The organism is Aeromonas sp. R6-2, from assembly GCF_040908155.1.
Taxonomy (GTDB): Bacteria; Pseudomonadota; Gammaproteobacteria; order Enterobacterales; family Aeromonadaceae; genus Aeromonas; species Aeromonas schubertii.
In genome coordinates this window covers 111,852-169,522 of record NZ_JBFODE010000029.1, presented here as the reverse complement: position 1 = coordinate 169,522, position 57,671 = coordinate 111,852, and the positions used below count along the sequence as shown (strand labels likewise).

Here is a 57,671-nt window from a genome sequence, read left to right as displayed (position 1 = left end):
GCACATTCGGGGCCAGACAATTTCGGTCATCGATCTCAGCATGGCCACCGGTGGCCGTCCCATTGCCGATCTGACCAAGTGTTTTATGATCATTGCCGAGTACAACCGGTCGGTGCAGGGTTTCCTGGTCAACTCGGTCGAACGCATCATCAATATGAATTGGGAATCTATCCTGCCTCCCCCCAAGGGGGCTGGACGTATCAACTACATGACAGCGGTCACTGAGGTCGATGGTGAGTTGGTCGAGATCCTTGACGTAGAAAAGATCCTCAACGAGATCTCTCCCATCTCCACCGATGTGAGCGAGGAGATCCGTGAGGCCAGTGCAGCCCTTCCCCCGGCAGATCGCCCCGTGTTGGTGGCCGATGATTCCTCGGTGGCTCGCAAACAGGTGCAACGGGCACTCGAGGCTATCGGTATGAAGTGCATCCTGGCCAAAGATGGTCGTGAGGCACTCGACATGCTGATCGACATGTCAAAGCAGGGCCCTATCAGGGATCAGATTGCGTTGGTGATCTCGGATATCGAGATGCCCGAGATGGACGGATATACCTTCACAGCAGAGATCCGTAACAATCCTGCGCTCAAGGATTTACATGTTATCCTGCACACTTCCCTCAGTGGTGTATTCAACCAGGCCATGGTGCAAAAGGTGGGGGCCAACGATTTTATCGCCAAGTTCCAGCCCGATGTATTGGCCAAAGCGGTTCAGAATGCACTCTAGACAAAGAAGAAAGAACTGAATGAAGACACTGTCAGATGATGTATACAAACAGTTCAGTGCCTTTCTGGAGAGCCAGAGCGGTATTGTACTGGGTGATAACAAACAGTATCTGGTCAAAAGTCGCCTCTCCCCCTTGTTGAGTCAGCACGGGGCTGCGAGTCTGGACGAGCTGATCACACGCTCCATGAACATTCGTGAGCGTGACCTGAAGATGGCGGTCGTTGATGCCATGACCACCAATGAAACCTTGTGGTTTCGTGATACTTACCCTTTCCAGCTGTTGACCGAGAAACTCTTTCCCGAACTGGGCAAGAGCGGGCGAGTGGTAAAAATCTGGTCTGCGGCATCATCCTCGGGCCAGGAGCCTTACTCGATCGCCATGACGGCCATTGAGCAGCAGATGAAAAAGCCGGGTACCCTGCCGGGCGGGGTACAGATCGTCGGCACCGATATCTCGGCCTCCATGCTCAATCAGTGCAAGGAGGGGATCTATGACAGCCTTGCTCTGGCACGTGGCCTCTCTCCCGAGCGCAAGAAGATGTTCTTCGAGCCTCATGGAGATAACAAGATGAGGGTGGTTGAGCGAGTCAGAAAATTGACATCTTTTCGCTACCTCAATCTGCTGGAGAGCTACAGCCTGCTCGGTAAGTTTGACATTATCTTCTGCAGAAATGTGCTTATCTATTTCTCACCCGAGGTCAAATCCAAGATCCTCAATCAGTTTGCAAGCAGCCTGAATCCGGGTGGCTATCTGATGCTTGGTGCATCCGAATCACTGGCAGGCTTGACCGATCGTTTCGAGATGGTGCGCTGCAATCCCGGCATCGTCTATAAAGTCAAATAATCTCTTCGTGTAGATCTTGGCATGCCTCTTGCTGCTCATTGAGCAAGCAGGAGGTGTGTCATGGCCATATCATTCGACAAGGCATTCGGAGTTCATCAATACACGCTGGGGATCCGTTCCCGACGTGCCGAGGTGATCGCCAGTAATATCGCCAATGCAGATACTCCGGGCTTCAAGGCTCGGGATCTCAACTTTGCAGATGCGCTCAAAGAGGCCAAGTCGGGTCAGGGCTTTGCACTCGCCACGACCAATGAGCGGCACATTCCCCTCTCGCTGGGGGGGGGCGCCGCACTTCAATATCGTTCGCCCCTGCAACCTGATACGGGTGATGGCAACACGGTGGATCTGCAGCAAGAACGTAGCGACTACATGCAAAACAGCCTCGAGTACCAGACTTCGCTGGAGTTTATGAACAGCAAGATCTCGGGTTTGCTCAAGGCCCTGAAGGGAGATCAGTGATGAGTCTGTTCAAGGTCTTTGATATCGCTGGCTCTGCCATGAGTGCCCAGTCGGTGCGTCTCAATACCGTGGCCAGCAATATGGCAAACGCCGATAGCGTGAGCTCCAGTGTTGACAAAACTTACCGCGCACGCCGGCCAGTTTTTGCCGCTCAGCTGGAGCAGGCCATGTCTGACAAACAGTCCTCCGTCGGGGTGGATATCAAGGGCATAGTGGAGAGTGATGCTCCCCTGCTCAAGGAGTTTAATCCCAATCATCCTCTGGCGGACAAAGACGGTTTTATTTACAAGCCCAACGTCAACATGGTGGAGGAGATGACCGATATGATCAGCGCCTCACGCAGTTATCAGACTAATGTGCAGGTGGCAGATGCGGCAAAGAAGATGCTGCAGCAGACCCTCAATATGGGCAAAGGCTGAGGGGGAGTAATTCATGGCCGATATTAATAGCCTTAATAGTGCGTTTTCGACGGCGAAGGCTGCCTCTACCTCGGGGACGCTACCCAGTGGCAGCACTCCGACTGGCAAGACGCCCAAGAAGGAGCTGGATCAGGCTGATTTTATGAAGATGCTGACCATGCAGCTCTCCTATCAGGATCCCTTCAAGCCGGTGGACAACTCCCAGATGATCGCCCAGATGTCGTCCATGGCCACGACCGATGGCATCAACCGTCTCAATACCGCGATCGGGGGGCTCAACTCAGTAATGACCTCCAGCCAGGCGCTGCAAGCTTCTTCTCTGGTGGGCCAGCAGGTACTGGTGCCGTCCGATACCGGCTACCTGCAAGAAGGGGGAGCGATCAACGGTGTCATTGCCGTAGGCGATCATGCCAGCAATCTCAAGGTGACCATCAAGAACGAGTCGGGGCAGGTGGTCCGTGAAATTGGTATGGCTGGCGAGCACAAAGGAAATGTGGACTTTGCCTGGGATGGCAAAGACAAGGACGGCAAGGCGTTGCCGGCCGGCAAATATCAAGTCACGGTCAGCGGTACTGTGAATAACAAGGTCGAAACCTTCCCCGCACTCACCTATGCCAAGGTCGACAGCGTCACCCTGGGTAACGCCAATAATCCAACTCTCGTTAATCTGAAGGGGCTCGGGCCGATCCGTCTGACCGATATCCTGCAGATCAGCGGTAACAGCTCCGGAACTCCCACGACGCCGCCGGAGAGCAACAACGGCAGCAGCCGAACCCTCTAAAGGAGAACTGTCATGTCCTTTAATAACGCGCTCAGTGGTGTCAGTGCGGCACAAAAAGATCTGAACGTCACCTCCAATAACATTGCCAACGTCAACACCATCGGCTTCAAGGAGTCCCGTGCCGAGTTTGCCGATGTCTATGCCAACTCCATCTTCGTCAACTCCAGAACCCAGGTAGGTAATGGTGTGACGACCGGTGCCGTGGCACAGCAGTTTCAGCAAGGGGCGCTCAAGTTTACCGAGAACCCGCTCGATCTGGCGGTTCAGGGTAATGGTTTCTTTGTGCTCTCCGACGGCAAGGATAATCTCGATCGTACCTTCACCCGTGCCGGTGCGTTCAAGCTCGATGCCAACAGTTACATCGTCAACAATCAGGGGAACTTCCTGCAGGGTTACGAGATCAACGATGATGGCACCCCCAAGGCGGTGAGTCTCAATGCGACCAAGCCGATTCAGATCCCCGACAAGGCGGGTGAGCCGGTGCGTACCACCACGGTCAATGCCTCGTTTAACCTGCCATCGAATACAGATGCGCTGGATGTAGGTAAATTTGATCCGAAAGACTCCAAGACCTACTCCTCATCAACCTCTGTGGTCGTCTACGACTCCCTGGGTGAGCCCTATACGGTCACCAAGTATTTTGTCAAAGAGCTGGATACGGGCACAGGTCAAGCCAAGATCCCGACAACCTGGCGTATGTTCCTCTACTCCAACGACAAGCCTATCGATATCGTCGGCGGGGTGGCGACCACGCCGGTTGCTCCGGCCACCCAGCAACCGCTGGGGGCCACGATAGAGTTCACCACCGACGGTAAGGTTAATGCCATTACGCCGGCCCAAATCAAAACCGAACCTCTGGGGGCGCCTGCTGGTGGCGCAGCTCCGGCACCAAATAACCCATCGGGGGCCGGTGTTATCAACAACGGCGCCGATGGTACCCAGCAGGTCGAGATCAAGTTCGGCACCGTGACTCAGTTTGCCTCTCCTTTTGAGGTAAACAGCCTGAGTCAGGATGGCTCGACCGTGGGTCGTCTGACCAAGGTCGAGATCTCCCCTAACGGGATCGTCTCTGCAACCTACAGTAATGCGACGACGGCCAAGGTGGCCATGGTGGCCATGGCCAAGTTCGCCAACGCACAAGGATTGAGCCAGATTGGGGATACCTCCTGGCAACAGTCACTGCTCTCCGGTGACGGGCAGCCGGGTACCCCCAACACCGGTACCTTTGGCTCTATCCGCTCTGCGGCTCTCGAGCAGTCCAACGTGGATCTGACCTCCCAGCTGGTGAACCTCATCACGGCGCAGCGTAACTTCCAGGCCAACTCCCGCGCTCTGGAGGTAAACAGCACCCTGCAGCAGACCATATTGCAGATCCGCTGATCGTCATAGAACTGACACCAAGGGCGCGATGGCGCCCTTTTTTTGTTTATAAATTAATGTCTTACATTTTGATATTTAAGTTGGCATCACTTCTGCATGGATGTTGCCAACCACATGATCTCTGCCAGTGAGGAGTGCCATGGATCATCTGCTCTATATCGCCATGTCAGGGGCCAAGGAGAACATGAACAGCCTGGCCGTGCGAAGCAACAACCTGGCCAATGCCAATACGGTCGGCTTCAAGTCAGACTTTGAACAGGCTCGTAGCATGCAGGCCTTTGGCGACGGATTGCCGTCGCGGGTGTTTGCCAAGACCGAGCGGCCAGGCCAGAACCTGGAGCACGGCATGTTGATGACCACGGGGCGTGATCTCGATGTGGCCCTCGATGGACCGGGTTGGCTGGTGGTACAGGATCCCAAGGGAGGTGAAGCCTTTACCCGCATGGGTAACCTGCAGCTGAGTGCGACCGGGAACCTGCAGACCTCAACCGGACTCAATGTGGTTGACGATGCCGGCAACCCCGTCGTCTTGCCGCTGCCGCTCGAGAAGATAGAGATCAATCGTGATGGCACCATCAATGCACGTCCCGAAGGAGCTGCGCCCAACCTCCTGGAGGATTTTCAGCGTATCAAGTTGGTGCGTCCGGCCAGTGATGCGGTGGAGAAGGGAGCTGATGGCCTGTTTCGCCGCAAGGATGGCGCCAAAGAGCCGGCATCAGCCGGTGTGGGCCTGATTGCCGGCTCCCTGGAGGGGAGCAATGTCAATGTGGTCGATGAGATGACCAACCTGATCCGTCTGCAGCGCCAGTTTGAGACCCAGATCAAGATGATGAAGACGGCCGAAGAGAATGACGAAGCGCACACCCAGTTGCTGCGTCTCGGTTAACCAAGGAGTACACCATGAATCCTGCACTCTGGATCAGCAAGACCGGGCTGGACGCTCAGCAGGTCAATATCAGCGTCACCTCCAACAACCTCGCCAACGCGAGCACGGTGGGCTTCAAGAAAGGGAGAGCCATCTTCGAAGATCTGCTCTACCAGAACATCAACCAACCCGGTGGGCGCTCTTCGGCCGACACGACACTTCCCTCCGGCTTGATGCTGGGGGCCGGTGCCAAGGTGGTGGCCACCCAGAAGAACCATGGGCAGGGCAACGTACAGACCACCGACAACGCCCTGGATCTGATGGTCAGTGGTCGCGGTTACTTCGAGGTGCAGTTACCTGACGGTAGCTCTGCCTATACCCGTAACGGTCAGTTCACTCTCAACGAGGAGGGGACCATAGTCACGCCGGGCAACGGTTACCGGCTGCAGCCCGAGATCCAGATCCCCGAGAATGCCCAGAGCGTGACGGTGGGCAGTGACGGTCAGGTCTCGGTGAAGCTGGCGGGTGATGGTCAGAGCCAGGTCGTGGGACAGATCAATATCAATGACTTCGTGAATGCCAGCGGGTTGCAGCCCATGGGGGAGAACCTCTTCCTGGAGACCCAGGCCAGTGGTGCTCCCATTCAGGGAACGGCAGGTGCCGATGGCCTGGGGGTCATCAAGCAAGGGATGCTCGAGAGCTCCAACGTCAACGTGACAGAGGAGTTGGTGAACCTGATCCAGGCTCAGCGAGTCTACGAGATGAACTCCAAGGTGATCTCGGCCGTCGATTCAATGATGTCTTATCTGACCCAAAGGTTGTAATGGGAGTGCTGTCATGAAAGCCGTATGGATGCTAGGGTGCCTGTTGCTGGCCGGTTGTACCTCTACCCCCAACACTCCCAGGCCGGATGATCCCGGATTTGCTCCCGTCTATCCGGAGAGCGATCCCGTCTCCGTTCGTCCGACCGGCGCCATCTTCCAGCCGGATCAGATCAATAGCATCTATTCGGATATCAAGGCTCACAAGGTGGGTGATCTCATCACCATAGAGCTCATCGAGTCGACCTCTGCCTCCAAGAAGGCCAATACCCAGTCGGGCAAGGACAACAAATTCAATCTGGATCCGGTTCAGTTGGGCGGGATCCCGGTGACGGCCAGCCCCTATGATCTCTCTGCCTCCATCGGCCAGAATGCCGCCTTCAAGGGTCAGGCCAAGGCGGATCAGAGTAACAGTCTGCAGGGCAGCATCTCGGTGAGTGTCTATAAGGTGCTTCCCAACGGAAATCTCATGGTGCGCGGGGAGAAGTGGATCATGCTTAACAACGGCAACGAGTATATTCGCATCACAGGGGTGATTCGCCCTGAAGATGTCACCTCGGATAACTCTGTCTCCTCCCAGCGGGTGGCCAATGCCCGTATCTACTACGGTGGCACCGGCGATCTTGCCAACAGCCAGGAGCAGGGATGGCTCACCAGTTTCTTCAACGGCCCCTGGTGGCCCCTGTAGGAGGCAGTATGCGTCTACATCAATTCATCATGCTGGGCCTGTGTCTGGTGCTCCCGTTAAGCGCTCAGGCAACCCGTATCAAGGACATCACCTCGGTTGAAGGGGTGCGCAACAACCAGCTGCTTGGTTATGGCCTTGTGGTCGGTCTGCCCGGTACGGGGGAGAAGAACAACGCCTTTACCGAGCAGACCTTCCGTACCATGCTCAACAACTTTGGTATCAAGGTCCCGGATAATCTCAAGCCCAAGATCAAGGATGTGGCACCCGTGGCGGTTCATGCGGATCTTCCTCCGTTTGCCAAGCCAGGGCAGACCATCGATATCACCGTCTCGGCCATTGGTGAGGCCAAGAGCCTGCGGGGCGGCACCTTGCTGCAGACCTTTCTCAAGGGGTTGGACGGGCGTGTCTACGCAGTGGCCCAGGGGAGTCTGGTTGTCGGCGGCCTAGGTGCCGAGGGGGCCGATGGCTCCAAGGTGGTGATCAACACCCCGACAGTGGGGCGTATCGCCAATGGCGCTACCGTGGAGCGTGAGGTTCCCAATGCCTTCAGCCAGGGGGATACCATCACCTTTAATCTGATGCGTGCCGACTTTACCACCGCACGTCGGGTCTCCGATGCCATCAATGCGCTGGTTGGACCCAATACGGCGCAGGCCCTCGACGCGACCTCGGTCAAGGTCTATGCCCCCCGGGATCCGGCGCAGCGGGTCTCCTATCTCTCGACCCTTGAGAATCTGGAAGTGGACCCGGCGGATGAGGCCGCCAAGATCATCGTCAACTCCCGTACCGGCACCATCGTCATCGGCAAAGAGGTTCGCCTCAAGCCGGCCGCCATCAGCCACGGGGGATTGACGGTGACCATCGCCGAAAACCAGCAGGTCTCCCAACCCAATCCGTTGGCGGGAGGAGAGACGACGGTGACCAATAACTCCACCATCAATGTGCAGCAGGAAGATGGTCGAATGTTCAAGCTCGACACGGGGGCTACCCTCGATGACCTGGTACGGGCAGTCAATCAGGTGGGCGTGGCGCCGGGAGATCTGATGGCGATTCTGGAGGCGCTGCAGCAGGCAGGGGCCATCCAGGGTGAACTGGTAATTTTGTAAGAAGAGGGTGGCAAGAGGTTGCCACCGGCGGCAAGAAGTGAGGCATACCATGGCAGGCATCAACAACCAAGGGGTCAATCTGGGTCTGGTGCAGGATGTTCAGAACCTGGACAAGCTGCGTCAGCTGAGCAACAGCAGCCAGGGACAGGAGCAGGCGCTTCGTGCCGCCGCCGGGCAATTTGAAGCCATCTTCAGTCAGACCCTGTTTCAGGGGATGCGTCAGGCGGGGGCCGCACTGACACAAGACAACCCCATGAACAGCAGCTATACCCAGTTTTATGAGGGGATGCTCGATCAGCAGCGGGTTGCCGATATGGCCAGCAAGGGGGGGCTGGGTATCGCCGACATGGTGGTTCGCCAGCTCTCGCCCAAGACATTTCGCCACGATGACGGCCGCACCTTGCGTATGCCGGAGCGTACCGAGCAGGTCTATAAGCCCTATGCCCTCAACCTCGAAGAGCAGAAACAGCTCGGTGAGAAACTTGGCAAAGATTTTGCTGAGAAAGAGGCCAGAGGCATACCGGCCAAGGTCCACACCATGAGAGCCATCCCCCCCATGGGACAGGCCGATGAGAGTAAAGGTGTCACAGCCGGGGCCTCCCGCTTTGATTCTCCGTCCGAATTTGTGCATCGGCTGATGCCGATGGCCAAGAAAGCGGCCGCCAAGCTGGGGTTGAGCCCCGCAGTACTGGTTGCCCAGGCGGCACTCGAGAGCGGATGGGGCAAGCGGGTGATCCGTAACGGAGATGGCGAAGTGACCCACAACCTGTTTGGTATCAAGGCCGATCCCCGTTGGGAGGGGCCCAAGGCGGTGGTCAGCACGCTCGAGTATGAGAAGGGGACCCCTTCCAGACAGAAGGCTGCGTTTCGCTCTTATGAATCGTTTGAGGAGAGCTTCAACGATTATGTTGATTTCCTCACGTCGGGCAGTCGCTATCGTGGTGCTTTGGCCAAAGCGGATAACCCGGACCGCTATTTTGAAGCGCTGCAGGCGGCCGGTTATGCCACCGACCCCCACTATGCGCGCAAGTTGAAACAGGTGTTGCGCAGCGATGCCATCACCCAGTACACGGAAACGGAGTCTTGATACATGGCCTATGACCTGCTCTCAATCGGTACCTCAGGAGTATTGGCTCAACAGCGCATGTTGCAGACGACCAGTAACAACATCGTCAACGTCAACAGTCAGGGGTACGTACGTGAACGGACCCTGCTCTATACCAACGGGTACGGTTGGGGCGTTGGTGACAATGTTACCGAGAGGGTGATCAATCAGTATGCCCTCTCTGAGTTTCGTCGTGACACCTCTTCGATGGCATTTGCCAACAGTCGTTATGAGCAGCTCTCGTTGACCGACAGCATGCTCAGTGACAAGGCCAACAGTGTGGGTACTACGATCACCTCCTATTTCAATGCTCTGCATAATGCCAATGAGTCTCCGAGCGACCTGTTTGCCAGAACCAATACCCTCTCCGAGATCGATAACATGGTGAGCCGTTTCCATTCTCAATCGGCTCGCCTGGATAAACAGACCGACAATATCAACAGCCGGATTTCCGACAATGTGGATAAGGTCAATGGGCTTCTCAAGAGTATCAATGAATTAAACGAGGCCATCGTCAAGACCAATGGTGCGACCGAAGAGAACATCATGCTGTTTGATCAGCGTGATGATGCTATTCGTCAGCTCTCGGAGATGATGGATGTTCGGACGGTGAACCAACCGAATGGCAGCGTCTTGATCAATATGGCCAATGGCCAGTCACTGGTGTTGGCCGGTTCATATGCCCAGATGTCGGTTATTCCGGGCGAGCCTGATTCGCGGATGAGTGAAATTAACTGGCAACTGGGCAACAGTACCAGCCAGATCGATTCCACCACTCTGGGGGGAAGTCTGGGAGGCCTGTTCCAGGCCAGAGCGGATCTGGAGCCCACCAAACGTGAGTTGGGGCAGCTGGCGGTATCGATCGCCGATGCGATGAATCAGCAGAACCGCCTCGGGATGGATCTCGACAATGAAATTGGCGGGGATATCTTCTCGCTGACCAGCGCAAAAGGGTTGGAATACAAAAGTAATACCGGATCGGTGCAGGGTACTGCCTCTTTTGTGCCCGGCAAAGGTTCTCAGGTGATGCCTTTTGACTATGAGGTCAAGTTTGGTGCCGCTGGTGCGTTTGAGGTATTTAGCATAGGGGCAGACGGGAAACCGACGTCTGTGGGGACAGGCAGCATGCCTCCCAACAGCTATGAAATAGCAGGGCAGGGGATTCAGCTCGACTTCACTGGTGCCCCGGCCTCAGGGGACAGACTGCTGTTCCAACCCACCAAGCAGGCCGCCAGCGGGATAGAAAAGATTATTACCCGTGGTGAAGATCTGGCCCTGGCGTCTCCACTCAAGGCTGATGCCAATAGTCAAAACCAGGGAAATGGCGCTATCACCATCAACGGTGTGTTCAACACGGGCACCGGCTCGGCATTGGCGGCGAACAACCTGGATCCGACCGCCCCTCAAGTGATCAAAATCGCGGCGAACGGTGACTACCAGGTTTATGCCGGTGATGGCACAACCTTGATAGGGACGGCACCAGCATCCACCAATGGTCAAAATATTCTTGCAGAGTTGAAAGATGCGGGCGGGACACTTGTATATGCCAATCCCCAGTCTGTCCCCGGTTATGACTTCAGTATTACCGGAAAAGTGAAGCCGACGGACCAATTCAACATTGCATACAACCGGGATGGTTTTGCCAACAACGAAAATGGCTTGAAGCTGGCTGATCTCCAGAGTAAAGACCTGGTGAGAAAACAGAGCAGTGCATCGAGTGATGACAAGATGACGTTTGGAGAAGCGAGCTCTTCCATCGTCGTCAATATTGGTAACAAAGCCAGTCAGGCCAAGATTAGCATGGAGGCCAGCAAGGCCAAGCTGCTCCAGAGCCAGACGCTCTTCGAGAGTACCTCCGGGGTCAACCTCGAGGAAGAGGCGGCCAATTTGATCCGTTATCAGCAGGCCTATTCGGCATCGGCTCAGGTGGTGTCGACGGCCAAGACCATCTTTGACACCATACTGTCGGCGGTGAGGTAATCATTATGCGTGTCACCACTAACATGATTTACAACCGTAACCTCTCCTCGTTGACCTCTTCTAATGAGCGGCTGAACAATGCCTATGAGCAGTGGCAGACGGGGGACAAGTTCAAGACAGCGGGACAAGACCCGGCAGGGATGAACCAGAAGCTTGAACTGACCAACGAGATCGATCTCTACAAGCAGTACAGTATCAATGGTGGACTATTAGAAAATAGCCTGAGCCATGAGGATACTATTCTCGATGCACTCAACTCGACCATGATGAGTGCTCGAACACTGATCCTGAAGTCAAATAGTGGTGTGCTGAGTCAGGATGATCGTAACTCCATTGCAAGTGAATTGTCTGGTCTGCAAAAGCAGATGTTTGATCTGATTAATACCAAGAATGCCCAAGGGGACTATATCTTCGGTGGTAATCAGAGCCAGAAGCAGCCCTATGTCAAGGACGCGTCGGGGAACTATGTATTCCAAGGGGACACGGGGCAACGTTTTATACAGATATCCCCCACCGTCGCCATCCCTGCAAATGACAATGGATTGGGAATATTTGAATCTGTGCCTACTCGAAGAACCGCAAGTTCTGGTTCGGCTGGCTTGAGCGTAAAAATATCTGACCAAGGGCAGTTCGATAATTATTATCAACAGAACTACAACCCTGTCGGCGGGAATAACTTCACGCTGGAAACGACAGCCGGAACACCCAATACCTATCAGATCAAAGATGGGGGCGGAGCCGTCATCCAGTCCGGGGACCTCTCGGCCGAAGGCACGGTTGCCTTCAATGGTATGGAGTTGAAGGTGACCGGCGCCATCGGAGGAGCCCCCCTGGGATTTGGCCTGGACGCACCCAAAAATGACAACATTCTCAACGGTATGCAGAGTTTTATCGAAGCATTGCAGGATCCGACCGTCGTGCAGGATGAGCTGTTGGCCAAGGCTGCCGATGGCTTGGTGCATCTGGATAATGCAAGGCTTCGCATCGACAGGGCTCAAGGCGATGTCGGGGCCCGGTTGAACAACCTAAAACAGGTGATGGACTCCAACTCCTCTCTGGACGTCTTTAACAAGACGGTGAGGGCCAAGGTATCAGAAGCCGACATCTATGAGGTCATTGCGGCGATTGCGACAGAAGAGGCGGCTTTGAGTGCCTCACAGACGGCATTTAGCCGGATCGGACGTTTGACGCTCTTTGACTACATTCGATAACGCTTATTTGTACAGAAAAAACCCGCTTTCAGGCGGGTTTTTGATTTTTTGCTAAAGGAAATCTGTGCCGGGTCGATACAGTGAACATGGTGGTTATCAATCTGTTCTTGAAAGAAGTTGCTAAAAAAAGCTAAAGGAATCAGATAGGCCGCCGATACAAAGTCAAGCCAGATAAATGACTGGCTAAAAATAAAAAATAAAAGATCTGTTTTAAGCTTAGGAGAATAGTCATGAGTATGTACGTTAATACCAACGTATCGAGCATCAATGCTCAACGTCAGCTTCGTGGTAATAATATGGGGCTGGACACCGCATATCAGCGTCTCTCTTCTGGTCTGCGCATTAATAGCGCAAAAGATGATGCGGCTGGTCTGCAAATATCAAACCGTATGACCTCTCAGATTAATGGTCTCAACCAGGGTAACCGTAATGCAAATGACGGCATCGCCATGGCTCAGACTGCTGAAGGTGCGATGGAAGAGATCACCGGCATGCTGCAACGTATGCGGACCCTCTCGTCCCAGTCTGCCAACGGCACCAATACGACGGCCGATCGTCAGGCTCTGCAACAAGAGGTGGATCAACTCTCCCAAGAGATTACCCGGGTATCCAACGACACCACCTTCGGTGGCAAGAAACTGCTCGACGGTAATGCCGCCGTTGCCGCAGGGGTGAATATTCAGGTCGGTTCCGATGCCAACCAGATCATCTCCTTCAAACTCTCTTTCTCCTTCTCGGTAGATGGTTTGAAGACGGCTTCTGGTTCGACCCTGGCTACCACAGGTTCAGGGGCTGCGACTCTGGTCGATATCAGTACCTCGACCAATGCCCAGTCTGTATTGGGCGGGATTGACAAGTTGATCCGTCAGGTAGACTCCAAGCGAGCCGAACTGGGTGCCGTACAGAACCGACTGGAGTCGACCATTCGCAACCAGTCCAACATCTCCGAGAATGTTTCCGCGGCCCGCTCCCGCGTGAGAGATGCCGACTTTGCGGTTGAAACGGCTAACCTGACTCAGTTCAACATACTGCAGCAGGCATCCAGTACCATCCTGACTCAGGCGAACGCCCGCCCGCAAGGTGCGCTGTCTCTGCTCAGAGGTTAACAATAAAAAAGAAAGGCGGTTGTTCAGGCCGCCTTTCGGGAGGACGTATCAGAGGGTGTTCGGGATATCATGTCTCTGATCCGCCACAACTATGGTAGTCTTTAAAGCTCAGCGAGCTTGGTATACAAATGTATCCATCACTCGCCAAGAATTCTCCTGAGCTAAAGCTCGTTGGCCGACCTTGTGTCGGCCCTTTTTATATGTGTTCCATAGCAAAGCACATAACGTGCCACTTTTTCGCGTTTATCATGTGCCTCGAGTGGGGCTCTTTGGCAAGCACGCCACTCCATGAGGTGAGGATGAGTGACACTATAGCGTCATAGAGTCGTCACCACCCTCTGACGCCCCCGTCTTGAGTCAAAAAAACATCTCAACCGTCCCCCCAGAAGGGCGATGGCAAAAAGTGGTCGGGGGCGGCAATTTTTTTCCTAAAGTTATCTCCATCAATGCCGCTAAACAGGGTAAGCAAAACAAGGGTGTTCGGGACTCCTGAAATTTTGCGCTACGGCAGGTCCGGCTCCGTTCAAGTTGGATCTGCCAATGGAGGCATAGAAGCCTGTTCAACTTCTGTGTCTTCCTGGAGCAAGAGGGCTGGCAAACCGCGAGGCCTGCTCTGTGTATGAATTAGGAGAAATATCATGTCTTTATTTATCAACACTAACGTGTCCTCGCTGAATGCTCAGCGTAACTTGCTGAACAACAACAAGAATCTGGACACCGCTTACCAGCGCCTCTCCTCGGGTCTGCGTATCAACAGCGCCAAAGATGACGCCGCAGGTCTGCAGATCTCCAACCGTATGACCTCTCAGATCAATGGCCTTAACCAGGGTAACCGTAACGCTAACGACGGTATTGCCATGGCTCAGACCGCTGAAGGGGCGATGGAAGAAGTGACCGGTATGCTGCAGCGTATGCGTACCCTGGCATCCCAGTCTGCTAACGGTACCAACACCACTGCCGACCGTACCGCACTGCAGCAGGAAGTCGACCAGTTGTCCGAGGAGATCACCCGTATCTCTAACGACACCACCTTCGGTGGCAAGAAGCTGCTCGACGGTACTGCCGGTGAAGTCAAAATCCAGGTGGGCTCCGACGCTAACCAGACCATCTCTTTCAAACTGACCATCGCGTTCTCCGTCGATGGCTTGAAGACGGCTTCTGGCTCTACCCTGGCAACGAGTGGATCCGGTGCGACTACCAAGGTTGATATCAGTACCTCTACCAACGCCCAGTCCGTACTCGGTGGCATCGACAAGATGATCCAGAAGGTGGACTCCCAGCGTGCACAGTTGGGTGCGGTTCAAAACCGTCTCGAATCGACCATCCGTAACCAGTCGAACATCTCCGAGAACCTCTCGGGTGCTCGCTCACGGGTTCGCGATGCCGACTTTGCCGTAGAGACTGCCAACCTGACCCAGAGCAACATTCTGCAGCAGGCGGCCTCCAGTGTACTGGCTCAGGCTAACCAACGTCCGACCAGCGCCCTGTCACTGCTGCGTTAAGGGTAATGCAGGTAGGAGGCTATCATGACCATGGTCAATCCTGACAAAGCCTCCTCTGTTGTGTTGACCACGACGAGGGAAGGGGGTGGCCCGGAGGCCGCCACCTTCCCTTTGGTACAACATAAGGAGGCAACTGCAACGACCGTTCAGCCAAAGCCGACAGGCCAGCATGAGAGCAAGCACATTTCGGCCGAAGCTGTTGAAAAACAGGTACAAAAGTTGCAGGAGATCGCCCAGACGAAGGGGTGGTATCTCAACATCTCGATGGACAAGGAGCTGAGCAAGACTGTCATTAAGGTGTTTGATAAGGACTCGAAAGAGTTGATTCGTCAGATTCCGAGTGAAGAACTGCTGGCGTTGTCAAAGAGATTGAAAACACTTCAGGAGAGTGAATTCGGTGAGCAGGTGAAAGGGCTGCTCTTCGACCAATCCGTATAGATGAGAGGATGTAGAAATGGGGACTTTTGCCGGGGTTGGCTCTGGGCTGCCGCTTGAAGAGTTGATTACCTCACAGCTGAATGTAAAACGCACCCAGTTTGAAAAACAGATCGTGGGACGTGAGACGCTGGCCAAAACTACACTCTCCGGTGTTGGTCAACTAAAGTCTGCCCTTTCTACCTTTGTCTCTTCTCTTGAGAAAATGTCCAAGCCCAGTGACTTTGCCGGTAAAATGGTCACTGTCAAGCAGAATGCCGATGATCCCCTCCTGAGTGTCGAAGCCAAAAACACCGCAAGTGCCGGTAGTTATGATATCAAAGTCACTCAGATGGCCACAGGCTCCCGCTATACCTCCAAAGATGGGACTTTCACCTCCTCCAAAGACGTCGTGGCTACGGCAGACGGAACATTGACCTTTGCCGTCGATGGCAAGACTTTCGATGTCGAGCTCAAGGCCGGTGATACCCTGGAGACGCTACGCAGCAAGCTCAATGAGGCCGGTAAGGAATATGGCGTCTCGGCCAACCTTATCAACGAAAATGGCAAGAGTCGCCTCATCGTTGACTCCGCCAAGACGGGGGCGGGCAATGACCTTTCTATTACGGCGAGCACAGCCGAGTTGGAAAAGTTTCAGACGACGGGTCCCAACGCAAAAATGGATGTAACCTTGCCGGCCGAGAATGCATTGGTCAATATTAATGGGCTCGATATCTCCCATGACAGCAATAAATTTGAGAACGTAGTGCAGGATCTGACGTTCACTATTAATCGACTCAGTGAAAATGATGCATTAGGCAAGCCTAAAGCCACCCAGATGACGGTGTCCAACGATACCAAAAAGGCAAAGGAAAATATTGAGGCCTTTGTCAAGTCATATAATGATTTGATGGGGAAAATGGATGACCTCAGTAAGCGTGGCACCTATGTCAATGGAAAGAAACAGGACGATGGTGGCTTGCTACCCGGTGATGCCTCTATCTACGCCATTAGAAATATGCTGTTTAAGACGATGGGAGAGGGAACGGGTGACAATAGTAGCACTCTGTTCAACATCGGCATAAAGATGGACAAGGATGGGCGCCTCTCTATTGATAACACCAAGCTGGATAACGCTCTGAAAAATGAATTCGACAAGGTGACTGATATTTTTTCCGGCGATAATGGCTTGTCGACAAAGCTGGTGCCTCAATTAAAAGAGTATACAAAATCATCTGGCTTGTTGGCCAAACGGGAAGAGCAACTGAATACTCAAGTGAAAGGCTACACTAAAGAGCGCGCCGATTTCGCCGATGAAATGGAAAAGTATGAGAAAGGGCTGCGGGCCAAGTATGCCAATCTGGATGTGATGATCGCTCGCATGAACTCCAGCTCCAGCGCTCTGAATTCCATGCTGCTCAGCGGCATCTAAGTGACTTGTAAAGAGAGATAAAGATGTACAACAAGGGAGTAAAGGCCTACCAGAAGAGCTCTCTGGAAGCCGAGCTGGCAGTTGCGGACCCTCATCGTGTGATCCAGTTGCTGATGCAAGGTGCCCTGGAGCGCATTGCCAAAGCCAAGGGGGCCATCGAACGCCGGGATTTTGAGCAGAAAGCAACCCTGATCTCGGCAGCCAACGCCATCATCAATGGCTTGCAGGATGCCCTTGACCCTGATCAAAAAGAGATCAGCGGTAATTTCTATGCGTTTTACGAGAGTATCAAGGCGCTGCTGACGGAGGCCTCTGTCTCCATGGATGTGGCTCCCCTTGATCAGGCCATCAGCTTGCTACTGCCCGTGAAGGCCGCATGGGATCAGATCCCCGAGGCGGAGAAGCAGAAGGCGTATCAGCAGCGACATCAAGGAGAAACCTCTTGAACGCCGCCCTCGTGAATACCTTGATAGAGGTCGATGAGGCATTACTGGCTGCCTGTGTAGAGGAGTTCGAACCCGAACTCCTCTTCTCGCTTTTTGACCGGCGTGATGAGCTGATTGAACGCCTTCGTCCTCCCTTTGATGATATCGAACCGGACCACAGAGATAAGCTGCTTTCCTTGGACAACCAGGTTATTACACGCCTCAATGAACTGCACGAGCGTGTGTCTGACAAACTCTCCCAGCTGGGAAAGCGCCATAAAGCGATCGATCTCTACAACAGCATCAGGTGAAGCATGAATATTGAAGAGCGACTCCGAGCCGCCGAGGAAGAGTTGGCCCGTCTCGAGCAGCAGCAGGCCCAAATGCAGGCGTTGCAAGAGATCATGCCCATTCGCTTTGCTGAAAACATGTCGGCGTTTGAGAAGTGGTTGCCTGATATTGCTCAACTTTTTGAGGATTATGAGCCGCGTCGCCCCTTCTCCATTTTCTGTAACCACAACGGCATTCCCAATCTTCACTGGAAAGAGAGTGATGAGAATCTGTACCCTGAGAATCCATTTGACTATTGCCAGGCGCAGATCCATGCGGTCCTCCATGAGCACAAGTTAATCCGCTACGGTTTCGAGCCTCAATGGGACCCCTTCAAGCAGCAACATATGCTCTACGTCAATGAGCTGGCCAGGCGTCTCCAGCGGTTTCGTCAGGATGAATCTTTCGAGCCTCTTGTCAGCATGTCGGGGGATGTGCCCTTCATGCTGCTGTTCGGGGTAGGGCTGGGTTATCACCTTGGCTATCTCTACGAGCAATGCATACCGGAGAATCTCTATCTGGTTGAGCCGGATATGGATATTTTCTTTGCCTCGCTCTTTACCTTCGATTGGGCCCCCTTGCTTGAATATATCCAGAGCAATGGCCTCGGCCTGCACCTCTTTCTTGGGCAGGATGAAGAGTCCATCATGGCGGATTTTCGCACCGCACTGTTTAGAGATGGTTCCTATCTCATTACGACCATGATGGGGTTTGCCCACTACGGATCCAAACCCATTATCTCGCTACAGCGCCGTATTTCCGAAGAGTTCCATGCGCTTAGCATGGGGTGGGGGTTCTTCGATGACAACCTGTTCGGATTGGCCAATGCTTATCGCACTATCTCCGACGGGGTGCCATTTTTCCGAAGTGACCGCCCTCTTGCCAAGCGACTGAGTGAGGTGCCCGTCTTTGTGGTGGCCAACGGCCCCTCGCTCGACCGGGATATCGACTATATCCGCGCTCACCAGTCCGGCGCCTTGATCATCGCCTGCGGCACGGCCATTTGGTCACTCTATCGTGCCGGAATAAAACCCGATTTCTACCTGGCGATTGAGCGGGCCACGAATGTTTCGGAGCATCTGGCATCCTTGGGGATCAATGACTATCTGGCCGATATTCCTATGATCGCCACCGATATCATCCACCCCAAGACACGAGCCTTCTTCAAGCGGGTCGTGGTTGGTTTCAAGATTGATGACTCTCCCTGCTGTCTGTTTGCCACCAATAATCGCACCATGGCCCGCTACATAGGTTTTGACTGTGCTAACCCCCTGGTGGGGAATCTGGGGCTGAGCGTTCCCCTGCATTTGGGGTTTCGCCATATCTGTCTGTTCGGTGTGGATAATGGATTCAGGAGTGAAGGGCACCATCACTCGCGGCTGAGCAGTTATTATGACGCCGATGGAAACCCACTGGAGGCGTTTGCCCAGATGGCATTGGCTATCGGTGAGCACTGGCGCCCGGCAAATTTTGGGGGCGAGGTGCAGACCAACAAGCTCTTCACTCAATCGATCCTCAGTGCCGAGGTGTTGCTTACCCATTTCAATGAGGTCAACGTCTACAACTGTAGCGATGGTGCCATGTTGAGGGGGGCACAGCCGTGTCATGCGGATGCATTACCGCTGAATTACCCGCCTGTCGACAAAGGAGCCCTGGTCGATGCCCTGTTGACACAGCACGCCGAGCCTATTGCTCTGGGGCGCGACGAGATCCTGAGTTACATGGATCCCGAGCTCTTCGATGGGTTGCTGGATAGGGTAATGCATATCTGGTCCCGAGAGATGGGGACTCGCCGTGAGGTGGTGGCCGCCTGTCAGCTCTGCACCAGCTTTATCAAGCCGCTGATTGCGACACGCCACGCCTTTATTCACAGGGTCTTGTTCGGTGAGTTTAACTATCTCTTCTCTTTGATGATCAACATGGCTTATTGCGGCAGCGATGAGGCGACTTCCATGCAGCTGGTCAATGAGAACCGTCCCCTGTTGTTGGAGTTCTTCGAGAGAATGAAGCGGATGTACCCCTGTGCACTCGACTATGTGCAGGGGGAGCATCAGGGGGTGGTGCCGGATCTTCCCTATGGTTCGACCCTGATATCATGATAAATCCAAGGCCATCCCGGAGGATGGCCTTCTCATTTTGTTCCTGCCTGTGAAGAGGGTTGGTTCAGCAGTGAAACCAGCTCGTATTCCAGCCAATCCGCCAATCCCAGCCAATCCTCCCGCTCCTGACAGCCTAGCAAGGCGCTCATGATCCGGCTCAAGGGGTGAGCCAGCTCGGGTCTGTCTGCATAAGCGTCCATCAGTTGCTGTAGCCGGTTTGGCAGCTCTTGTGTCGCCTCCAGCGAGAGACCAAGCCTGAATTGGTGGGCGAGTCGTTGCAGCTCGTCAATGGGCGTCATCGCAGTGCCTCCGGAAGATAGGGGCAACCCGCAATATCGGCGCCCTCGCGAGTCGCGTTATAGAAATGAACATCGGGATGGGCGGCGATGTAGCGTTCGAGTTGTGCCCGGTAGGTGGCGAAGTTGACGCTGGTGGCAACCCGTTGGCCATGGCCGTTGAGAACCCAGTGCTTGCTGCTTTGGCTGCAGGAGCCCAGCTCTCCCGGGGACCAACCACTATGGGTTCGCTCCCCGACAAAGGCCAGATCCACCCCCAGCAAGACCAGCTCGTTACAACCCATACGAACGGCGAGATCGGTGGCAACGTGTATGACACTCCCCCCGGAGAAGAGCTCTCCCTTGGGATGCTGTTGGCGTACCGAGGCATAGAGCGGGCTGGGCGAGTAAGCGGCAAAGCGTCGCCCTTGCCAGGCTTGCAGGGTCGAGTTTGGCACCAGCGGGAAGTAGACCAGTCCACAGTCTGCGGGGGGGAGACGATCGCCCCAGATCTGATGGTCGATAGAGACGACCCAATCCGGGGTGATGCCGTGGGCAAAGAGGGTGCGGCAGGCCGTATCGGCCGCAATGATCAAGGGGCGTTCGGGGCGAGCCACCAGAGTGGCCAACTCGGCAACATGATCGGACAGGGTGGGGCCCGAGCCCAGAATCAACGCCCGCCTACCCGACTCGGAACCAAAGAGCTCGGTGACGTCCCCATCCTGTGCGAGTAGGGTAAGGTTCCCTTGCAGGCGGGCCTGTAGCGTCGGATCTTCCGGTGTAAAGCGACGATTGACGAAGGGGAGGGTGATCTCGCCCACCAGTCGGTCTCTTACCCGGGAGGCGCCCTCTTCCACCAGGATGAGCTCGCTTGGCAGGGCGAAGAAGGGGAGGGCAATTTCTTGCTCGTCGCTGGCCAACGTCAGCTTGACCCGGGGGTCTTGCAGCCAATCGTCCTGCTCGAGCAGGGCCAGCACTAGGGTGAACAGGCTGTGATTGAGAATATGCACGTGTAGAGTCTCGAGATCGCTACGCGTCAGCAGGGTGCGTTGCAGATCCCCAAGGCCGGTGCCATAGAGGTGCAGAGTGCGTGCCGCCGGCAGGTTGGCGGCCTGAAGCTCGGCCTCGGCTACCCGGTCGTGGCGGCTGGTAAGCTGGATGCCGTTGACCAGCAGGGTGCTGCCGAGCCCCTCGCACAGCTCCACCTGCAGATCCCCGAGTTGCGCCTCGGCCAGGGTGGCCGCCAGCGCCGGCCAACGTGTCTCAATCAATGCCAGATGATGGCGCAGCAGCTCTTCATTCATCTTGTTCTATCCATGCCCAGTCCAGTGGCTGACCTGCCTGTTGGCTGGCGGTGACCCGCTTGCCGATCAGGCGGTCGTAGTCGGCCGGGGGGAGCCCCATGGCCGGGCGCACCGACTGAATATGGGCGGGAGTGAGGCGTTCGCCGGCGCCGATCGGCTTGACCAGATAGAGAGAGCGGCGAAACGCCCGGTTACCCCGTTCGCTCTCGGTGAGGGTGAAGCCCGCCTGGCCGAGGGCCGCGTGGGCGGTGTTGACGGCCGCTATCATCGCCTGCATCTCGGCCGGCTCCATGGAGAAGGCGCAATCCGGCCCCCCGTCGGCCCGAGCCTTGGTGAAGTGCTTCTCGATGAGGGTGGCGCCCAGGGCCGTGGCCGCGATGGCGGTGGCGCTGCCGAGGGTGTGATCCGAGAGGCCCACCTCGACCCCGAAGCGTTGGCGCAGCAGGGAGAGGGTACGCAGGTTGTACTCGGCCGCCGGCGCCGGATAGCCGCTCACGCAGTGCAGCAGGGCGAGTTGGCCGCTGCCGTGGGTCAGGGCGGTGTCGACCGCGGCGGCGATCTCGGCCTCGTCGGCCATGCCGGTCGACATGATGAGCGGCTTGCCGGTCTGGGCGGCGTAACGTATGAGGGGGAGGTCGACCAGCTCGAAGGAGGCGATCTTGTAGGCCGGGCAATCAAGGGATTCGAGCAGGTCGACCGCACTGTGATCGAACGGGCTGCTAAAGACGGTGATGCCGAGCTCGCGACCGAGGGTGAACAGCTCGGCATGCCACTCCCAGGGGGTGTGGGCCCACTGATAGAGGTCATAGAGGCTATGGCCATCCCACAGGCCGCCGTGGATCTGAAACTCGGGGCGATCGCTCTTAAGGGTGATGGTGTCGGGGCGGTAGGTCTGCAGCTTGACGGCGCTGGCGCCGCTCTCTTTGGCCAGGCGCATGATGGCCTTGGCCTGCGCCAGGTCACCGTTATGGTTGGCCGACAGCTCGGCAATCACGTAGGGCGGGTGGTCGGGGCCGATGGGGCGCCGGTCGATCAGCATAATGGTTCCTCGTGTCAGGCTTGACCCAGATGCCAGTCGGCTCGCCAGGGGGCGGGCGCAGGGCAGGGGGGCGGCGTCTCAAGCGTCAGCTCTGGGTCGGGTAAAAAGGCGAGCAAGGCGTGTGCCAGCTCGCGCCACTGGGCGGCGTCGAGCCGCTCGGGGGCATCGCAGCGAAGGCGGTTGCCGATCAGGGTCAGGGGCACAGGGGGCTGATCGGGCTTGCGCCACGCCCAGTGCCCCCCCACCGGGTGCAGGCCGTGGTCTGCCGGTTGCAGCATGATGGCGCAAAGGCGTGCCAGCCCGAGGCCGTCGACCAGAGCCTGGGCCCGTTGCCGGTAACCCTCGGCATCGGCGTGCAGGCGGGTCAACGCCTCGTCGAGCAGATGCGGCTCGTGCAGTGCAGACAGGGTGAGCCGCTCGGCAAGGCGGTAGTGGGCAATCACCTCGTCGTTGAACACCTGGTTGTCGACGATGGGCACCGCCAGGGTCGGCAACCCGAGGCAGGCGCGCTCCCAGGTCATACCGCCGGCGGCGCCGATGGCAAGATCGTGCTCTGCCATCAGTGCCGCCATCCGGTGCGACTCGCGCAGCAGGGTGATGTCGGGATGGGCCTGGCACCAGGCGGCTATCTCGGCCCAATGGGGGTTGGCGCCGCCGGCCACCAGGGTCCAGCTCAGGCGCGTCATCCAGGGGGTGAGGGCCAGGCTCTGCAAGGTGCTGAGACAGGCCCCCGCCGGATCGGCGCCGCCAAAGCAGATGAGGCCTCGCCGCCAGGGGCCCCCCCCCTGCCTGGCCAGGGCACGAAAGGCCGGGCGCAGCGGGGCGAAGCGGGTGCCGAGCAGGAGCCGGCAGCCGGGGCTGAGCCAGGGGGCGTAGTCGGCCTCCTGGCGCAGTGGCCCCTGATCGAGCAGCACGTCGGCCTGATGGGGGCGATCGGCGAGATCGTCGATGACCATCAGCCGGCCACACAGGGGCGCGGCGCGGCGCTCCCAATCGGCGTCCAGCCCATAGTGATCCACCACCAACCAGTCGGGGCGAAGTGTGGCCAGCGGTGCCAGATCGCCTGCGTCCCCCAGCGAGTGCAACCGGTATGGTGCCAGGCGAGGGGTAAGCGCCTCGGACAACTCGTGGCACAGGAAGTGGCACTCGGCCCCGGCCCGGCTCAGGGCGTCGGCCAGGGCGAGGCAGCGCATCAGGTGGCCAAGGCCGATGGCCGGGTTGGCGTCGAGGCGAAAGGCGACGCGCATCAAGGGGCCCCGTGCAGGGCGCGGTAGAGGAGCTCGGCCAGGTGCCAGTCCTCTTCGGTGTCGATGTCGACCACCCGCCAACGGGGCAGCGGGTGCCCGGCGCTGTGGGTGTGACCATGGAGCCAGGCCTCCCGCGTGGCCCAGTAGAACTGGCCCGCATCTTGATAGGCTTTCTCCAGATCCTGGGAGCGTTTGGCCATCATCTCGGGCCAGAAGGGGGTGACGTGGCCACGCTCGTCCATGCGCACGGCGCGCTGGATGGGAAAGGCAAATTCCGCCACCGAGTAGACGAAGGGGACATCCCCTTCCGTCAGCTTCTGATAGGCCGCGCTCAGGTCGGCCGCTTCGATCAGGGGGACGGTGGCGTAGATGCAGCAGTAGTGATCGCTGGTGATACCGAGCGCCTGCAGCCGCGCGATGGTGTCGATGACGACGGGGGTGGTGCCAGTGTGATCGTCGGCCAGCGCCGGTGGGCGCAAGAACGGCACCTCGGCCCCGAGGGTACGGGCGCACGCGGCGATCTCGTCGTCATCGGTTGAGACCACTATGTGGGTGAAGCAGCCGCTCTGACGGGCCGCTTCGATGGCGTAGGCCAGCATGGGCTTGCCACAGAAGGGCCGGATGTTCTTGCGCGGTATCCGCTTGCTGCCGCCACGGGCGGGAATGATGGCGATGGCCATTGAGCCCCCAAACTGGTTACAACTGTCTAATTTTTTTGAGATTATATCTTTCTATCCGATTTTGTAATCGCCCGTGTTCACTTCTGTTGGCCGGGGCCGATAACAGCGAGAGAGGCACAGCCATGCAGTATGGCATTGAACTGCGAGCGGTGACGCCGCCCGATCTGCGCGCCTTGCGCGCCTGGCGCAACAGCGACGGGGTGCGCCTGCAGATGCAGGACACCCGGCGGATCCTGCCCGCCCAGCAACGTACCTGGTTCGAGCGCATCCAGCAGGCTCCGTTCGAATGGCACCGGGTGGTCTGGTGCCGTGGGCTGCGTGCCGGGTATGTCAATCTCAAGGGGTGTGAGGGGCAGCCCTGGCAGGGGCAGGAGGGGGTCGATGCCGGCCTCTACCTCGGTCACAGCGAGGTGCGCCATCCCATGCTGGCGGTGGCTGCCGCCCTGGCGCAGCTGGACGCCGCCTTCGACACCCTGCGGGTGGCCAGCATCCACACCCGGGTGCGCATCGGCAACGAGGCGGCGCTGCGTCTCAATGAGCGCCTCGGCTACCGTGTCGTGGCCCGGAACGATGAATTTGTTACCCTGGCGCTGTCTCCCGACGATTATCACAGTGCCAACGCCTTACTGAGGAGGTTTTTCCGATGATGTCCCTTGAACAGGTGTTCGCCACCGCCCTCGGTATTGACGCCGACCAGGTCACCGATGCACTGACTTACAGCACCATTCCCCAGTGGGACTCGGTCGCCCATATGGGCCTCATCGCCCAGTTGGAAGATGCCTACGGCATCCTGCTCGACACCGATGACATCATTGATATGAGCTCGGTCGCCAAGGCACGTGCGATCCTCGCCAAATACGGTGTGGCCCTCTGATGTTGCGCCTCGAGGGACGTGTTGCCCTGGTCACCGGCGCATGCCGCGGTATGGGACTGGCCATTGCGCGCCAGTTGCTGGCAGCCGGGGCCACCGTGTACCTCAACGGCCGGGATGACGCGCGCCTCGGCGAGACACTTGCCGAGTTGGGGGCTTCATCCCTGGCTCGCCCCGCCTGTTTCGATGTGGCGGACCCGGCGGCGGTCAAGGCCGCCTTCGGGCAGATCCTGAAAGAGGCGGGGCGACTCGATATCCTGGTCAACAATGCCGGGGTGCTGGAGGAGGGGCTGGTCGGCATGACCAACGACGCCATGCTGCACCGGGTGTTCGAGGTGAACACCTTCGGCGCTTTCTATTGCTGCCAGTACGCAGCCAGGCTGATGGCCCGCTGCGGTAAGGGGAGCATCATCAATCTCGCCTCCATCATGGGGGCGCGCGGCGCCGCCGGCATGAGTGCCTACAGCGCCAGCAAGGCGGCGGTGATCGGCATCACGCACTCTCTGGCCAAGGAGTTGGCTGGCAGCGGCGTGCGGGTCAATGCCATTGCCCCCGGCTTTATCGATACCGACATGGCGCGCTCGCTCCCTCCCGAGAAGTTCGCCGAGCGGCTCGCCAGCATCCCCATGGGGCGTATCGGCACCCCCGACGAGGTGGCCGGGGTCGCCCTGTTCCTCGCCTCCGATCTGGCCAGTTACGTGACCGGCCAGGTGATCGGGGTGGACGGGGGCATGGTGATCTGATGGCTGCCCTGCTCACCCACCTCTACCCCGGCAACCCGGCTCCCGCCTGGTGGGATCCGGCGCTCGGCTGGCTCAGCTACGGCGATCTGGCCGAGCGGGTGGCCGCCCTGGCTACCAGCTACCCGACCGGGCGTCAGCTGGTCTATCTGCCCTTTGTCACTTCAACCCGCCACCTGCTGCACTACCTGCTCGCCCTGCGCGATGGCCACGCCATCATGTTGGCCGATCCGTCCCAGGAGGCCGCGCCCTTGTGCCAGCGCTTTGGCGTGAGCGTGCTGGTGACCGAGGAGGGGGAGTGCCGGCGCCTGGGCGCCGCGCCGACCCTCCACCCCGAGCTGGCGGTGCTGCTGCCCACCTCGGGCAGCACCGGGGGGAGCAAGTGGGTGCGACTGTCACGGGTGAGCCTCGAGGCCAACGCCGAGGCCATCTGTGCCTACCTCGCCATCGACGGGGGCGAGCGGGCCATCACCAGCCTGCCGCTCTTCTATTCGTTTGGCATGTCGGTGCTCAACAGCCACCTGCTCGCCGGCGCCTCCCTGGTGCAGTGCGAGGCAAGCCCGCTTGAGCGCGGCTTCTGGGAGCGGGTCGATGCCCTCCAGGTCACCAGCGTGGCCGGGGTGCCCTTCACCTACCAGATGCTCTCGCGCCTTCGCTTCGACTGGTCGCGTCACCCCAGCCTCACTACCCTGACCCAGGCGGGGGGCCGGCTCGAGCCGGCCCTGGCCGAGCGCTTCGCCCGTGAGGCGGTAAGCCTTGGGCGGCGCTTCTTCGTCATGTATGGCCAGACCGAGGCGGGGCCGCGCATCGCCTGGCTTGGCCACGAGGAGGTGCTGGAGGCCCCCGGTGCCATCGGCCGCGCCATTGCGGGGGGACATCTCTTCTTGCGCCCCGAGCCAGGCCTGCCGGACGGGGAAGGGGAGCTTATCGTCGAGGGACCGAGCGTCATGCTGGGTTATGCCAGCGAGGCGACGGATCTGGCGCGCGGGCGCGAGACCTGGCAGCTTGCCACCGGCGATCTGGCCCGCTGCGACGAGGCGGGGCGTTTTTACCTCACCGGTCGCTTGAGCCGCTTCTTGAAGCTCTATGGCAAGCGGGTGAGCCTGGCCGAAGTTGAGGCCTGGCTGCACACCCAGGGGGTGCAGGGGGCGGCCACGGGCCGCGACGATCGGCTGCTGGTGGCCCTGGAGGGGGAGGGCGATGTCGATGCCCTGCAGTTGGCGCTCGCTCACTGGCTCAAGGTGACACCGGCCAGCGTGCGGGTGCAGGCGGTCGCAGCCCTGCCGCGGCGCAGCAACCTCAAGATTGACTACCCGGCCCTGCAGGCCCTGCTGGAGCACCCATGAACGAGTTGCTGAGCGCTCCCGTCTTCGGACTGCCCCAGGCCGACAAAGCGGCCCTGTTGCTTGGGCGCCTCAATGCCCTCACTGCCCGGCACAGGGCGGCCTGCGCCCCTTACGACAACATCCTCTCAGCCTATGGCTGGGGGGAGGCCGGCGATGACGAGAGTCTGCCCTATCTGGCGGCGCGCCTCTTTAAACTGGCGCGCTGGCAGAGCGTGCCGGACCAGGAGGTGTTCAAGGTGCTCACCTCCTCGGGCACCACGGGGGCCCCCTCGCAGATCGTGCTGGATCGGGAAACCGCCGCCTTGCAGAGCAAGGTGCTGGTGAAGATCCTGCAAGAGTTTGTCGGCAAGCAGCGCCTGCCCATGCTGCTGGTGGAGCAGCCGGCCCTCATTCAGAGCCGCGCGGGCTTCTCGGCCCGTGGCGCCGGTGCCCTGGGGCTATCGTTTCTCGGGCGCGATCACACCTATGCCCTCGATGAGCAGATGCGACCCAACTGGTCGGCTATCGAGGGGTTTTGTGAAAAATATGCCGGCCAGCCGGTGTTGCTGTTTGGTTTTACCTTCATGGTGTGGCAGTGCCTGCTTGAGCCGCTGCGTGAGCGGGGACTCACACTGCCCCTTGAGCAGGGTGTGCTGTTTCACAGCGGAGGCTGGAAGAAGCTGACCCACCTGGCGGTGGACAACGCCGCCTTCAAGGGGCGCTGCCGCGAGCGGCTGGGGCTGTCACGGGTGCACAACTTCTACGGCATGGTCGAGCAGGTGGGTTCGGTGTTTGTCGAGTGTGAGGCGGGCCACCTGCACGCCCCTGTGTTTGCCGATCTGCTGGTGCGCGATCCTCTGACCCACGCGCCGCTCCCGATGGGGCAGGCGGGGCTGCTGCAGGTGCTTTCAGCGATCCCGCAGAGCTACCCGGGGCACTCCCTGTTGACCGAGGACATGGGGCGGCTGCTGGGCCGCGATGACTGTCCATGCGGTCGCAAGGGGCACTATTTCGAGGTTTTGGGGCGCCAGCGTGGCGCCGAGGTACGGGGATGCAGCGACACCTTCTCATAGATGGCCTGGCCGGCGCGGCGATGGGGGACGACTGGACCCTGGCCCCCGAGGTCACCATGGCACTGCCAGAGAGCAGTTGGGCGGCGTTCGAGCCTGCGCCACTCCCTTGCGCCGCGCCCGTCATTATCTCGTTTCTGGCCGCGCTCTCGGCGCGTCTACAACAGGTCGGGCGCGATTGGCCCGATCTGGCGGCCTTTGGCTTCTGGCTACGGCAACGCAATCAGGCCCCACAGGCCGCTCGCATGGCTGGCCGCGCCCCGCTCGGGGTGGTGTTTCACCTGGTGCCTTCCAACGTGCCGACCGTGGCGTTCTATTCCTGGCTGATGGCGCTGCTCGCGGGCAACGCCAGCGTGGTGCGTCTCTCTTCACGGCAGGATCCCGAGCAAGAAGCCATGCTCCAGATCCTTGCCGAGCTGTTTGCCGATCCCGGTTGGCAACCGATCGCCCAGCGTACCCGCTTTATCCGCTACGGCCATGATGAGACCATCACCGGGTGGCTGAGCGCGCGCTGCGCCCTTCGCATCATCTGGGGGGGCGATGAGACCATCCGTGCCGTGCGCGCCATTCCCCTCGCGCCCCACGCCCAGGAAGTGGTGTTTCCGGATCGCCGTTCGCTGGCACTCATCGATAGCCGCTGGCTGTCCGGGCTGGACGAGCACGGCTGGCAGCGCGCCCTGCAGGGGCTACGCCTCGATTGCACCCGTTTTAACCAGCTCGCCTGCGCCTCACCCACCACCCTGGTGTGGTTGGGGAGTCCTCCGCCTGCGGTGCGCCAGCGTCTGCTTGAGGAGACGTTTGCCCCCTTCGCCGGCGCTCCTCGGCTTGTCATGGAGCGACTGGTGCAGTGTCAGATGAATGTCGCCGGCGGTGGCACCGATGCGCTCACCAGGTTGGCGGGCGTCACCGTCTTGACGCAGCCGACGCCCTCAGCGTTGCAACACATCGGAGGAGGTACAGTTGCCGAGTGGGTGGCCGATAGCTGGGAAGCGGTGCAGACGCAGCCCTGGTCGATGCAGACCTGCGTCTACTTAGGTGAATCCCTGTCGACGGCGCGCGAGCGCCTGACGGCTGCCCGAGGGCGCATCGACCGGGTGGTGGCGCCGGGGCAGGCCTTGGCGTTTGATTGGTTCTGGGATGGTATCGAGCTGCCCATGGCTTGCAGTCGCATGGTTCGTTAGATATTCAATATTGGGTGCCCATCACACAACAGCCGCCAGATCAAAGAATTACATTGGACTGGCACGCCTCTTGCCTTAAAACATCCTATAAAGGGGAGAGGGGTTGACAGGGACCGTGCGGTAGCCTTGCCAAAATTCACTCATCCCTCTCCTTTCTGTCTGTTTTTCCAGCGGAAATGTCTATGAAAGTCAGTGTACTGGTGCCGGTTTATAACCTCGAGCGCTTCATCGAGCCGTGCCTGCTAAGCCTACTCACGCAGGAGACCCATTTTGATTTCGAAGTGATCGCCATCGATGATGGTTCAAGCGACGGCTCTTGGTCCATCATGCAGCGTCTGGCGGCCCAGTGGCCGCGGTTGCGGGTCTTGCCCAATCCAGGCAATCAGGGGCTGGCCAAGACTCAGAAGCGGCTGCTGGCCGAGGCGAGGGGAGAGTACATCGCCTATGTTGATGGGGATGATCTGGCGCTACCTGGCAAACTACAACGCCAGGCTGACTATTTGGATGCTCATCCCGATTGCACCCTCTGCTATCACGAGTCGGAGATGTTTGATGATGAGACCGATGCGCGCATCAAGCTCTTCACTCGCGATTACTACAATGCCCGTTACCTCGAACCCGTGATGACGCGAGAGGCGTTGATCCGCTTCGGGGTCTTCGTCAATGCCAGCTCCATCATGTTCCGCCGCTATAACGGCATGGCCGATGCCATTGATGAAGGGTGCAAGATCATTCTCGATTATCCCTGGCATATCCTGAATCTTTCCCTTAATCCGGGCACCCTGGATTTCATCCCCGAGTTGTTGGGGCGTTATCGCTTCCATACCCAGAGCTTCGGCGGGCAGACCCGCAAATCGGCAGAGCGGCGTGAGCAGTCGCTGCGCGACCTGTTGCGCGCCTGTGACAATGCCGCTGCATTCGGCGCTGATCCCGTGGTCATTGCTCAGGGGCGTGCCCATCACTACTACTCTGCCGCGCTCTACTTTTTGCGGCAGGATGACGTTGCCCGTTTTACTCAGCTCATCGAGCAGTCGGCGGCAGAGGTTGAGGAGCTGGCCCCTGGTTGGTTCTTCGACGAGCGCCATCAACTGGCGTGGGCGCAGCGAACCCATCCCGCCCGGGTCGTACAACAACTGTTTGGAGAAGCGGCGTGAGTTATCAGGCAATCGTCATTGGCGCCGGGCTGTCTGGCGCCGTTATGGCTGAACGCATGGCCAGCCAGCTTGGCTGGAAGGTGCTGGTGCTGGAGCAACGTGACCATATCGGTGGCAACTGCTTCGATGAGTACGACGAGCATGGCGTGCTGATCCATCGCTATGGGCCGCACCTCTTCCATACCGACAGCAAAGAGGTGTGGGATTACCTGTCGCAGTTTACCGAGTGGTTGCCTTACGAGCATCGCGTGCTGTCATGTATCGACGGGCAGTTGGTGCCTATCCCGTTCAACCTGACCAGCATCGAGCGCTGTTTCCCCGTCGACAAGGCCGGCGCCATGATTGAGGCCCTGCGCACCCGGTTCGGGGATGACGCCAGAGTACCGATTCTCGAACTGCGCAAGGAGCAGGACCCCCTGCTGGGTGAACTGGCGGATTTCATCTATCAGAAGGCGTTCGTCAACTACACCAGCAAACAGTGGGGAGTACCACCCGAGCAGATATCCCCCGAGGTGACGGCGCGAGTACCCGTGGTGGTCAGTCGGGATGATCGCTACTTCACCGACCCCTGGCAGGCTGTGCCGGCCGCAGGCTATACCGCCATGTTTGAGCGCATACTTGCGCACCCCTTGATTGATGTGCGGCTGTCTACTCCCATGGCACAGCACGTCAGGCTGGATTGGCAGCAGAAGCAGGTGCTGCTGGATGGTGAGCCATTTGACGGCCCCTTGATCTATACCGGAATGCTGGATCATCTGCTGCCGGCAGAGGGGTATTATCTGCCATATCGCTCACTGCGTTTTGAGCATCGCCATCTGGCGCAGGAACAATTTCAACCTGTCACCACCGTCAACTATCCGAATGAAGAAGCCTTCACGCGGATCACCGAGTTCAAGCATTTCAGCGGGCAGGTGCATCCCGGCACCAGCATCGTTTACGAATATCCCTGTGACTATCAGCCGGAACAGGGTATCGAGCCCTACTACCCGCTGTTTACCGATGAGGCCAAACAGAACTATCAGGCTTGCCGCGATGAATTGACACAGCTCCCGCAACTGATTGCTTTGGGCCGCCTTGCCGAGTACCGCTATTTCGATATGGATGATGCAGTGGATAACGCGCTGAACAACTTCTCTCGATTGGTTTTCGATGCCTTTTTTTCTTTTTTAAATAAGTGATAAATATAATCTATTGCAGAGATGGGTATTTTCATTCCGCATAAGCATTCTAGTTTTTGAGCGTGAATTTTATTTAATTTATTTTATTTTCATGCATGTAAAGGTATATATGAGTCATTATAAGGTGATGTCTCCCGAATTGCGGGATTTACTAGAAAATAGCCAGTTTATAACTGTTCTTGATAATTACCTTTGCAATGATAATATAACACATGTTTCACTGGATATTTTTGATACATTATTGCGTCGTGCATGTGATGAACCCTCGTGGGTTTTTGAGGAGTCTGCGAGACGATTGCTAAATAGAGGTCTTGAACTGCCAATAGAGGCAGAAGATTATAGATTTTGCCGTAGCGAGGCTGAAGCTCGTGCTCGCAAACTTATTTCAGGTGAAGAAATTTGTTTTGACGATATTTTTGAACAGTTGCCTTTTAGTGATGAAATTAAGGCGGCGCTTAAAGTTGAAGAGCTGAAAGTAGAACGAGAAATTCTTTATCCAGACCCGATTATTCAAGAGGTTTTGATACGTGCACAACTTAAAAACAAACTGATTGTTTTTATTTCTGATATGTATTTGCCGGAAGTTTTTTTGCGCGACTGTATTGCAGTAAAATGCCCTAAAATTACTTATAATTATTTATTTGTTTCATCCAGTGTTGGGTTGACCAAGCAGAGTGGCGCTCTCTTTAGCCATGTAGTTACTCAGATGGAGCTGAAACCAGAGCAAGTCTTGCATATTGGTGATAACCCGAAGGCCGATGTGCAGTCGGCACAACGACTTGGTTTGGCTTCTTTGCATTTTGATCTACCAGACCATCTGTCTGAGATATTGGAAAACGAGAAACTCTATCGGGTAAATCTGCCATCTAACATGCAGCATGCCAGGAAGCTGGCTGTCCTCTCAATGCCCCAACAACTTTCCGAAGAGGAGCAATTTTTCTACGCATATGGAGCCTTTATCCTTGGGCCCATCCTGACGGCATTTTCCAAGTGGGTTCTGCAGTCGGCAAAACGACTGAAGGTAAAAAATATTTTGTCGCTTATGCGAGAGGGTGGGATCTTTGCTGCCTGTATCAACCGCCAGATCGATTTTCAATCGCAGCAGTACTCGGATGTATGTTGTCAGACCTGTTATGCCTCACGCAAGGCGACTTATTTACCGGCGATAGATGATAGCCAGCTGGAAGACGCGGTCTCCCAGACTTTGATGCGTCGTAATTACACAGTTCGTGACTTTTTCAATGAATTTGGGATTCAGGATGTCAGATTGACATCTTTTCTCGACACGCCGCTGGCGTTCCTGGATCAAATAGCTATCGATGGTCAAGACGGTTTGCAGCTGATGGCCGATGTATTTGAGATAAATATCGATCAGATCAAGAGAAATATTCATAAAAACAAGCTTGCCATGCGAGAATATTTTGGGGGACTGACCGGGAATGAGCCCTATCTGCTAGTTGACTTGGGTGGCGGTGGGACGATTCCCTTTCAAATTAGCAAGGCCATGTTGCAACAGCCAATGACCAGTCTGTTGCTCTACTGTAACCATAGAGGCAGCAAAAACTCCGTTATCACGCCGATCAGTGCCTTTATTCCGGTGCGTAACGATACCATAAAGGGGATCAAGAAGATTGCCCGTTCACCAGAGATTTTTGAAATTGTTCTTGTTGGTTTGGAAGGGAGCACACTGGGGTATCGGCGTACCTCGGAAGGGAAAGTTGTGCCGCGACAGGCAGAGGTTCGCTACAGTGCCCAGCATCAGCAAAATATCCTGAGTTTTGAGGCAGGAGTTAATGCCTATCAGTTATGGGACCAGTCGCTGGGCATCGCCGAATCCGATTTGAGTGAACGCATCTCTTTTTTACGCATGATGGAGCGTCTGGTCGAGTGCCCGGTATCGAGCGAGGTGCACTATCTTGGAAATATGGTTCATGAAGACAACTTTGGTTCGGAGCGTAGTTACAAGGTAATTAATTCTTCAGGACTGGAGCGGATTAATTCAGAAGGGTGCGAGGGTTTCTATCGCAAGTTCAGTAAAAACATGTCTTATGGTGAGCGCTGGTTGGCTTGGCCACAAGGTTCTCTGAGTCTGCTGGATCCTGATTTAATGATGGATTTTGTCGGCTTACGCGATGCGCGTTACAAGCACGCCCAAGCGGTCGATAGGCTTCTGGAATTGATGCAAAGTCAACATGCCACCGAAGTCATAGTGTATGGGGCGGGAGAATTTTTTGAGTGTCTGGCACCGGAGCTGGTTAAAAACAACATCCATATTTGTAGCGTGATCGATAAAAAGGCAAACTTTGGACACTACCAAGTGATGGGATATGACGTGATATCATTATCAGAGTGCTCAATTCAGTCTGGTTCTGTACTGATTATCGCGTCCGCCTCCTTTGTGGAGGAAATAAAACGAGACATTTTTTCGGCTATATCCCGTAAAGATGTGACCATATTGTCATTGAATTGAATTCCAAGGAAACCGACACATGCTGGATCTTTCGATGAAACATGCCTTGCCTTTTGATGCGTTACTGCATCAGGAACTGCTGTCCGGCAAACGCAAAGCGATTGCGTGGGGGGTAGCGGGAAACCTTTATTATCATGTGCTCCAGTCCCCTTATCCATTCATCGCCATCATCGATGGTCTTAACGGTCCTCAAGTTGGTCAGGTCATATTTAAAATTCCGATAGTAGGGCCAGATATTCTTGATAATTACCCCGTAGAAGAGATTGTGATTGTCATCTTTTCAGATTTACAGCAATTCGGTGGGCAGATTATCGAGCAACTAGGTCATTATGGCGATTACCCCTATATTACTCCCTACGTTGAGGCGACCTGCCAGCCATCGGCTATGTTACAACAAAAGCTTGAGCAGTTGATCCGCGAGCGTCGAACATATCGGTTGCCTCAGGTGGTGCAGCGTGTCGTGTTGTATATTCACTCCTTGGTCAAAGGTGGAGCTGAACGGCAGATGGTATTGTTGGCCATCGGATTGCGGCAGCTGGGATGGGAAGTGCATTTGATCTCGGTGAAGAATAAGGGGTTGGAGGTTAATCACTGGGAGGCGCTTTTGCGTACTCATGGTGTAGAGCTCTACTTCGTGCCTTCTGCCCGCGAGTTTTGGCCGAACTTGCAGCAGGAGAAAAATAGCTACCCGTTGGCTAATCAATTGGCACCCTTCTTTGAGCCCGGTCTGCTTCACGGCATTCTCACTGCCTATGACTATATGCAACGTGTTCAGCCCAAAGTGGTTATCTCCTATCTAGAAGACGGTAATATCATTGCTTCTATGGCCGCAATTTTCGCGGGAGTAGAGCAGATCATTATCTCTGGAAGGAGTGTTGCCCCCTCAGAGTTTCCTGAATATCTGGCCGTTTATGATGAGTCGAGGTTGGCTGCCTACTATCGTCTGATGACCGAGTTGCCAGGGATCGTTTTGAGTGTTAACTCCATGGCCGGGGCGCAGTCGTATGCTCGTTGGCTAAATTTGCCTGAATCGAGTATCCCCGTAGTGAAAAATGCGGTCATGGCTCAGCGAGTTGAAGGACAAGAGCCTCTACATCAGCTAGATATTCATTTATCGGCCCCAATATTAATGGGGATCATGCGACTATCTCCAGAAAAGTCTCCATGTCGCTTTATAGAGGTTGTCGCTTCTGTCATTGCGAAACTTCCTCAAACCCATGCAATTTTAATCGGTGATGGACCATTACGCTCAGAGGTCCTTGCTTGCATTGCGCAGCAGCCGTGCCGCGATAACATTCATGTCGTGGGTGTGAAAGATAATGTTTTTGAATGGCTGAGTTGTGCCAGTCTGCTCATTTCAACCTCCAGTCATGAGGGAATGTCTAATGTTATTCTGGAAGCCCAGGCACTTGGTTGTCCTGTTGTGGCGACAGATATTCCAGGAAATAGAGAAACTGTACTGACAGAGTTTTCTTGTGACTTGATTCCCTATGGGAAATGGGATTTGATGGTTGAAAAGGTAGTATTATTGTTGACGGGGAATGAAGAGACAACATCAGTTGGTTTAGTGAAAAAGATGAGTGAGCATTATTCACCACGTATACTTGCTGAAAAAACGCTGGCACTGACTAATAAAAAATAAATCGGAGACAGAATATGGATGTCATCTTGTTTGGTGGCGGCGAAGTTTGTGATTCTTTTATAAAAAGACTTCCTAAACGATTTTCAATATTGGCTATTGCTGATAATAACGAAAGTTTACATGGTCAGTTTAAGGGTGAGTTCCCTATTATCTCTCCTGATGAAATTCATCTATACAAGCCAGACTTTATTATTATCTCTTGTCTGCGGAGACATGTCTCAGATATCTGTGATCAACTCGTCCAACTAGGGTTGGATGACTTATATTTACCATTTCCTTATGATGAGGAAAGTGAAACGAGAGATCGAGAGAAGCAGGAAGCGAAAGGGATAATTGGACGTGATCTCGTGGGTGAGATAATAGGCAGTGAAAACACTAGCGGTAGTGTGTTTTATCATATATCACTCGGCAATAATTTCGAGAAATGTCGTAAACAATATATTTCAAGGCCGGCAAATCGATTTTTACATATAGGTTCTGGTCATTCCCTTGGGGTGGAAATATATAGTCTATTACGCTGGGGGGGCGAGTGGACCGCGATTGAGCCATTCCCGGGACTAAGCGGGAAATATCCTCTCAATGATCATGTTTCAATGATTAAATATTTGATGGGGCTTTTCAATGTTCCATGTAAGGTAATTGATGGTCTTGTATTTAATAATGATGTTGAATCATTCCATCTTCATGATAATGATGGCACTAGATTAAATTACTTTCCTGATATAAAGCTTGAAGATTTCAATGATGATGAAAAATATGATATATGCTACTCATGTGCCGTAATGGAGCATGTTGTAGATGTTAATTTATTCGTAGTCAAGACATTTGAACTATTAGCGTCAGGTGGTTTTGCTTTTCACTGGATTGACCTCCGAGACCACCGGGATTTTTCACGACCACTTGATTTCCTGACAATAGGAAAATCAGAGTGGCGTGACCATTATGGTTATGCAGGCCACTTTTTACATGGTAATCAGCTGCGTTATAGTGATTATCGACAGATATTTTTACAATGTGGCTTCAGGATTGTTGCTGAAGATATATATATGAAGAATGATAGGAAGTATATTCAGGAGGTCTCTGCCGATTTCGCAGATGAGTATACATCACTGGAGTGGGAGGATTTGGAAGTTGCTGGTGTACTATTCGTTCTGGAAAAACCATCGCATGATAGTTGACTATTCTATGATGTCTCATGCGTGACATCATGTGTTGGCTTACCTTTTGGGAGTTATAAAATGTGCGGTATAGCCGGAATAATGAGTGTTTATGGTCAACATGATCCTGCGTGGTTGAAACAGCAGGTTAATAGAATGGTTGAGGCGATGACCTATAGAGGGCCCGACGACAGGGGATTATGGGAGTCGGATGACGGACGCTGTGTTATGGCGCATTGTCGATTGAGTATTTTGGATATATCGCCTTCCGGGCATCAACCCATGCATGATACGCAGCAGCGGGCCTGTATCGTATTTAATGGGGAGATCTACAACCATCTTGAGTTGGGAGGGCGTCTTAAAGAGGCCGGCATATCATTTACCGGCCATTCTGATACCGAGGTATTGGTCAATGGCCTGGTGCGGGAAGGGGCTGACTTTCTGACCCGGCTCGAGGGGATGTTTGCACTTGCCTACTATGATCGTGAGCGCAGAGAGTTGCTGCTGGCCCGCGATCCATTTGGTGAGAAACCACTCTATTATGCCGAGTTTGACGGTTTGTTGGTGTTTGCCTCCGAACTGGCGGCTTTGACCCTGGTGCCAGGATTCCCTGCCCGAATTACGGTTGATACGGTCGCCCATTATCTGGCTTTCCAGCATCCCGTCGGAGAGCGCACCCTGTATCAACACGCCAGAAAGTTGCTGCCGGGGCATTTGATGCGTGCCGTGGCAGGGGCGGTCTCACAGGCAGAGCGTTACTTCCACTTCATCTGTGCCGGTGACCATATGCCGTCACGCCCGCTGGAGGAGCAGGTTGACCAGCTTGAGGAGCTGTTGCTGCGTTCATTATCGCGCCGTCTGGTCGCCGATGTGCCGGTAGGGGCTTTTCTCTCCGGTGGTGTCGACTCCTCGACGGCGGTGGCCCTGATAACCCGTCGTCTGCAACGACCGATCCGCACCTTTTCCATCGGTTTTGCACAGGCGCCGGAGAGCGAACATGAGGAGGCTCGGGCTTTTGCCGACTTTCTCGGAACCGAACACACGGAGCAACTGCTGCGTCCCGAGGCTTTTGTTGAACAGGTTGGTGATCTGGCGCGGCGCATGGATGAGCCCAATGCCGATACTTCCTGTGTACCGACCTATATGGTCTCGCAACTTGCTCGTCAGCAGGTCACTGTCGCGATCACGGGGGACGGGGGGGATGAGATGTTTGGCGGTTATGGGCGTTACCTGCAGACACTGGCCGCTGCCGAGGACAGAGAGCAACAGATGCAGGCGCGTAGCTGGCATCTTGGGCGGGAGTACTACTCTGGTCGCATCTTGCTGTATGCCGATCGCCAGTTGGAACAGTTGTTCGGTCGCATTCCGTCCGGTACTGGTGATCACTTGATGGCGCAGCGCAGGCGTATCGATATGGATAGCCGCCCGTATCTTAACCGCCTTCGTGAGGCCGATATTGCCAATTATCTACCGTTGGTATTGGCCAAGGTAGATCGAATGAGCATGCTGCACAGCCTTGAGTGTCGAACCCCTTATCTGTCGACAGACGTGGCTCAGTTTGCCGCAGGTTTGGCACAGTCAGAGCTGATTGCACAAGGACAGGGTAAGTTCCTGTTGCGCCAGTTGGCCAAACGCTACTTGCCGGCGGACTGGATCGACAGGCCGAAAAAGGGTTTCAGCATAGATCCGTTCAATCAACAAGCCAAACTGAGTGCGATTACGCAACTGCGTCAGCAGGCCTCTTCAGGCCAGCTCTGTCTGCATCAGTTTATCGCTCCCGACCGGTTGCGGATGTTGCTGGATAACCAGTTTGACGGTATGACCTTCTATCATGTTTGGGGTTTATTGGTGCTTGAGACCTGGTTGCAGTCCCATGAGTTCAGTTTGTGAAGTCATGTCTTGCATTGTCAAGAGCTCCTCAGATAATAACTAGATTTCTACAAGGGTATTAGCATGAGTTATTTCCTTCCCGAAAATTATGTTGAACAAACGGACTTTGATCCAAGCATTACATATTTTGATAATATGACCTGTCAGCCTGATGTATATAGGGTTGCGCATCATGTATTTAAAACGGGGAAATATAGTTGCATCATAGATATTGGATCTGGAAATGGAGATAAATTAGCGATTTTTAGCGATGCCAAGATATATTGTGTTGATCTTCCTGAAAATCGACAGCTCATAGAAAAAAATGTTAAAAATCTTTCGTTTATTCCCATCGACCTAGATACAAACTCTTTCTCCATTCCGGATGAAATTTTAAAAGATTCCGTTGTTATATGCTCTGATGTTATTGAACATCTTAAATTTCCTGATAGATTGGCTAGTGATTTGAGCTATTTAATGAAGGTGGCTGGGTTTGTGATAATATCAACGCCGGACAGAATTAGAACTCGTGGCTTATATCATATAGGACCTCCTGAAAACAGAGCGCATATTCGTGAATGGTCAATTCAAGAATTCTATAATTTCATGAAATCCATTGATAATAGTAATTACATTATGGTAGGGTTTACACTAGACAACGATTTGTATCGTGAACGCAATAATATTATAGCAGTGGGAGGTATTGATGTCCCCAATACGAACGCTATAACCAGTGATACTGTAAAAGTGAAATGTGTTGTTGAATATTTAAAGAATAGCCTCATTCTTAACCGAATAATAGATTTTTATAGTTTTTTGAAGTTTGACCTCATCTTTGTGGTAAGAGATGGGCTTAGGGAAGATTTCTTGTCTGAGCTTGGTGATAAAAAAAACAATTATATTGTCATTACAGATGATGTTTTTCTTGATGAGAAAACAGTTATTGAGATGTTTGATCTATGTGACTATGACTGGGTTGCTTTCCATCAATCAAATACAATAATGATTTCACCGTGGCATGATATTTCTCTCCCGCAAGCTTTTTCTTGGCTTCAAAAGCAAGGTTATTCTCGAGTAGCATTCACTTCATTTAAATTTTATAAGGAATTCGATAAAGAATTAAGGCTTTTTTCTGAAAAAGAGATCGAGACAGATGTTTCCTCTTGGGCCATGAGCTGTGTGGAAAAATCAGAGTTAATAAAGACGTACCCCTTAAACTTTATAGTGAAGAAGTATTTTTCAGAAAAAAAATCGAAAATACACACTAATCAACTTCAGTGGAAAATAATGACAACCTTTCATGATTTTTTTGTTGAACGTATAACCGGTTCTTACTTATAGAAGGTGAATGACCATGGGTATGACACCTGCAATATATAGTGCTGTTTCACGCCACTTTAGATTAGATGATAAAGATATACTCGAGTTTGGCTGTCAGCAACTATCTCATATTTTTGATAAAGAAAGTAAAATGTTTTTCTTTGATAAGCATGGGGTAGATAATGGCTCTTATACAAAGGTTCTTTATGAAAAATTGGGGTATAATTATGACTCTGTCGATATTGATGCGGCAAGTATATTATGTGACCTTAACGAAGCTTTACCATTGTTATCAAAAGAGTATGATATTGTAACTAATTTTGGTACTACAGAGCATATATTTAATCAGTATCTCTCTTTCTGTGCAATACATATTGCGACAAAAGTTGGTGGGCGAATTTTTCATTTTTTGCCGATCAATCACTCTCATCATGGGTTATTTAACTATAGTGTGGAGTTTTTTTTGTCACTCTGCTACGCAAATGAATACAAGGTGATAGAATTTAAAAAGGCACTTCTTGCTGATGATTTGCGTGATTATTCATTCTGCGATATTAACGAGAATAGTGATAAAACCACCTATTTGTTCTTGGCTGTTGAGAAAATGTCAAACATAAATTTTCGCCCAGCCCAACAGATTTCATATTTACCAAGAATATATATAAGCAAGCTGAAGTTTTTAATGGGCGATTATTTTGAAAAAGTGCAGGATCTTATCCTTCCATATGGTTTCTTCACGAACAAGAGCATCGTTGAGCATATATTTAGTTTTGAGTCTGCAGTTACAAAATTTCAATGTGAGAGGGTCGCTTTATATTGTGCAAATAATATATCGCAATCAATTCTAATGTATTCAGTGTTTTCACATAAAATATCAAATGTTTTTGATAGATATATTCTTGATACAGAAAATGAAATTTTTTCTATTCTTCCTGATATTTTTCCAGAAAAAACCTACATCTATATTGCAACCGACAAATACTATGATGAAATCAAAGGTGCTTTGGGCTCAAGAAAGGATGCTGACAATATTGTCATAATCAATAATCAATAATCAATAATCAATAATCAATAATCAATAATCAATAATCAATAATCAATAATCAATAATCAATAATCAATAATCAATGAACTTTTAAACCATGGCTATTAATCGGTGATGTTATTTTATACGGAGTGTTCATTTTATGAGAACAATAATTACAGTTCATTTAAGCATCCTTTTTATGTGAATGGCATATATGATTAAGTTGTGTTGCATGATCATTTGACAAACATTAAACGTTGCAAATTTTTTATATATTTTAACGGGTGAGGCAAGACTACAGATAATTACTTCTGATAGTTAAAAGCTGTTATTGCAATGGGTGATTGGTATGAAATATCTGGTTACTGGAGCTGCGGGGTTTATCGGTGCAAAAGTGTGCGAACTATTGTGCTTGAAAGGGTATCAGGTTATAGGTATTGATAACCTTAATGATTACTATGCAGTATCTCTTAAATTAAGTAGACTTGAACAGTTAACTCCATTTTATAACTTCAATTTTTTCAAAATGGATGTCTCTGATAGAAAATCTATCCTGACTCTTTTTTCCAAAGAAAAGTTTGACAGAGTAATTCATCTTGCTGCTCAAGCCGGTGTTCGCCATTCAATAGAGTCTCCCTTTTCTTATATTGATAGCAACGTAGAGGGATTTTTAGCAATTCTGGAAGGTTGTCGTTATCATCATATTGAGCATCTTGTTTATGCATCTTCTAGCTCCGTATATGGAATGAATGAGGAAATGCCATTTAGAGTGAGTGAACCCACTGATCATCCTATTTCGTTATATGCAGCGACAAAAAAGATGAATGAGCTGATGGCGCACACATATTCTCATTTGTATGGCATCCCAACCACAGGATTGCGTTTTTTCACAGTTTATGGCCCGTGGGGACGGCCGGATATGGCATTATTTAAATTTACTAAATGTATGCTGTCTAGACAGCCAATAGATGTATATAACAATGGTCTGTTAAGCCGAGATTTCACATATATAGATGACATTGCTGAAGGTGTGATCCGGGTGGCGAACGTGATACCGGTTGAAAATTCTGCCTGGCGTTGCGCAACTGGTTCTCCAGCTGATAGCAGTGCCCCTTATCGTGTATTTAACATTGGTAATGGTAAGCCGATTAAAATAGTTGATTTTATTCAGTCTCTCGAGCAAGCGCTGGGGGTTAAAGCTATAAAAAATATGATGCCCATGCAGTCGGGTGATGTTTATGCGACATGGGCGGATACTGAGGATTTATTTGCTACTATTTCATATCGCCCATCAATGAAGATAGAACAGGGCATACAGAATTTTGTTGAATGGTATCGCTCTTATTATCAATTTTTGGATGTGAAGGTTCAATAATGAAAATTGCCGTTGTCGGTATAGGTTACGTAGGTTTGTCTAATGCAATATTGTTAGCTCAGAACCATCATGTTGTTGCATTTGATGTTAATCCAGAAAAAGTGTCCATGATTAACAGGCGACAATCTCCAATTATTGATTCTGATATCGATCTGTTCTTTAAACAACGGACTTTGGATCTTACCGCAACCTTGAATAAATCAACCGCTTACGAACATGCTGACTATATTATAATTGCGACGCCCACTAATTATGATCCTGATACAAATTGCTTTGATACTGCGTCGGTAGAGTCAGTTATTTTTGATATCATGGAAATTAATCCTGAGGCAGTAATTGTAATCAAGTCTACTGTTCCTGTTGGTTTTACCGCTAAAATGCGGATGACTCATAATTACGAGAATATTTTCTTTTCCCCCGAGTTTTTACGTGAAGGGAGAGCATTATATGATAACCTTTATCCATCACGTGTTATAGTCGGGGCAACAAGTGAATATGCACGAACATTTTCCAGACTTATGATTGATGGGGCAATAGGAAAAAATGTGCCAGTCATTTTTACTGAAAGTACGGAAGCAGAGGCTGTAAAATTATTTGCTAACACATATCTGGCGATGCGAATCGCATTTTTTAATGAGTTGGATACATATGCCCAAAAAAATAATCTAGAAACAAAAGATATTATTGATGGTGTTTGCCTGGACCCTCGTATTGGCCACTATTACAACAATCCATCCTTTGGTTATGGAGGTTATTGTCTGCCAAAAGACACCAAGCAGCTTCTGGCAAATTTCAACCAAGTGCCCAGCAACCTGATTAGAGCTATTGTTGATGCTAATACAACGAGAAAAGATTTTATTGCCGATACAGTTATCGCGACTAATCCTAAACGAGTAGGTATTTATCGACTAGTTATGAAGGCTGGCTCGGATAATTTTAGAGCATCGGCAATACAGGGAGTCATGAAAAGAATCAAGGCGAAGGGTATTGAGGTTGTTGTTTATGAGCCATCCTTAATGGAACCTTATTTCTTTAGGTCAAAAGTTATCACTGAAGTATCCGTATTTAAAGGTATGTGTGACATTATACTTGCTAACCGAATGAGTCCTGATTTAGCCGATGTGATTGATAAGGTCTATACACGAGACATTTTTGGCTACGACTAAAGCAGACTGCATATTTTCAATTGCTGTGCTTTTGTCAAACCAGGAAAGAGTGGCAAGGTCATTGCGCCTGCGTAAAATTGCTCAGTAGAGGGCAGGGTAGTATGAGTCCACTTTTGATACCAAGGTTGTTTGTAAATAGGTATATAGTGCACGTTGGCGCTGATATCCTGTTCACGTACTTTTTGGAAGAGCGCACTGCGTTGTTCAGGTGCTACATGGTGAACATAGAGATGGAAGGCACTACGCCGCTCGGTGTTGAAATGACGAGTTAGCTGGTGTGGTGCCAGTCTTTCGAAGTAGTACCGGGCAATCTCGTTACGCGAGTGAATCCATGTCTCCAGATTGGCCATCTGGCTCAACCCCAGCGCAGCCTGGATATCTGTCATGCGGTAGTTAAAACCCTGCATCTGCTGCTCGTAGTACCAGGGGCCGTCCGGTTCGTTGATAAAGTCCTCCGGCTCGCGGGTGATACCGTGGCTGCGCAGCATGCGCATGGTCTTGGCCAATTGTGGGTCATTGGTCATGGCCATGCCCCCTTCGCCGGTGGTGATGATCTTCACCGGGTGGAAGCTAAAGACGGTGATATCGCTGTAGCGGCCGTTGCCGGTAGGCTCGCCGTGATAGCGGGCGCCGAGGGCGTGGCAGGCATCCTCTATGATACGAAAACCATACTCCTGTCCCAGGCGGTGGATCTCTTTCATGTCACAGGGCAGGCCTGCGAAGTGCACCGGGATCACCACCTTGGGCAGCTTGCCTTCCGCCTTGGCGGCAGTCAGCTTCCGCTCCAGCTCAAGCGCGCACATATTGCCGGTATCGGGCTCGATGTCGACAAAGTCCACCTGGGCACCGCAATAGAGTGCGCAGTTGGCCGATGCCACGAAACTGATAGGGGAGGTCCAGACCCAGTCTCCCGGGCCGACTCCCAGCGCCAGACAGGCGATGTGCAGTGCGGCAGTACCCGAGTTGACCGCTACCCCAAATGTGGCATCGCAATAATCGGCGACCGCCTGCTCGAAGCGGGGTACGACAGGCCCCTGGGTCAGAAAGTCGGATTTTAATACCTCCACCACCGCATCGATATCGGCCTGACTGATGGACTGGCGACCGTAGGGGATCATTCGATGTTGACCTCTTGGTTGAGCCGCTTGAGCGCCTCGATGGTGAGATAGTGGGGGTTGCTTCTGGAGTTGTACTCAAAGCCGGATTCGACCATTCGCCCCTTCTCGCCCGTTGCCGTCTTCGAGAAGTCGTTGTTACGGTTGTTGAAGTTGATGGTGGGGCCGATGACGAAGAAATCATCGAACTCGAAGGTGTGGTAGGAGTCGTCGGCCGGGCACATCACCTCATGCATCTTTTCACCGGGACGGATGCCCACGATCTTGTGGGGAAGATCGGGCGCCATGGCTCGGGCCAGATCCGTGATGCGCACCGAGGGGAGCTTGGGCACAAAGATCTCGCCCCCCTTCATACGCTCGAAGTTGCGAAGCACAAACTCCACCCCTTGTTGCAGAGTGATCCAGAAGCGGGTCATCTCCTCATGGGTGATGGGCAGGGAATCTGTCCCCTGGTCGATCAGCCGCTGGAAGAAGGGCACCACAGAGCCGCGTGAGCCGACGACGTTGCCGTAGCGCACTACGGCGAAACGGGTCGGGTCCTGCCCGGCGATGTTGTTGGCCGCCACAAACAGCTTGTCAGAGGCGAGCTTGGTAGCCCCATAGAGGTTGATTGGGTTGGCGGCCTTGTCGGTCGAGAGGGCGATCACCTTCTTCACCTGATTAAAGAGAGCGGCCTGGATCACGTTCTCGGCCCCGTGGATGTTGGTCTTGATACACTCCATGGGGTTGTATTCGGCGGCAGGCACCTGCTTGAGGGCGGCGGCATGAACCACATAGTCCACTCCGCGCATGGCCATGGTGAGGCGGTTGGCGTCGCGCACGTCACCGATGAAATAGCGCATGCACGGTTCGTTGAACACCTGTTGCATCTCAAACTGCTTGAGCTCGTCGCGAGAGTAGATAATAAGACGCTTGGGTTGGTAGCGGGCCAATATGGTCTTGACCAGCATCTTGCCAAAGGAGCCGGTGCCGCCGGTAATCAATAGGGTCTTGTTGTCAAACATAGGGATCTCTCTCTGCTGAGCTCAGTCTCAAGCAATCTTCGTTCCATCTCGTGGATACAGGGGCGCATCTTCCCTCGATATGTAGCACATGGCGGGAAAGATAACCCAATGATTTCCATCGAATTGTTAGATCATAACTCCACTTTGCCCGATTGCGCACACTTTCCTTGGGTTAAATGGGGCCTCATATCACAGGCGTGCTCTCTCTCTTCATTCTGTAAGCAGATATTGCGAAGCTTGTCACCAGGGTTGACCCAACTCCTGGCGGCCGCCATCATGGCGCCGCCCCGTGACCGGGGCACTGTCTGCAGCATCTCGTTAGGCGAGGCTCCTGCATAAACACAGGCCACTGATCTCACGACGTCCAGAGACGCCCAAGATCAGGACAGTTTTCATCGGATTAAGGTGTTAACCCAAGTGGCTTCCGGGTAACCGGATACGTTATGCAGTGCTAAAGCTGGAACGTGGGGATGCGGGTTTCGCGTGAGCGACCCTTTTCCTGCCGATCTCTTGCTCGTCCATCAAGGGCTGTTTTCTCTCATTTGCGCGTCGCGCACCTCCAGGCTGACCTGGATCACACGAGAACTCTGTGATGAAGAAAACACACCTGTTACTCAATACCCATCAACTGCTCGATCGCCCCTCACTGCAAGGGTGGCTGGCCCATAACACCAATCCTGTACGCCGCGCCGATCAGCTGATGGCCCTGCGCCCCGAAGAGCTTAACTGCGTCTTCGACACCCTGCCGCTAGAAGATAGTGAGTCCCTGCTTATCTCCCTGCCGGGAGCGACGGCGGGGCGACTGCTACTCCGTTTGCATGTAAGCGTCATGACGCCACTGCTCAACTGGCTCAGCCTGGCCCAGCTGCTCGAGCTGCTGCGCCCGCTGGGACGGGCCGAGCAGGATCAACTGATTGCCGCTATCCAGGAAGAGCATCAGGGGGCGCTGCGTCTTCTGCTCAAGTGGCCTTCCGAGACGGTCGGTGCCCATATGCGGCTCGACTATCTGGCCCTGCCACGCGACTGTAGCGTCGAGGGGGCCAAACGGCAGGTGCACGATCTGTGGGATCAAGCGGTGAGCACCCGTGACATCTTCGTGGTGAGCACCGAGGGCGTGCTGTGTGGCGCCATCTCGTTGCGTACTCTGATGGTGGCCGAGCCCACGGCATCCCTAGGGGAGCTGATGACCCTCGACATCGCCCGGATTGAGGCGATGGCGGATCAGGAGGTGGCGGCCCGGCTGCTTATCGAGCGGGATCTCTCCATCCTGCCGGTCGTGCATGAGGGACGACTGGTCGGGGTGCTGCATGTGGATGACGCGGCCGATATTCTCGAATCCGAGTCGACCGAGGATGCGGAGATGCAGGGGGGGTCACTGCCGCTCGACAAACCCTATCTCGAGACCTCTCCCTGGGAGCTATGGCGCAAGCGTACCCCCTGGTTGCTGGTCCTGTTTGTGGCCGAGGCTTACACAGGCACTGTGCTGCGGGCATTTGAAGAGCAGCTCGAGGCGGCCATCGCCCTGGCCTTCTTCATTCCTCTGCTCATTGGCACAGGTGGCAACAGTGGTACCCAGATCACCACCACCATCATAAGGGCCATGGCGGTGGGGGAGGTGAGCCTGCGAAACCTCGGTGCCGTGCTGAAAAAAGAGCTCTCCACCGCCTCTTTCATCTCGGTGGCAATCGCGCTGGCCGCCTGGGTAAGAGCCTGGTCACTGGGGGTGGGCCCCCAGATTGGTCTGGTGGTGACCCTTACCATTCTTGCGATTGTGCTCTGGAGTGCCACCGTGGCCTCGGTGATCCCCATGGTGCTGCGTCGCCTTCGGATCGATCCTGCCGTGGTGTCTGCCCCTTTTATCGCGACCCTGGTCGACGGTACCGGCCTCATCATCTACTTCGAGATTGCCAAGCTGATCCTGCCTGAGTTGCAGTGAGGTGAATAAAAAGCGGGGCGGCCTATGGGCCGCCCCGCTGCTATTTCAGTTGTGTGAGTGGTTACACCGACTCCAGCAGAAGGGGCCAACCGGCCTCCCGGCAGTAGCGCTGCTCTTTCTCCAGGTTTTGCATCAAGAGGCGATTGGCCTCACACCAGTTGGCAGGCAGGCGCAGGGTGAGTGTCTCCTCACTTACCGCGATTTCCAGCGCGGGCAGAAGTTCGTCCTGGCGGCGATGGTGCAGGGCTACCGCGAGGCGCAGCAGACGAAGGCAGCGCAGCACCGTCATGGTGTCGTGGCTCGGCAGGGGAGGCATCTCTTCCAGACGCAATGCCTTGCGCTGGAAGCGTGCCAGGGCCGCCAGCAGAGTCTGATCCTCTTGGCTGAAGCCGGGCAGATCCGTGTGCTGCAGAATGTAGGCCGAATGGCGATGGATGCCGCTGTAGTTGATGGCCATGCCTATCTCGTGCAGCCGCGCCGCCCAGCCGAGCAGGGCCCGATAGGGGGTGTGCTCGAGTTGCCACTCGCCCTGCACCGCATCAAACAGGGTGAGGGCGGTCTGTTCGACCCGGCTCGCCTGGCGCACGTCGAGGTGATAGTGGCGGCTGAGCGCCTCAGTGGTGCGCTCGCGGATGTCGTGGTGTTGCAGCCGCTCCTCAAATTCGTAGAGCAGTCCCTCGCGCAGGGCACCGTCCGAGTAATCCATCCGCTCGATCTTGAGGGTATGAAACAGGGCCAGCAAGATGGCGACCGCAGCGGGCAGCACCTCGCGTCGCTCCTCGGGCAGTCCCGCCAGTTTGAGGTTGCCGCACTTCTTGCTCTCTATCATCTTCTGGCGCAGCAGTTCGAGGGCGCCCAGGGTGATGCCCCCCTCGCTCAGCCCCTCCTGCACCAGCACATCGTGCACGGCGCGGATAGAGCCCGAGCTGCCCAGGCACGCCTGCCAGCCCAGAGTGCGGTACTGCTCGCGGATGGGGTCGAGTTGGTGCTGGGCCTCCAGCATGGCGGCGGTAAATTGACGCTCACTGAGCTTGCCGTCGGAGAAAAAATGCTGGGTGAAGCTGACGCAGCCCATCTTGCGGCTGGTGAGGGCATGGGGGGTGAAGCCTTCGCCGATGATGAGCTCTGTGCTCCCCCCGCCGATGTCCACGACCAGTACCTGCCCTTCCACATGCTGGGTATGGGCGACCCCTTGATAGATGAGGCGTGCCTCCTCCTGGCCGCTGATCACATCAATGGGGTGGCCCAGCAGGCGGCTGGCCTGCTGGACGAACTCATGGGCATTGCTGGCCCGGCGCAGGGTGTAGGTGCCGGCGATACGCACGTGCTCCGGATGGAGATTGGCGAGGCGCTCGGCAAACAGGGCGAGGCATTCGAGCCCTCGCTGCATCGCCTCTGGACTGATCCGTTTGCGCTCATCCATCCCCTCGGCCAGCCTGACCCGCTCCTTGAGGCGGTCTACCACCCGGAAACGTCCTTCGCTGAGGTGCGCGATGATCATATGAAAGCTGTTGGAGCCAAGATCCACGGCGGCATAGAGGCTATTGTCCACCTTGCTTCTCCTCGCACTGTTTCAGGTATTCATAGATGGCCATCTGGCTGCGCAGCTTGCGCCGGTTGCCCCGTTTGACGTACTCGTTCTTCTGCTCGGCATCGATGACTCGGGCCTTGGTGGTGTCGTTCCACTGCAGATCCAGGATGTCGAGGATGCGCTGCTTGAGGCGATCGTCGTAGACCGGGGTGCCTACCTCGATACGGCCGTCGATATTACGGCTCATCCAGTCGGCGCTGGAGATGTAGAGCTGGGGGTTCCCCTTGTTGTGAAACACCATGACGCGGGGGTGTTCGAGGAAGCGATCGATGATGCTGATCACCTTGATGTTCTCGCTCAGGCCCGGCACGCCCGGCTTGAGAGCGCACATGCCACGGATGATCATCTGAATGGGGACCCCCGCCTGGCCCGCAGCATAGAGGCGGTTGATGAGATCCCTGTCCACCAGGTTGTTGACCTTGAGCACGATGCCGGAGGGCAGGCCCGCCTTGGCGTTGGCCAGCTCGTTGTCGATGAGGCGAAACAGTTGACGCCGGCTGTTGATGGGGGAGACCAGCAGGTGATTGAACTTGTAGCGCCGATAGGGGTATTCGATGTACTCGAAGACGCTCTCCACCTCGGCGGCTATCTCGGGATGAGCCGTCATCAGGGAGAAGTCGGTGTAGATCTTGGCGGTCTTCTCGTTGAAGTTTCCGGTCCCGATATGGGCATAGCGCACCGGGGCGCCATTCTCCATCCGGGTGATGAGGCAGAGCTTGGAGTGGATCTTGAGGCTCGGCACCCCGAACACCACCCGCACTCCGGCGTCGGTCAAGATATTGGCCCAGTCGATGTTGGCCGCCTCGTCGAAGCGGGCGCGCAGCTCGACCACCACGGTCACCTTCTTGCCGTTGTTGGCGGCGTCGATCAGGGAGTGAATGATGCGCGACTTCTTGGCCACCCGGTAAATATTGATGCGAATGGCGGTGACCGCCGGGTCGAAGGCGGCCTGGCGCACCAGCTCGGTGAAATGGTGGAACTTGTGGTAGGGGTAGTAGAGCAGTATGTCCCGCTCGCGGATGGCGTCGAAGGCGTTGACGAAGCCATCGAAATCACGGCACTCCAGGGCGGGGAGCTTGGGGTTTTCCAGATAATCCCGGCCGACATTGGGAAAGCCGATGAAATCTTTGAAGTTGTGATAGCGCCCGCCGGGGATGATGGCGTCATAGGAGCTGATCTGCAGCTTGAGCTTGAGAAAGCTGATCATGGCAGCCGGCATTTCCCGCTCATAGACGAAGCGCACCGGCATGGCGGTGATCCGCTGCTTCAAGCCATCACTCATCTTGTCGACCAGGCTGAGATCCAGCTGATCCGAGAGATCATACTCGGCGTCACGGGTCAGTTTGACCGCGTAGGCGGCGATCTCGTCGTAGTCGAAGAAGCCCTTGAAGATGGCATCGAGGTTGAGGCGGATGATGTTGTCGAGCAAGATGATCTGCTTTTTGCGGCGCGACCCTTCCGGCGGTAGCTGGAAGAAGCGCGGCAGATCGTCGGTGGGCACCTCGACCAGGGCATACTGGATCACCTGCCCCTGTCTTTTCATCTCGACGGCCAGATAGGTGCGCTCATCTTTGAGAAACTTGGCGGGGTTGACCTCCTTGTTGAGGAGGATAGGGGTGATGTGGCGCAGTACCTTCTCGCGAAAGAAGGTGCGCATCCAGTTTACGGTGGCTTCCGAGAGCTGGTTTTCGTTGACCAGAAAGATACTGTGGCGAGCGAGCTGCAACAGCAGCTCGCGATAGGTGGCATCAAATGATTCCCCCAGGGTCAGTACCTTCTGCTGAATGGCCCGCAGCAGCAGTTTGGCCGCCTCGTCCCCTCCGTGCTCTTCATTGATGAGGATGCGGCGTTTCACATCCGACACCCGCACCTTGAAGAACTCATCCTGGTTGGAAGAGAAGATCCCGAGAAAGCGAACCCGCTCGATGAGGGGAACCGTCTTGTCCATCGCCTCCTGCAGTACCCGCTCGTTAAATGAGAGCCAACTGAGCTCCTTGTCCACGTACAACTGATCCGTGCTCATGATCTGCCTCTGAAATGCCGTCTGGGTCGCCTGTTATATGACACTTTAATTGCACTTTTATTAACTCAGGCATCCTCGTCCCGGTCGATGTCGATCATCAGATCGTCCGAGAGCGCCTCGAGTGCCTCGATCAACTGCTCTTCATCGAGGCTATCGGGCAAGGCCACCAGGGTGTGGGCGAAGAAGAGGGGCGCGCCCGAGTGGGGGGCCGGCTCACAGCCTGTGGTGAGATCGATCACGTTGACCGAGAGGCGGCAAAGGGTGGCGGCCAGCTCTTCGACGATGCCGGGGCGATCGTTGCCGGTGACCGTCATCATCAGCTGCTGCTGGGGTTCGGGGTGATCTTCCCCCTCGGCCAGGGTGATCTGAAGATTGGGCAGGGCCTCCAGAGTGGTATGCAGCGATGCCACGGCTTCCCCGGGCAGGGTGATTTGCAAGATGCCGGCGAATTGGCCTGCCAACTCGCTCATGGAGCTGGCCTGCCAGCTGCCGCCTGCCTGCTTGACGGCCTTGGCCAGGGATTCGACGATGCCCGGGCGGTCCGGACCGATGACGGTAATAACCAGTTGCTTGTGCATATATACCTCCTTGTCGTTCATCCTCTCATTGTGCCTGTGGGGGCGCGCCATATGAAGCGCTGTCACCATAAAAAGTGGTGGCAATAGCGATGGGGGGGCGGTGCGTCAGTCACTGACAGACTCGAGGGTGCATGCTAGAGTATCGCCCGTTTTTTTAGCCCAATCGTCGTGAAGGCAGGAGGAGTCATGGGCTTGGTCTGGTTAGCTGTACTGATGTTGTTGGTGGCGGGAGCCTTGTGGTGGATACGCCGCGGGGCGGCCCCTTCGGAATATCAACGTCAGGAAGGGGTGCTCGAGGCTGACGAGCTGGCGTTGCTCGATGCCCTTGAAGAGGCGGTCGGGCAGGAGGCGCGTGTGCTGTGCAAGGTCAATCTGGCCAACGTGCTGGCGCCGAGCGAGCGCCTCAACGCGCGCAAGTGGCAGCGGGCCAGCGATGAGCTCACCTGTTGGGATCTCGACTATGTGCTGATCGACCGGGAGGAGGGGACTCCCCTGTGTGGCATCGTTATCGAAGAAGAGGAGGGGCATGCAGAGGATTTTCGTCGCCTCGCCTGCAAGGCCGCCGGTCTGGCCCTGCTGGCCATTCCCCTGGCCGAGGAGTACGACGTGGCACGGCTGCGCAGTCAGATCTTCTACTATCTCGAGCCTGAGCTGGGACTGGGTGAAGAGGCGCCACAAGAAGAAGCACTGCCTCAGGAGCCCCATCATGAGCGGGAGTTTGGCGACGGGCCGCAACTGGGCGCTTTGTCCCTCGATAGCATCGAGACCGGAGGCCGGCGTGAGCCGACCCTGAATCCCGAGCTGATTGGCGATACCGCTGAAGAGCGCTCACCGACCATCACCCGTATCGCGCAGACCTGCCCCCGTTGCGATGCGCCGCTGGTGGAGCGCCTGGCCCGCAAGGGGCCCAAGGCGGGCCACTATTTCATGACCTGTACCCGTTTCCCCGAGTGTCGTTATGCATCGTTGAGCGAGGGGCAGACCCAGGGGTGAGACCAATAGAAGAGGGAGGCTGATGCCTCCCTCTCTGTGTTGCCTGATTTTACTCCTCTTCGGCCCAGCGGCGGGAGCGTTCGACCGCCTTCTGCCAGCCGCGGTAGAGCTTGTTGCGTGCCTCATGATCCATCTGCGGGATGAACTCTCTGTCGACGCTGAACTTGTTCTGCAGCTCGTCACTGCTCTCCCAGAAGCCGACGGCGAGGCCAGCCAGGAAGGCGGCGCCCATGGCGGTGGTCTCGATGCGGGTCGGGCGCACCACCGGGGTGTGCATCATGTCGGACTGGAACTGCATCAGGAAGTCGTTGGCTACGGCGCCGCCGTCCACCTTGAGGGCGCAGAGCTTGATGCCGGAGTCCTGCTGCATGGCGTCCAGCACGTCGCGGCTCTGGTAGGCGATGGACTCCAGCGCCGCACGGATGATGTGATTGCGGTTGGCGCCGCGGGTCAGCCCGACCATGGTGCCGCGAGCATACGGATCCCAGTAGGGGGCGCCCAGGCCGACGAAGGCCGGCACCAGATAGACGCCGTTGGTGTCACCCACCTTGGAGGCGAAGTAGTCGGTGTCGCGGGCATCGTGAATGATCTTGAGCTCGTCACGCAGCCACTGGATGGTGGCACCGCCCATGAACACGGCCCCCTCGAGGGCATAGTTCACTTCCCCTTTGGGGCCGACGGCGACCGTGGTCAGCAGGCCGTTGTGGGAGCGAACCGGCTCGGTGCCGGTGTTCATCAGCAAGAAGCAACCGGTCCCATAGGTGTTCTTGGCCATCCCCTTCTCGAAGCAGAGCTGGCCAAACAGGGCGGCCTGCTGGTCACCGGCGATGCCGGCGATGGGGATGCGGGTACCGCCACCCCGGGTGGTGTGGCCATAGATGGAGGAGGAGGGCTTCACCTCAGGCAGCATGGACATGGGGATGCCCAGCTCGTCGAGCATCTTCTCGTCCCACTTCAGCTCGCGGATGTTGTAGAGCATGGTGCGCGAGGCGTTGGTCGGGTCGGTGACGTGCACCTCGCCGTTGGTCATCTTCCATACCAGCCAGGTATCGATGGTACCGAACAGGAGCTCGCCGTTCATCGCCTTCTCGCGGGCACCCTCGACGTTGTCGAGGATCCACTTCACCTTGGTACCGGAGAAGTAGGCATCCAGCACCAGGCCGGTATTTTCGCGCACATACTCTTCCAGGCCACGGGCTTTGAGCTCTTCACAGATGGCGGCGGTGCGGCGGCACTGCCAGACGATGGCGTTGTAGATGGGCTTGCCGGTGGCCTTTTCCCACACCACTGTGGTCTCACGCTGGTTGGTGATACCGATGGCGGCGATCTGGTCGCTGTGCAGCCCGGTCTTGGCCAGCACTTCGGTGAAGACGGAAGATTGGGTCGCCCAGATCTCCATGGGGTCGTGCTCGACCCAGCCTGCTTTGGGGTAGTGCTGGGTGAATTCGCGCTGGGAGACGCCGACGATGTTGGCATCCTGATCGAAGACGATGGCGCGTGATGAGGTGGTTCCCTGATCCAGAGCGACGACGTATTTCTGTTGTGCAGTCATGATGTTCTCCACGTTGGATGGGCCGCCGCTTTGGGCAGCGGCCTCTTCTTTATCGGACGGGCGCCGGCTTAGGCCGCCGCTTCTTCTTTATTGGACAGCTCGGCGGTCTCTTCGGCAGCGACACGGTTACCCGGGACGCAGGGGGCCAATACCTTCACATAGAGGGCGGCACCACAGAGGGCTCCGCAGATGGGGCCAAGGATGGGGACCCAGAAGTAGGGGTTGTCACGGCCACCGGTCAGGGCAATCTCACCCCAGCCGGCCACGAAGGCGAACAGCTTGGGACCAAAATCACGGGCCGGGTTCATGGCAAAGCCGGTAAGGGGGCCGAAAGAGGCGCCAATGACGGCGATCAGGATGCCGATCAGCAGGGCACCGGCAAAGCCTTTGGGAGCGCCGTTATTGGGATCGCCAATGGCCAGGATGGCCAGCATCAGCACTGAGGTGATGAAGAATTCGACGAAGAAGGCCTGCAGGTTGGAGAGGGCCGCATTCGGGTAGGTCGAGAAGGTCCCCGCCAGGGTCAGGCTCTCCTGGCTGCCACGGATGACGTTATGGGTGGTTTCCCACTCGACAAAGAGGCTGCTGTAGAGGAAGTAGACCAGGGCGGCAGAGGCAAAGGCACCTGCTATCTGGGCGACGATGTAGGGGACGACCTTGCGCTTGTCAAAACCGCAGAAGGTGGCCAGGGCGATGGTCACTGCCGGATTGATGTGGGCGCCGGAGATGCCGCCGGCCACATAAATGGCGATGGCACATCCCATGCCCCAGGTGATGGATATCTCCCACAGGCCGAAGCTGGCGCCGGCCAGTTTCAGGGCCGCCACACAGCCCACCCCGAAGAAGATGAGAAGGGCGGTGCCGATAAACTCGGCGAACAGTTCGCCGGGCAAGGTACTGGGTTTTTGTATGCTCATAGACGGTTCTCCACCAGAGGTATTCCTTTATCAGTCGTGTGTCTTGCTATCTTTCGTACCCGAAAACGTTTGTTCCCTGTTGTTTTAATGCGCAATCATGCGTGTTCGTTTGTGCGCGTATTCGGGATGCCGCAACCTTACTCCCTCTCTGGCAGATCTGTCAGAGAGTTCAGAGAGGAAGTGTGCTCGAGATCGCACAGGATGCTAATAAAATGTGATCATACGCAAATGGCAGTCAGGGCACCTAACCACTAAGGGGTATTAAAGCCAGTGCCGATGCGGCCTGTAAGGGGGAGAAAGTTATTGATAATGGACTCATCGGAGTAATGAAACTGTAATAATTCATCGTTCGTCACAGAATTGATGTTCCTTTGTGAGCATAATGAGCGCGAATTCGAATCGGTAAGGTCTGCTCGTTTCCGAATTAGCCTCTACCCTTCAATCACAACAACAAAAAGGAAGCTCAACATGCTCAGTCTCTTCAGGCCGGCACCGCACATTGCCAGGCTGCCTGCCGACAAGGTCGACCCCTTCTATAAACGGATGCGCTGGCAGGTCTTCATCGGCATCTTCTTTGGGTATGCAGGTTACTATCTGGTGCGCAAGAACTTCAGCCTGGCCATGCCTTATCTCATCGAGCAGGGTTTCTCCCGTGGTGATTTGGGTCTGGCGCTCTCCGGGGTCTCCATCGCCTATGGCCTCTCCAAGTTCCTGATGGGTAACGTGTCGGATCGCTCCAACGCCCGCTACTTCCTCTCTGCCGGTCTGCTGCTCTCTGCCGTCATCATGTTCTGCATGGGGACCATGCACTGGGCCACCTCCAGTATTGGCGTCATGTTTGTGCTGCTGTTTCTCAACGGTTGGGCTCAGGGCATGGGCTGGCCTCCCTGCGGTCGCACCATGGTGCACTGGTGGTCGCACAAGGAGCGTGGCGGCATCGTATCGGTGTGGAACGTGGCTCACAACGTGGGTGGCGGCATGATCGGCCCGCTGTTTATTCTCGGTATGGGTTGGTTCAATGACTGGCGCAGTGCCTTCTATGTGCCGGCAGCCGCTGCGGCTGCTATCGCGGTGCTCGCCTTCTTCATCATGCGTGATACCCCGCAATCGGTCGGCCTGCCCCCGGTTGAGGAGTACAAGAACGACTATCCGGCCGATTACAGTGCCGAGCACGAAAAGGAGTTCTCCGCCAAGGAGATCTTCATGAAGTACGTCTTCAATAACAAGCTGCTCTGGTATATCGCCATCGCCAACGCCTTCGTCTACCTCATCCGTTACGGGGTGCTGGACTGGGCCCCCACCTACCTCAAAGAGGCCAAGGACTTCTCCGTCGACAAGACCTCCTGGGCTTACTTCCTCTATGAGTGGGCGGGCATTCCGGGTACCCTGCTGTGTGGCTGGATGTCGGACAAATTCTTCCAGGGCCGCCGCGCCCCGGCCGGTATCCTGTTCATGGCACTGGTGACCGTGGCCGTGCTGGTCTACTGGTTCAACCCGGCCGGCAATCCGACCATCGACATGCTGGCTCTGGTGGCCATCGGCTTCCTCATCTATGGCCCCGTCATGCTGATCGGCCTGCACGCTCTGGAGCTGGCGCCGAAGAAGGCCGCCGGTACTGCCGCGGGTTTCACCGGTCTGTTTGGTTACCTGGGTGGTGCCGTGGCCGCCAACGCCGTACTCGGCTACACCGTGGACCACTTCGGCTGGGATGGCGGCTTTATTCTGCTGACCTCTTCCTGCGTGCTCTCCATCCTCTTCATCGGCCTGACCCTCAAGCACGATAACGAGATGATGGCGCAGAAGGCCTAAAACGTGATGGTCTGCTTACCTCGCCCGCCCGGGTTGGGGTAGACTGCGAAGGCCCCGCCGAGTGCGGGGCCTTTTTCGATCACAAGGGAGGATCCAGGTGAAGCAAACACAACGACATCAGGAGATCTTGGATGTCCTCACCCGGCAGGGATTCGTCTCGACCGAGGATCTGGTGACGCATTTCGATGTCAGCCCCCAGACCATTCGTCGTGACCTCAACGATCTCGCCGAGCAGAACAAGATCCGCCGCCATCACGGCGGGGCCTCGCTCCACTCCAGTACCGTCAATACCGCCTACACCACCCGTAAGGTGATGCAACTCAAGGAGAAGGAGCGCATCGCCCAGGCGGTGGCGGCCCATATTCCCGACGG

Annotated in this window: 53 protein-coding genes and 1 riboswitch (2 of these 54 cut by a window edge); of the genes, 40 read left to right on the top strand and 13 right to left on the bottom strand. The window is 55.2% G+C overall.

Going from position 1 to position 57,671, the window contains the following annotated elements; all coding sequences use genetic code 11:
* The 13 genes from AB5Y48_RS05525 to flgL all read left to right on the top strand — a co-directional run.
* Positions 1–724: the 3' portion of a chemotaxis protein CheV gene (locus tag AB5Y48_RS05525; RefSeq protein WP_050664678.1), read on the top strand. 188 nt of this gene lie to the left of the window's left edge; only the last 724 of its 912 coding nucleotides appear in the window; its start codon lies beyond the left edge, outside the window; its stop codon occupies positions 722–724.
* A 19-nt stretch (positions 725–743) separates the two neighbouring features.
* A complete protein-coding gene (locus AB5Y48_RS05520) occupies positions 744–1,568 on the top strand; it encodes a protein-glutamate O-methyltransferase CheR (protein WP_050664679.1) in 825 nt (274 codons plus the stop codon).
* A 60-nt stretch (positions 1,569–1,628) separates the two neighbouring features.
* A complete protein-coding gene (gene flgB / locus AB5Y48_RS05515) occupies positions 1,629–2,027 on the top strand; it encodes a flagellar basal body rod protein FlgB (protein WP_050664680.1) in 399 nt (132 codons plus the stop codon).
* Positions 2,027–2,446, top strand: a complete 420-nt coding sequence (gene flgC, locus AB5Y48_RS05510; RefSeq protein WP_050664681.1) for a flagellar basal body rod protein FlgC — start codon at positions 2,027–2,029, stop codon at positions 2,444–2,446. Before flgB ends, flgC begins: the two co-directional genes overlap by 1 nt.
* 13 nt (positions 2,447–2,459) lie before the next feature.
* On the top strand, positions 2,460–3,227 hold the full coding sequence (locus tag AB5Y48_RS05505; protein WP_368163957.1) for a flagellar hook assembly protein FlgD: 768 nt from the start codon (positions 2,460–2,462) through the stop codon (positions 3,225–3,227).
* A gap of 12 nt (positions 3,228–3,239) precedes the next feature.
* Positions 3,240–4,607, top strand: coding sequence for a flagellar hook protein FlgE (flgE, locus tag AB5Y48_RS05500; RefSeq protein WP_050664683.1), 1,368 nt, complete (start codon positions 3,240–3,242; stop codon positions 4,605–4,607).
* 139 nt (positions 4,608–4,746) lie between these two features.
* Entirely contained in the window at positions 4,747–5,493 is a 747-nt protein-coding gene (flgF, locus tag AB5Y48_RS05495; protein WP_050664684.1) for a flagellar basal-body rod protein FlgF, read from the top strand.
* 14 nt (positions 5,494–5,507) lie between these two features.
* Entirely contained in the window at positions 5,508–6,296 is a 789-nt protein-coding gene (gene flgG, locus AB5Y48_RS05490; protein WP_050664685.1) for a flagellar basal-body rod protein FlgG, read from the top strand.
* A gap of 13 nt (positions 6,297–6,309) precedes the next feature.
* The gene (gene flgH / locus AB5Y48_RS05485; protein ID WP_050664686.1) at positions 6,310–6,981 is read left to right on the top strand and encodes a flagellar basal body L-ring protein FlgH; all 672 of its coding nucleotides are present in this window, start codon (positions 6,310–6,312) and stop codon (positions 6,979–6,981) included.
* A gap of 8 nt (positions 6,982–6,989) precedes the next feature.
* Entirely contained in the window at positions 6,990–8,087 is a 1,098-nt protein-coding gene (locus AB5Y48_RS05480) for a flagellar basal body P-ring protein FlgI (RefSeq protein ID WP_050664687.1), read from the top strand.
* Positions 8,088–8,136: 49 nt separating this feature from the next.
* Positions 8,137–9,174, top strand: a complete 1,038-nt coding sequence (flgJ, locus tag AB5Y48_RS05475) for a flagellar assembly peptidoglycan hydrolase FlgJ (protein WP_368163956.1) — start codon at positions 8,137–8,139, stop codon at positions 9,172–9,174.
* Between the two features lie 3 nt (positions 9,175–9,177).
* Positions 9,178–11,172 (top strand): flagellar hook-associated protein FlgK, encoded by a 1,995-nt coding sequence (gene flgK / locus AB5Y48_RS05470; RefSeq protein ID WP_050664689.1) that lies wholly within the window; start codon positions 9,178–9,180, stop codon positions 11,170–11,172.
* A gap of 5 nt (positions 11,173–11,177) precedes the next feature.
* Positions 11,178–12,383, top strand: coding sequence for a flagellar hook-associated protein FlgL (flgL, locus tag AB5Y48_RS05465; protein ID WP_368163955.1), 1,206 nt, complete (start codon positions 11,178–11,180; stop codon positions 12,381–12,383).
* Here the strand turns inward: flgL and AB5Y48_RS05460 are convergent.
* Positions 12,371–12,760 carry a hypothetical protein gene (locus AB5Y48_RS05460; RefSeq protein WP_368163988.1) on the bottom strand — a complete coding sequence of 130 codons (390 nt, stop codon included), beginning with the start codon at positions 12,758–12,760 and terminating at the stop codon, positions 12,371–12,373. The two genes, flgL and AB5Y48_RS05460, sit on opposite strands and share 13 nt — an antisense overlap.
* On the opposite strand from AB5Y48_RS05460, the gene AB5Y48_RS05455 reads away from it, so the two are divergent.
* From AB5Y48_RS05455 to AB5Y48_RS05425, 7 genes are all read left to right on the top strand, one after another.
* Positions 12,647–13,489: a flagellin gene (locus tag AB5Y48_RS05455; RefSeq protein ID WP_368163986.1), complete on the top strand. Its 843-nt coding sequence runs from the start codon at positions 12,647–12,649 to the stop codon at positions 13,487–13,489. The genes AB5Y48_RS05460 and AB5Y48_RS05455 overlap by 114 nt on opposite strands.
* Positions 13,490–14,127: 638 nt before the next feature.
* Entirely contained in the window at positions 14,128–14,991 is an 864-nt protein-coding gene (locus AB5Y48_RS05450; RefSeq protein WP_050664691.1) for a flagellin, read from the top strand.
* A 24-nt stretch (positions 14,992–15,015) separates the two neighbouring features.
* On the top strand, positions 15,016–15,429 hold the full coding sequence (locus AB5Y48_RS05445; protein WP_224162108.1) for a flagellar protein FlaG: 414 nt from the start codon (positions 15,016–15,018) through the stop codon (positions 15,427–15,429).
* Between the two features lie 16 nt (positions 15,430–15,445).
* Positions 15,446–16,837, top strand: a complete 1,392-nt coding sequence (gene fliD, locus AB5Y48_RS05440) for a flagellar filament capping protein FliD (RefSeq protein ID WP_050664692.1) — start codon at positions 15,446–15,448, stop codon at positions 16,835–16,837.
* A 23-nt stretch (positions 16,838–16,860) separates the two neighbouring features.
* Complete coding sequence (gene fliS, locus AB5Y48_RS05435) at positions 16,861–17,283, top strand: flagellar export chaperone FliS (protein WP_050664693.1); 423 nt, start codon at positions 16,861–16,863, stop codon at positions 17,281–17,283.
* On the top strand, positions 17,280–17,573 hold the full coding sequence (locus AB5Y48_RS05430) for a hypothetical protein (RefSeq protein WP_082177843.1): 294 nt from the start codon (positions 17,280–17,282) through the stop codon (positions 17,571–17,573). Before fliS ends, AB5Y48_RS05430 begins: the two co-directional genes overlap by 4 nt.
* Positions 17,574–17,576: 3 nt before the next feature.
* Positions 17,577–19,691 (top strand): 6-hydroxymethylpterin diphosphokinase MptE-like protein, encoded by a 2,115-nt coding sequence (locus tag AB5Y48_RS05425; RefSeq protein WP_368163954.1) that lies wholly within the window; start codon positions 17,577–17,579, stop codon positions 19,689–19,691.
* A gap of 32 nt (positions 19,692–19,723) precedes the next feature.
* Here the strand turns inward: AB5Y48_RS05425 and AB5Y48_RS05420 are convergent, their stop codons facing one another.
* The 5 genes from AB5Y48_RS05420 to pseF are packed head-to-tail and all read right to left on the bottom strand — an operon-like array spanning position 19,724 to position 24,236.
* The gene (locus tag AB5Y48_RS05420; RefSeq protein ID WP_050664696.1) at positions 19,724–19,990 is read right to left on the bottom strand and encodes a hypothetical protein; all 267 of its coding nucleotides are present in this window, start codon (positions 19,988–19,990) and stop codon (positions 19,724–19,726) included.
* A complete protein-coding gene (locus tag AB5Y48_RS05415; RefSeq protein ID WP_368163953.1) occupies positions 19,987–21,270 on the bottom strand; it encodes a motility associated factor glycosyltransferase family protein in 1,284 nt (427 codons plus the stop codon). The genes AB5Y48_RS05420 and AB5Y48_RS05415 overlap by 4 nt, the downstream gene beginning before the upstream one ends.
* Positions 21,263–22,309: a pseudaminic acid synthase gene (gene pseI / locus AB5Y48_RS05410; RefSeq protein WP_050664698.1), complete on the bottom strand. Its 1,047-nt coding sequence runs from the start codon at positions 22,307–22,309 to the stop codon at positions 21,263–21,265. The genes AB5Y48_RS05415 and pseI overlap by 8 nt, the downstream gene beginning before the upstream one ends.
* A gap of 14 nt (positions 22,310–22,323) precedes the next feature.
* Entirely contained in the window at positions 22,324–23,556 is a 1,233-nt protein-coding gene (gene pseG, locus AB5Y48_RS05405) for a UDP-2,4-diacetamido-2,4,6-trideoxy-beta-L-altropyranose hydrolase (protein WP_368163952.1), read from the bottom strand.
* A complete protein-coding gene (pseF, locus tag AB5Y48_RS05400; protein WP_368163951.1) occupies positions 23,556–24,236 on the bottom strand; it encodes a pseudaminic acid cytidylyltransferase in 681 nt (226 codons plus the stop codon). The genes pseG and pseF overlap by 1 nt, the downstream gene beginning before the upstream one ends.
* A 122-nt stretch (positions 24,237–24,358) precedes the next feature.
* Here pseF and AB5Y48_RS05395 point away from each other — a divergent pair, with 122 nt between their 5' ends.
* The 16 genes from AB5Y48_RS05395 (at position 24,359) to AB5Y48_RS05320 (ending at position 43,781) form a co-directional block, all read left to right on the top strand.
* On the top strand, positions 24,359–24,883 hold the full coding sequence (locus AB5Y48_RS05395) for a GNAT family N-acetyltransferase (protein WP_368163950.1): 525 nt from the start codon (positions 24,359–24,361) through the stop codon (positions 24,881–24,883).
* Positions 24,883–25,110 carry an acyl carrier protein gene (locus tag AB5Y48_RS05390; protein WP_197273638.1) on the top strand — a complete coding sequence of 76 codons (228 nt, stop codon included), beginning with the start codon at positions 24,883–24,885 and terminating at the stop codon, positions 25,108–25,110. The genes AB5Y48_RS05395 and AB5Y48_RS05390 overlap by 1 nt, the downstream gene beginning before the upstream one ends.
* Positions 25,107–25,850 carry an SDR family NAD(P)-dependent oxidoreductase gene (locus AB5Y48_RS05385; protein WP_368163985.1) on the top strand — a complete coding sequence of 248 codons (744 nt, stop codon included), beginning with the start codon at positions 25,107–25,109 and terminating at the stop codon, positions 25,848–25,850. Before AB5Y48_RS05390 ends, AB5Y48_RS05385 begins: the two co-directional genes overlap by 4 nt.
* Positions 25,850–27,193, top strand: a complete 1,344-nt coding sequence (locus AB5Y48_RS05380; RefSeq protein ID WP_368163949.1) for an AMP-binding protein — start codon at positions 25,850–25,852, stop codon at positions 27,191–27,193. Before AB5Y48_RS05385 ends, AB5Y48_RS05380 begins: the two co-directional genes overlap by 1 nt.
* A complete protein-coding gene (locus AB5Y48_RS05375; protein ID WP_005353174.1) occupies positions 27,190–28,245 on the top strand; it encodes an acyl-protein synthase in 1,056 nt (351 codons plus the stop codon). Before AB5Y48_RS05380 ends, AB5Y48_RS05375 begins: the two co-directional genes overlap by 4 nt.
* A gap of 56 nt (positions 28,246–28,301) precedes the next feature.
* Positions 28,302–29,423 carry an acyl-CoA reductase gene (locus tag AB5Y48_RS05370; RefSeq protein WP_368163984.1) on the top strand — a complete coding sequence of 374 codons (1,122 nt, stop codon included), beginning with the start codon at positions 28,302–28,304 and terminating at the stop codon, positions 29,421–29,423.
* 182 nt (positions 29,424–29,605) lie between these two features.
* On the top strand, positions 29,606–30,577 hold the full coding sequence (locus AB5Y48_RS05365) for a glycosyltransferase family 2 protein (RefSeq protein WP_368163948.1): 972 nt from the start codon (positions 29,606–29,608) through the stop codon (positions 30,575–30,577).
* Positions 30,574–31,755 carry a UDP-galactopyranose mutase gene (gene glf, locus AB5Y48_RS05360; RefSeq protein WP_368163947.1) on the top strand — a complete coding sequence of 394 codons (1,182 nt, stop codon included), beginning with the start codon at positions 30,574–30,576 and terminating at the stop codon, positions 31,753–31,755. The genes AB5Y48_RS05365 and glf overlap by 4 nt, the downstream gene beginning before the upstream one ends.
* A gap of 127 nt (positions 31,756–31,882) precedes the next feature.
* Positions 31,883–34,225 carry an HAD-IA family hydrolase gene (locus AB5Y48_RS05355; protein ID WP_368163946.1) on the top strand — a complete coding sequence of 781 codons (2,343 nt, stop codon included), beginning with the start codon at positions 31,883–31,885 and terminating at the stop codon, positions 34,223–34,225.
* Between the two features lie 19 nt (positions 34,226–34,244).
* A complete protein-coding gene (locus tag AB5Y48_RS05350; protein WP_368163945.1) occupies positions 34,245–35,867 on the top strand; it encodes a glycosyltransferase in 1,623 nt (540 codons plus the stop codon).
* A 14-nt stretch (positions 35,868–35,881) separates the two neighbouring features.
* Positions 35,882–37,045, top strand: a complete 1,164-nt coding sequence (locus AB5Y48_RS05345; protein WP_368163944.1) for a hypothetical protein — start codon at positions 35,882–35,884, stop codon at positions 37,043–37,045.
* A 60-nt stretch (positions 37,046–37,105) separates the two neighbouring features.
* Positions 37,106–38,914 (top strand): asparagine synthase (glutamine-hydrolyzing), encoded by a 1,809-nt coding sequence (asnB, locus tag AB5Y48_RS05340; protein ID WP_368163943.1) that lies wholly within the window; start codon positions 37,106–37,108, stop codon positions 38,912–38,914.
* A 63-nt stretch (positions 38,915–38,977) separates the two neighbouring features.
* A complete protein-coding gene (locus tag AB5Y48_RS05335; RefSeq protein ID WP_368163942.1) occupies positions 38,978–40,234 on the top strand; it encodes a class I SAM-dependent methyltransferase in 1,257 nt (418 codons plus the stop codon).
* A gap of 13 nt (positions 40,235–40,247) precedes the next feature.
* On the top strand, positions 40,248–41,267 hold the full coding sequence (locus AB5Y48_RS05330; protein ID WP_368163941.1) for a hypothetical protein: 1,020 nt from the start codon (positions 40,248–40,250) through the stop codon (positions 41,265–41,267).
* A gap of 322 nt (positions 41,268–41,589) precedes the next feature.
* Complete coding sequence (locus AB5Y48_RS05325) at positions 41,590–42,615, top strand: NAD-dependent epimerase (protein WP_368163940.1); 1,026 nt, start codon at positions 41,590–41,592, stop codon at positions 42,613–42,615.
* Positions 42,615–43,781 carry a nucleotide sugar dehydrogenase gene (locus AB5Y48_RS05320; RefSeq protein WP_368163939.1) on the top strand — a complete coding sequence of 389 codons (1,167 nt, stop codon included), beginning with the start codon at positions 42,615–42,617 and terminating at the stop codon, positions 43,779–43,781. The genes AB5Y48_RS05325 and AB5Y48_RS05320 overlap by 1 nt, the downstream gene beginning before the upstream one ends.
* Here the strand turns inward: AB5Y48_RS05320 and pseC are convergent.
* A complete protein-coding gene (gene pseC / locus AB5Y48_RS05315; protein ID WP_368163938.1) occupies positions 43,778–44,899 on the bottom strand; it encodes a UDP-4-amino-4,6-dideoxy-N-acetyl-beta-L-altrosamine transaminase in 1,122 nt (373 codons plus the stop codon). The genes AB5Y48_RS05320 and pseC overlap by 4 nt on opposite strands.
* Positions 44,896–45,900: a UDP-N-acetylglucosamine 4,6-dehydratase (inverting) gene (gene pseB / locus AB5Y48_RS05310; protein ID WP_060585464.1), complete on the bottom strand. Its 1,005-nt coding sequence runs from the start codon at positions 45,898–45,900 to the stop codon at positions 44,896–44,898. The genes pseC and pseB overlap by 4 nt, the downstream gene beginning before the upstream one ends.
* Positions 45,901–46,207: 307 nt before the next feature.
* A riboswitch (M-box (ykoK) riboswitch) is annotated at positions 46,208–46,377 on the top strand.
* Positions 46,378–46,492: 115 nt separating this feature from the next.
* On the opposite strand from pseB, the gene mgtE reads away from it, so the two are divergent.
* The gene (gene mgtE, locus AB5Y48_RS05305; protein ID WP_224159900.1) at positions 46,493–47,836 is read left to right on the top strand and encodes a magnesium transporter; all 1,344 of its coding nucleotides are present in this window, start codon (positions 46,493–46,495) and stop codon (positions 47,834–47,836) included.
* A gap of 61 nt (positions 47,837–47,897) precedes the next feature.
* Here the strand turns inward: mgtE and ppx are convergent, their stop codons facing one another.
* The 3 genes from ppx to AB5Y48_RS05290 form a co-directional block, all read right to left on the bottom strand.
* Complete coding sequence (ppx, locus tag AB5Y48_RS05300) at positions 47,898–49,388, bottom strand: exopolyphosphatase (protein ID WP_224159901.1); 1,491 nt, start codon at positions 49,386–49,388, stop codon at positions 47,898–47,900.
* Positions 49,378–51,450 carry a polyphosphate kinase 1 gene (gene ppk1 / locus AB5Y48_RS05295; RefSeq protein WP_050665844.1) on the bottom strand — a complete coding sequence of 691 codons (2,073 nt, stop codon included), beginning with the start codon at positions 51,448–51,450 and terminating at the stop codon, positions 49,378–49,380. The genes ppx and ppk1 overlap by 11 nt, the downstream gene beginning before the upstream one ends.
* A gap of 65 nt (positions 51,451–51,515) precedes the next feature.
* Positions 51,516–52,028: a glycine cleavage system protein R gene (locus AB5Y48_RS05290; protein ID WP_050666000.1), complete on the bottom strand. Its 513-nt coding sequence runs from the start codon at positions 52,026–52,028 to the stop codon at positions 51,516–51,518.
* 192 nt (positions 52,029–52,220) lie between these two features.
* On the opposite strand from AB5Y48_RS05290, the gene AB5Y48_RS05285 reads away from it, so the two are divergent.
* Positions 52,221–53,021 (top strand): DUF2726 domain-containing protein, encoded by an 801-nt coding sequence (locus AB5Y48_RS05285; RefSeq protein ID WP_158453488.1) that lies wholly within the window; start codon positions 52,221–52,223, stop codon positions 53,019–53,021.
* A gap of 49 nt (positions 53,022–53,070) precedes the next feature.
* Here the strand turns inward: AB5Y48_RS05285 and glpK are convergent, their stop codons facing one another.
* On the bottom strand, positions 53,071–54,573 hold the full coding sequence (gene glpK, locus AB5Y48_RS05280; protein ID WP_224159904.1) for a glycerol kinase GlpK: 1,503 nt from the start codon (positions 54,571–54,573) through the stop codon (positions 53,071–53,073).
* Between the two features lie 68 nt (positions 54,574–54,641).
* A complete protein-coding gene (locus AB5Y48_RS05275) occupies positions 54,642–55,490 on the bottom strand; it encodes an MIP/aquaporin family protein (RefSeq protein WP_050665847.1) in 849 nt (282 codons plus the stop codon).
* Positions 55,491–55,958: 468 nt separating this feature from the next.
* Here AB5Y48_RS05275 and glpT point away from each other — a divergent pair, with 468 nt between their 5' ends.
* Positions 55,959–57,299: a glycerol-3-phosphate transporter gene (glpT, locus tag AB5Y48_RS05270; protein ID WP_368163937.1), complete on the top strand. Its 1,341-nt coding sequence runs from the start codon at positions 55,959–55,961 to the stop codon at positions 57,297–57,299.
* A gap of 97 nt (positions 57,300–57,396) precedes the next feature.
* Positions 57,397–57,671: the 5' portion of a DeoR/GlpR family transcriptional regulator gene (locus tag AB5Y48_RS05265; protein ID WP_050665849.1), read on the top strand. The gene runs 484 nt beyond the window's last position; only the first 275 of its 759 coding nucleotides appear in the window; its start codon is at positions 57,397–57,399; its stop codon lies off the right edge, out of view.

Coding starts and splice junctions, on each gene's coding strand:
- AB5Y48_RS05355 (WP_368163946.1), top strand. CDS start 31,883: ATGTCTCCCGAATTGCGGGATTTACTAGAAAATAGCCAGTTTATAACT.
- flgL (WP_368163955.1), top strand. CDS start 11,178: ATGCGTGTCACCACTAACATGATTTACAACCGTAACCTCTCCTCGTTG.
- AB5Y48_RS05320 (WP_368163939.1), top strand. CDS start 42,615: ATGAAAATTGCCGTTGTCGGTATAGGTTACGTAGGTTTGTCTAATGCA.
- mgtE (WP_224159900.1), top strand. CDS start 46,493: ATGAAGAAAACACACCTGTTACTCAATACCCATCAACTGCTCGATCGC.
- AB5Y48_RS05350 (WP_368163945.1), top strand. CDS start 34,245: ATGCTGGATCTTTCGATGAAACATGCCTTGCCTTTTGATGCGTTACTG.
- pseI (WP_050664698.1), bottom strand. CDS start 22,309: ATGCTGATCGACCGGCGCCCCATCGGCCCCGACCACCCGCCCTACGTG.
- glpK (WP_224159904.1), bottom strand. CDS start 54,573: ATGACTGCACAACAGAAATACGTCGTCGCTCTGGATCAGGGAACCACC.
- flgJ (WP_368163956.1), top strand. CDS start 8,137: ATGGCAGGCATCAACAACCAAGGGGTCAATCTGGGTCTGGTGCAGGAT.
- flgC (WP_050664681.1), top strand. CDS start 2,027: ATGAGTCTGTTCAAGGTCTTTGATATCGCTGGCTCTGCCATGAGTGCC.
- AB5Y48_RS05480 (WP_050664687.1), top strand. CDS start 6,990: ATGCGTCTACATCAATTCATCATGCTGGGCCTGTGTCTGGTGCTCCCG.
- flgE (WP_050664683.1), top strand. CDS start 3,240: ATGTCCTTTAATAACGCGCTCAGTGGTGTCAGTGCGGCACAAAAAGAT.
- asnB (WP_368163943.1), top strand. CDS start 37,106: ATGTGCGGTATAGCCGGAATAATGAGTGTTTATGGTCAACATGATCCT.
- AB5Y48_RS05365 (WP_368163948.1), top strand. CDS start 29,606: ATGAAAGTCAGTGTACTGGTGCCGGTTTATAACCTCGAGCGCTTCATC.
- flgH (WP_050664686.1), top strand. CDS start 6,310: ATGAAAGCCGTATGGATGCTAGGGTGCCTGTTGCTGGCCGGTTGTACC.
- AB5Y48_RS05290 (WP_050666000.1), bottom strand. CDS start 52,028: ATGCACAAGCAACTGGTTATTACCGTCATCGGTCCGGACCGCCCGGGC.
- AB5Y48_RS05335 (WP_368163942.1), top strand. CDS start 38,978: ATGAGTTATTTCCTTCCCGAAAATTATGTTGAACAAACGGACTTTGAT.
- pseC (WP_368163938.1), bottom strand. CDS start 44,899: ATGATCCCCTACGGTCGCCAGTCCATCAGTCAGGCCGATATCGATGCG.
- AB5Y48_RS05330 (WP_368163941.1), top strand. CDS start 40,248: ATGGGTATGACACCTGCAATATATAGTGCTGTTTCACGCCACTTTAGA.
- AB5Y48_RS05505 (WP_368163957.1), top strand. CDS start 2,460: ATGGCCGATATTAATAGCCTTAATAGTGCGTTTTCGACGGCGAAGGCT.
- ppk1 (WP_050665844.1), bottom strand. CDS start 51,450: ATGAGCACGGATCAGTTGTACGTGGACAAGGAGCTCAGTTGGCTCTCA.
- AB5Y48_RS05275 (WP_050665847.1), bottom strand. CDS start 55,490: ATGAGCATACAAAAACCCAGTACCTTGCCCGGCGAACTGTTCGCCGAG.
- pseB (WP_060585464.1), bottom strand. CDS start 45,900: ATGTTTGACAACAAGACCCTATTGATTACCGGCGGCACCGGCTCCTTT.
- AB5Y48_RS05380 (WP_368163949.1), top strand. CDS start 25,850: ATGGCTGCCCTGCTCACCCACCTCTACCCCGGCAACCCGGCTCCCGCC.
- AB5Y48_RS05345 (WP_368163944.1), top strand. CDS start 35,882: ATGGATGTCATCTTGTTTGGTGGCGGCGAAGTTTGTGATTCTTTTATA.
- AB5Y48_RS05325 (WP_368163940.1), top strand. CDS start 41,590: ATGAAATATCTGGTTACTGGAGCTGCGGGGTTTATCGGTGCAAAAGTG.
- AB5Y48_RS05375 (WP_005353174.1), top strand. CDS start 27,190: ATGAACGAGTTGCTGAGCGCTCCCGTCTTCGGACTGCCCCAGGCCGAC.
- AB5Y48_RS05420 (WP_050664696.1), bottom strand. CDS start 19,990: ATGACGCCCATTGACGAGCTGCAACGACTCGCCCACCAATTCAGGCTT.
- AB5Y48_RS05425 (WP_368163954.1), top strand. CDS start 17,577: ATGAATATTGAAGAGCGACTCCGAGCCGCCGAGGAAGAGTTGGCCCGT.
- flgG (WP_050664685.1), top strand. CDS start 5,508: ATGAATCCTGCACTCTGGATCAGCAAGACCGGGCTGGACGCTCAGCAG.
- fliD (WP_050664692.1), top strand. CDS start 15,446: ATGGGGACTTTTGCCGGGGTTGGCTCTGGGCTGCCGCTTGAAGAGTTG.
- flgK (WP_050664689.1), top strand. CDS start 9,178: ATGGCCTATGACCTGCTCTCAATCGGTACCTCAGGAGTATTGGCTCAA.
- flgF (WP_050664684.1), top strand. CDS start 4,747: ATGGATCATCTGCTCTATATCGCCATGTCAGGGGCCAAGGAGAACATG.
- AB5Y48_RS05520 (WP_050664679.1), top strand. CDS start 744: ATGAAGACACTGTCAGATGATGTATACAAACAGTTCAGTGCCTTTCTG.
- fliS (WP_050664693.1), top strand. CDS start 16,861: ATGTACAACAAGGGAGTAAAGGCCTACCAGAAGAGCTCTCTGGAAGCC.
- flgB (WP_050664680.1), top strand. CDS start 1,629: ATGGCCATATCATTCGACAAGGCATTCGGAGTTCATCAATACACGCTG.
- AB5Y48_RS05450 (WP_050664691.1), top strand. CDS start 14,128: ATGTCTTTATTTATCAACACTAACGTGTCCTCGCTGAATGCTCAGCGT.
- AB5Y48_RS05390 (WP_197273638.1), top strand. CDS start 24,883: ATGTCCCTTGAACAGGTGTTCGCCACCGCCCTCGGTATTGACGCCGAC.
- AB5Y48_RS05395 (WP_368163950.1), top strand. CDS start 24,359: ATGCAGTATGGCATTGAACTGCGAGCGGTGACGCCGCCCGATCTGCGC.
- AB5Y48_RS05445 (WP_224162108.1), top strand. CDS start 15,016: ATGACCATGGTCAATCCTGACAAAGCCTCCTCTGTTGTGTTGACCACG.
- pseF (WP_368163951.1), bottom strand. CDS start 24,236: ATGGCCATCGCCATCATTCCCGCCCGTGGCGGCAGCAAGCGGATACCG.
- AB5Y48_RS05370 (WP_368163984.1), top strand. CDS start 28,302: ATGGCACTGCCAGAGAGCAGTTGGGCGGCGTTCGAGCCTGCGCCACTC.
- pseG (WP_368163952.1), bottom strand. CDS start 23,556: ATGCGCGTCGCCTTTCGCCTCGACGCCAACCCGGCCATCGGCCTTGGC.
- glpT (WP_368163937.1), top strand. CDS start 55,959: ATGCTCAGTCTCTTCAGGCCGGCACCGCACATTGCCAGGCTGCCTGCC.
- AB5Y48_RS05415 (WP_368163953.1), bottom strand. CDS start 21,270: ATGAATGAAGAGCTGCTGCGCCATCATCTGGCATTGATTGAGACACGT.